Here is a 57,671-nt window from a genome sequence, read left to right as displayed (position 1 = left end):
AAAGCGATAGTTTCGCCATTCGGGCTAATTTCAGTTTGTAATATGAGTGGCTGGGCGTTGACAGCAATGCAAATGAGCAACTGCGAGACAATGAGTACAGCGGAGCTTAGAATCCGTTTCATTTAGAAAACCTTTTTTATTATAATTAACTTGGGTCCGTTGACGAGAGAAGAACAGTACACCCACATGACATGCACCACTGCGTTGCCTGTACCGAGCAGAACTCTCGTTATGAGTTTACAATGCGTTTGGATTGCATGTAAAGGGACTGGATATTTGTTGCCTTGTTGTTGTCATTCATTGATTACACCAACAGTGCGTGTACGACTAAAACGGCTTGAATTTTGCGTCAACCAAACGCTGATGAATCGCCTTGATATGCTCCGGTCCTATTTCACAACAACCACCAATTATTGTGGCCCCACGTTCCACCCAAGATAAAGCATAGTCCGCGTAGTGTTTGGGACTTAAATCTTGTCGTGATTGTAACTCTTCTACTGTGTCGCCGGGGTACAGAGAGGTCACGGAGACGAAACCGTTGGCATAGGCACCAATTTTCTTTGTCGATTTGCTCAATAATGGCCAGCAGGCATCGATCGCTTCTGGTTGACTGCAGTTAAGTACGATCGCTTCTATTGGCATGGCCTCAAAAATAGTGAGTGCGTCTTTTAGGCTCTCTCCACTTCTTAATAGTTGGGGTTGATCGTCTTGTACCGTCAATCCAAGCCAAACAGGTTTTTCACTCTCAAGTCCTGCAACACAAGCGGCCTTTGCTTCGTCAATCGATGACATTGTTTCACAAATGAAAAGGTCACTCGCAGGGCTCTGTAGCTTCACCAAGGTTCGGTAGCTATCGAGAGATGCCTGATAAGGCAATGCAAATTCGGGTCGATAGCTGGCGACTAGAGGTGGCAAGCATCCCGCTATTTTGACCTCGGTTCTACCTGAGAGTTGCCTTGCTTCGGTTGCAGCGGACATCGCCATGATATGCAAATCTTGCAGCTTCGGCAGCGCATTCTGACGAGCCAGCCTTGTGGGTGTTGCAGTATATGTGTTTAAGGTAATAAGGTCTGCACCGCTGCGAATGAAATCCAAATGTAAATCGCGCACTAAGGAAGGTTCATGAAGCATAACATCTGCTGACCACATAGGTGTTGCTGGACGCTGACTTCTGCTAAGCAGCTCTTGCCCCATGCCACCATCTAGTAATACTACCTTGCTCATTTACCTTCCTATATTTTTCTGGGCGAAGCCCATTAGACCTTAATCTTCTTTGACTAAAATAACTTTGCGATGCGGGAATGGGATCTCAATATTCGCCGCATCTAGGGCTTTCTTAATTTGCTCTGGTACAGAGAACTTCACTTTGAAATAGTCATCACCTTTACAGAACGGTCTCACGATAAAATCGACTGAGCTGTTATTTAACTCGCTAACTTCTACAAAAGGAGCGGGTTCTTTTAATACCAGAGGATGTGCAGCAAGCACTTCATCAATGACCTTGCGAGCGTCATCAATATTCTCGTTATAGGCAACACCAAAAGTCATGTCGACACCACGTACTTCATGAAATGAATGATTGGTAATTTGTTGGCCCCATATTTCACTGTTAGGGATAATGATTTTTTGGTTATCAAATGTTTGCATGATAGTGGTGAATAAATCGATTTCAGTTACTTTACCGAACTGTCCTGCTGCTTCTATGAACTCATCCACTTTGTATGGACGGAATATTAGTAACATAACGCCGGCGGCTAAGTTTGACATGGCACCTTGCAAGGCTAAACCTACAGCTAAACCTGCTGCACCAATGAGTGCAACGATAGAAGTGGTTTGTACACCAAATCGATTCAGGACAGATATAAATACAAAGGTTAAAATGACATAGCGGGCTATGCTTCCAAAAAATCGGAATAAGGTGTCGTCAAGACGCTCGTAGCGTTTTCCAAACGAATATACCGCTTTGTATGCACGGCCGCTGATCCAAATGCCAAGCAATAGAATCAGAATAGCCATTAAAATATTAGTCGCCCAGGCTATCGCGGCTGGCAAATATTGATTGATATCGAAGTTTTGAATGTACTCATTCATGGCGAAGTAGTTCCCTTAGTTACAATGACTATGATAGTTTTTTTGTTTCACTTACAGACAATCAAACTGACTCATCCATGAAGATACCGCGAGAGAGTTCGTGCACTAGTTCTAAATCTTACCGCTTAAACTCTCTCATGACTATCTAAACTCTAACAAATAGCGGGCTTTACGACTGGTTGAATTCCTTTTATATCTCATTAATGCATTCATTATCAATATGCGTTTAATATGAAATCATAATTATATTTATGTTAAAAGTATCATTATAGTACTCCCCAATATCCAAGGTTGAGGAGCCAATAATGTATTTAATCACACTGATCGCTATCGTTTACTTTCTGTTTATCGTGCGCCTGTTTAAGGAGCTCGTATGAATTTTTCTCAGTTTTTCATTCGCCGCCCAATTTTTGCTGGCGTTTTGTCATTATTAATTTTCATTGCCGGTGCGCTTGCTGTATGGCAATTGCCAATAACTGAATACCCTGAAGTTGTACCGCCGACTATCGTGGTGACGGCTAACTATCCTGGTGCCAATCCAAAAGTCATTGCAGAAACAGTGGCGAGTCCGTTGGAGCAAGAGCTTCAGGGAACAGAGAATATGTTGTATATGTCTTCTCAAGCGACGGCTGATGGACGAATGACTTTAACCATCACATTCGCCATTGGAACTGATGTCGACCTGGCACAAACCCACGTTCAAGGGCGAGTAGATAGAGCACTGCCTCGTTTACCTCAAGAAGTGCAGCGAATGGGTGTGGTTACACAGAAGTCGTCCCCTGACTTGACGATGGTCGTGCACATCACTTCACCCAACGATAAATACGATATGTTGTACTTGTCTAACTACGCTCACTTGAATATTAAAGATGAGCTTGCTGGTGTCACTGGAGTCGGTGATGTTCGTTTGTTCGGAGCGGGTGAATACAGCATGCGAATTTGGTTAGATCCAAATAAAGTCGCGGCACTTGAACTCACTCCAATGGATATTGCTGCTGCAATTACTGAACAGAACCAACAAGCGGCAGCGGGTAGTTTGGGGGCTCAACCTTCGGGCTCGAACGACTTTCAATTGCTCATTAACGTCCAAGGGCGGCTTCAGAATGAAGATGAGTTTGGCAACATCATTATTAAAGTAGGGGAGCAAGGTGAGATATCGCGTTTACGCGATGTGGCTCGAATAGAGCTTGGTGCCGACTTTTATGCTTTGCGTTCACTATTAGATAATAAGCCAGCTGTTGCACTACCTATCTTCCAAGCTGCGGGTTCAAATGCGATACAAATTTCTGAAGATGTACGCGCCAAGATGGCTGAGTTAAAACAGACTTTCCCGGAAGGCCTCGATTACAGCATTGTGTATGATCCGACCGTATTTGTGCGTGGGTCAATAGAAGCAGTAGTAAAGACTTTATTTGAGGCTGTGCTCCTTGTTGTGGTGGTTGTGGTGTTATTCCTACAAACTTGGCGTGCATCAATTATTCCTTTGGTAGCAGTGCCAGTTTCACTAGTGGGAACGTTTGCAGTGATGCATTTGCTTGGGTTTTCCCTCAATGCTTTATCCTTGTTCGGTTTAGTGCTTGCGATAGGTATTGTCGTTGATGATGCTATCGTCGTGGTAGAAAACGTTGAGCGGAATATTCACGACGGTTTAAAACCATTGGAAGCTAGCCAAAAAGCCATGCGGGAAGTAACTGGGCCGATTGTTGCCACTACGCTCGTGCTTGCAGCCGTGTTTGTACCTACCGCATTCATGTCTGGACTGACGGGACAATTCTATATGCAGTTTGCACTTACTATCACTATATCAACTTTTATATCTGCATTTAACTCCCTAACCTTAAGTCCGGCCTTGGCCGCAGTATTGCTAAAAGATAAAGATGCACCGAAGGATGCGCTAACACGAGGTATGGACAAAGTTCTAGGCCGATTTATCTTTACTCCATTTAACAAGCTATTTGCCAAGGGTGAAAAATCGTATGCCTTCGCGGTACAAAAAATATTGCGTTCAGGTGCCATTGTCGGGGTAATCTATATCGGCTTACTTGGGCTAACTGGCTACCAATTTCACACAACACCAACCGCTTATGTACCAGGTCAAGACAAACAGTATTTAGTCTCTTTTGCTCAATTGCCTGATGCGGCATCGTTAGATCGCACAGAAGAAGTGATTCAGGAAATGTCTCGTATTGCCTTGGCTCATCCCGGAGTAGAATCTGCAGTCGCATTTCCCGGTCTGAGTATTAATGGCTTCACTAATAGCTCAAACAGTGGCGTTGTGTTCGTGACCCTTAAATCTTTTGATGAGCGCAATACTGATGATTTGTCAGCTGATGCAATTGCAGGTGACTTGGGCGCCCAATTCTTTGGTATTCAAGATGCCTTTATTGCCATTTTTCCACCTCCTCCGGTTCAAGGGCTTGGCACGATTGGTGGCTTTAAACTGCAACTGCTAGATAAAGCAAACATGGGTTACAACGAGTTGTATCAGGTAACGCAGTCGGTATTACAAAAAGCGTGGGCAACGCCTGAGTTGGCGGGTGTATTTTCTTCTTACCAAGTAAATGTGCCGCAACTGGACGTTCAAATTGACCGCGATAAAGCAAAAATGCAAGGCGTTGCGATCAACGATATTTTTAGAACGATGCAAATTTATTTGGGGTCGTTATATGTGAATGATTTCAATCAATTCGGTCGCACGTACCAAGTCAATTTACAAGCTGAAGAAAGCTTTCGTCAAGAACCCGAGCAAATTGAGCAGTTGCAGATCCGCAATCGTCAAGGCGATATGATCCCCTTAGGTTCTTTTGTCAGCGTGAGCTATGTAGCGGGTCCTGATCGCGTAATGCATTACAATGGGTTTACCACGGCTGAGATTAACGGCGCACCTGCACCTGGCTTTAGTTCCGGTGAAGCGCAAGCTGCTATAGAAGCGATTCTGGCGGAGACTCTACCAAACGGTGTTACTTACGAGTGGACTGATCTTACGTATCAACAAGTACTAGCGGGCAACACCTCACTACTTGTTTTCCCTTTGATTGTGTTGTTGGTATTTATGGTGCTTGCTGCTCAATATGAAAGTATGACTTTGCCGCTCGCTATTATATTGATTATCCCGATGACGCTTTTATCGGCGATGACCGGCGTGATTATTTCAGGTGGAGACAATAATATATTCACTCAAATTGGCTTGATAGTATTGGTTGGCTTAGCCACAAAGAATGCCATTCTGATTGTTGAGTTTGCCAAAGAAAAACAGGAGCAAGGCCTCAGTACGATGGATGCACTAATGGAAGCAACGCGTTTACGCTTGCGCCCTATCTTGATGACATCAATCGCATTTATCATGGGTGTATTGCCGATGGTTCTCTCAACGGGTGCGGGAGCGGAAATGCGACAAGCGATGGGCGTCGCAGTTTTTGCCGGCATGATTGGCGTGACAATTTTCGGACTACTACTGACACCTCTATTCTATAGGGTGTTCGTCCGCACGAAGTCTACACGCTAACAGCTCAAGGCTGTTGAGAACTCAATATTCGTCTACCTATTTGGCTCCTTACCTTGGTAGATGATGTTGAGTTCTCACTTTAACAGATGTTCAAGGCAACCAGAGCACAAGTGATTTTTCACGCTAATGGTTTCAATTTCGGCTTTTTCTACCAGTATATTTTTCACTTTCTCACGCAGCCAAACCAGGCCTGGATCCTTATCTTGTCGCTTATGCCAAAACAAATTCGCTGTCGTTTTTGGCATTTCAAATGGAGGCAAAGTGGCCGCTAAGGTGCCATTTACAATTTGTTTATGCACTGCGCCTGCAGGCACGACACAAATGAGCTTACTGTTAACCAATAAATCAGGCACCACACTGAATTGATTAACGGTGCAAGACACTCTTCGAGTTAAGCCTTTTTGGGCAAGGACTTCATCAGTAAAGCCGGAAGAGTCACCAGAAAGTGAAACCAATAAGTGCTCAGCATTGGCAAACTCTTCAAAGGTAATTTGCCCTTTGGCTAATGGATGGTCGGGGCGCATCACGCAGACATAAAACGGATCGAAAAGATATTCTGCCCGGATCACGGGAGACAAAGTCAGCGCCGCACCTAAGACCAAATCAACGTTGGCATCATCAAGCACCTGTTGGGCATTAGTGATGGTATAAGGGACTGAATGAATATTGACATTCGGCGCTTCCTCTTCAATGATCTTTCGTAGCGGAACCAACAGCATTTGGGCAACGATATCTGCCAATGAAATCCTGAACGTTCTTTTTACGGTTTTTGGGTCAAATTCATTTGGCCTAATTACAGCGCTCAACTCTGAAACAGGATCCTTGATTTGTTCCCATAAGTTTTGCGCTTTTAAGGTCGGTTGAATGTTACGACCACTTTTAACGAACAAGTCATCTTTCCAAGCCACTCGCATTCTGCTCACTGCATTTGAGACAGCAGGTTGAGTCATGTTCAGGCGGTTAGCTGCCCGTGTAATCGAGCGCTCGGTCATGATCGCATCAAATACAACGAGTAGATTGAGTTCGTGTGGTCTCATAAGGAATCATCATTTATTCTAATTAATGTAACAATAACTGATAGATATTATTATGCAAACTCATTCGAGCATAAGTAGTCGGCGTACTGTATTTTTCATCTCTTTCAGTGCTCACTAATTAGGCTTTGGATAATGAATAGTGATATATTGCGCGCAGATTTGGAGCGCACAAAAACTCGTGGCTCGTATGCCAATCACAATGCAAGGGAAGTAGCAGAGAAACATGGCGTCAGAAAAAATGAATATCGAACCATCTAGGTCAGCTTTTAGTGCCTTTTTTATAAGTGCTCGTTCATCGGGTGTGTTTTCTATTGTTAACTTCACAAGCTTTATCTACATTATCGTGCTCGGGCTGACCTTTAAAGATTTGTATTCCTTCATGCCAGATTGGGTTGTAATGACACAAGCCATAGGTGTGTTGGTTATTGTGTTGAACGTTTTCGCTTTGAAGAAAACGAGCAATGTTCCCTTGGCAGCAGCAATTATGTTGTTTTGCATGTTCGCGATCCACATGGCAAATGTTACCTTTGCCGGTGGTATTGATACTGTTCACTATGCTTGGATTTTCATTTTTCCTATTCTAGCTGGTGGAACAATGGGCTGGCGCGGGCAAATATTCTTCTGGTTTATTAGTGTGCTTGGCACTATCTACTATTATGTGTGGCCGGAACAAATGGAAGTGCTTCCCTACGAGGGAGACATGGCCTACACCTTAGTCACTCGTTTAATGTGCTTGACGATTTTCAGTCTTATCATGCTGACCTACCACTTCACGTTGAACGAAAAGATGCTCTCTTTGCGCAAAGCACTGAAACTCGCGTCTTTTGAGAGCGATTTATTTTCTGGGGTTTTTAATTCAAAAGCGCAAAGTGTTTTATTAATTGATGAGAAAGGCATTATTCAGCGCGCGAATCAAACGGCACATATTACTTTTGGCTTCAAAACAGGCGCGCTGATCAAGCAACATATTGGCGCACTTTGTTTGAATGGAGAACACTTCTTTGCGCCGAGTAATGTGGACAAGCCTTCTCGCGAAATACAAGTGCAAACACAGGATCACCGAATTGTTTGGATTGAATATTCTGCTCTGAGTGTTTTAGATGAAAATGAGCAGCGCCATAGCTTATTCACAATAGAAGATATCAGTGAGCGCAAACAATATGAATCCGAGCTATCACACCTCGCGCATTATGACCATCTTACGAAAATGCCGAATCGCTTGATGATTCAAGAGCACTTAACTGCTTTGCTTAAGCATCATGTTGACGCTTCATTTGCTGTGATTTTTATCGACCTCGATAAGTTTAAAGATGTAAACGACATGTATGGTCATGAAGCCGGTGACGCAGTGCTAGTAGAAGTCGGACAACGACTTGAAAAGAGTGTCAGAGAAGGCGACTTTATCGGTCGTTTTGGTGGTGACGAGTTTATCTTGCTGACGGAAATTGATACTTCTAAAGATGAAATTGTAAGCTTAGTAGAGCGAGTGCAAAACGTAATATTGCAGCCCATTTATCATCAAAACAAGCAACATAACATTGGTTCTAGTGTCGGTATTGCTCAGTACCCAATTGACAGTAAAGATGCAAACGACTTATTACGCAAAGCCGATGCGGCGATGTATCGCACTAAAACGAATCAGAAAGGTGCATTTGCATTTTATAACTTAGACTATGACATCGACTTACAACGTAAGCTCCGTCTGAATACGGAATTAAATTTTGCGAATGATCGTCATGAACTGTCTTTAGTATTCCAACCTATCTTCGATCGGAATAGGAAGCTTACTGGCGCTGAGGCTTTATTGCGTTGGAATCATGGCGAATTGGGTTTTATTTCTCCTGAAGAGTTTATTCCTATTGCGGAAGATAGCGGACACATATTGCAAATTGGCGATTGGGTCATTGATTCTGCCTGTCAGACATTACGTGATTGGCAAGACATGGGACATACAGAACTTAGTATGTCGGTGAATATTTCGTACCGTCAACTCGCAGAACATGCTTTGGTTGACGTGACTCGTCTTTGCTTAGACAAATATGGCCTGACGGGTGACAAGCTGATACTTGAATTAACTGAACGCGTTTTCGCTGACGATTTAACCTTAGTTCGAGAAAACATGCGCATGCTATCTGAAATGGGTGTGAGAACCGCCATTGACGACTTTGGCATTGCATATTCAAGCTTGAGTTACTTGCGCAGCGTTAACTTCGACATTTTGAAAATTGATCGCAGTTTCGTCAAAGATATTGTTCAAGACCAAGAGGCGAAAAATCTCTGTTTAGCCATACATTCGATGGCCAAAAGTTTAAGCTTACAAGTGACTGCGGAAGGCATTGAAACCGAGGCCCACTTAAACACCTTGATTGATATGAATGTCGATAAATTCCAAGGTTATTATTTGTCAAAACCACTGACTAAAGCTGATTTTCATGAGCTACTTGTCTCGCCACAGGCTTGATAACATGCATCTCCGCGAACGGTGACTAAATTACCAATATCAATAGAGCCAGTATTAGGAATATGTGCAATTCATGGTTTTCTTTGTCTATTACTGAGAAAAGGAGTGTTGGTATCTCATAATCGTTTTAGCCTTCACTGACTTTTGTGAGGCAGTTTCTTGCCCGTCACCACCGCGCAGGCGGTGGTCTGCTGAGAGGCAAAAGGAGATCGTTGGTAATTAAGAGTTTCTCCGGCAGCCTAGTACGTAGAGCGGATGAAATAAAATCAAGCCCCGCTCTGGAGGCTATGAGGTAGTTCACATAATTATGGTAGAATTGCTCTAGAAGTTGCTTAGTTGCCGTGGCGTAGCAATAAGTATTAGATACAGCACAAAGAAAACACATATTTTCTAGTTGTTTTGCTCTTTAGGACAAAATATTTCTTCAATGCTTTTTCCAAAAGTCTCTGCAAGAGCAAAAGCAAGAGTTAAAGAAGGATCATGTTTTCCTGTTTCTATGGCATTCACGGCTTGACGTGACACTCCTAACTTTTCAGCAAGTTCTGCTTGAGACCATCTATTTTCTGCACGAAGTACCCGCAACCTATTCTTCATGGGTATCGCTCGCTAGTTTAATGGACTGCGCTACACCAAAGATAACTGCGATTGCTGGCAACATAAATGCTAGACTAATAGACGGCACCTCAACCATTTCTGAGAGCAAGCCATAAGCCATTGCTGCACAACCAACAACCCCTACAGCCCAAAGCAAACTTTCACCCATTACCCTCTGGATGTATTCATCCAATGACCGATAATGTTTTACTACAAGCTGTAATAAAAATATCACCGGAATCACAGGTGTCATTGCAAGGAATCCCGTGCTGTATATAGACAAATCATTGGTCTCATTCAATAACACTGATAACGCTAAAACCGCTAAAAACATTGCAATATGCAACATAAATTTGACCAAAAACTTCTTTTCCTTTTTACCTAATTCATTACTCATATTTAGCTCTCCTGAAGTTACCTTATTCTCTCAATATATTGTAATTTTGTCATAATATATTGACATTGTGTAAGGCTAGCATTACATATTACGCACCAAATAGTCAAGCAAACCTGACAATAAGATGGGTGTGCATTACATATTGTGAAATATTAAAAGATATTTTTAAGAGAACTTAACGACTATAATTCAGCGTCAGCAGGACGATGAACGCACTATATGAGCAATTATCAAACTTTATTATCGTCTGACATTTTTCTCGCCACAGGCTTGATAGCAACTTGGTTTCCTAGGGCATTCAGCACCGCGTGGACAAATCATTCTTGCTTCAGTTTCAATGCCTCTTTCAACCCAGTTGATATTGAGTATTCGTGCCACACTGGATAGTTGGGTTTTGATCGATTTTGGTATCGCAGCAGACCCTCCTCCTTTTACACAGACGTCTTTTAAATCGTGAGCAATTGATCTTGCGTCTTCACCTTGTGCATCGATAGCTGGGTTCAAATCTATACCGGTACACAGCACATGACTGTTGTCTGCCATGTCTTTCACGTTGGTAGATTCACACACATAAATGCGTGGCTCATCACCCACATTCAATATCGAAATTTGTGCGCTAGTCCCTTGCAATGGTGCGTTAATCATTCTAAAAACCGCCCAGTGCTGGCAGGGATCTTCAACTTCCCGCATATTGCCCCAAGGTAAGGGGATACCATTTCCACGATACACCGCTTTTAACTTACCTGGCGCGTAAGCATCAAAATAGTGCCAATGCCGGTAAGAAGACACCGCGGTCATGCGTCGCATAGCAACAGAGGCAGATACACCTAATAATTCATGGGTTTTTATCTCGTAACCTTGGCGGTCAAGTAATTGACGATAAGGCACTTTAGGACAAAGCAAAGCGCCGGCGAAAAAGCTAGACTCAAAGTCGCGCCAAGCATGCAATATATCTTGTGCATTTAGATTTGATGATTGACTGGATTGAGTACCATCAGCGCTTAAGGTGTTATTGTGATTGAGGCCGGTTAACAGAACGCTTTTTAAACCGTCGCGATTGTGTAAAACAGCATGTCCAATATGTACGGCGAGGTCATACTTCAAGCGCATAGGAAACTTCTTGAGTAATTGATTAATATAAATCGTGCCGGGCGAATCAAAAAACGATGTCACAATATTGTTAGTCGGAGCGCGATAGGCGTTGCCGCCAAGTTCTTTGGCAAGCGAAGCCGGGACCTTATTGAACCACGCTATCTTTAAACCTTGCTGTTGGGCTATTTCAATCAGCTCATCGACGGAAAGTGGCATCCGTTTCAAGCCAACATCTTCAGCTGCTCGCTCTAAGTCGGGAAAGTGATTCTGATGATGCTCTTGATGCGCTCGGATCAGTAAATGAGCAAACTGACGACCGCTAGTACCGGTTTGTGACAACATCTCAGGAATGGCAATTTGCAGAATCTCATTTGAAAACAGGAAGCTAGGCTCTAGCGCAATACCGCTAATGCCGCCTCGGTTTCCTTTTTCAGGTGTAATGGATTTTTCTTCCGGCACGTCATCTAAAAACCAATCCACATCTTTTTGAAAAACTGAGGCAATAACGCTGAGCATGTCTTCACTGGGGACACGCTTACCACGTTCGATCATAGACAAGTAAGATACCGATGGCGCGGTTTCCGCGTTCACTCGAATACAGCGCGCGGAAAGATCTTCCATTGTTAGATTGTTGCGTTTTCGTAAGTTTCGAATTTTTGTTCCCATAAGATGGGACTTACGCATCAGGCTTTTCGTATTTTTCATAATTGTCTTCACTTTTACACAAGATGTTTTTGTAAAATTTACACTGTGAAATTTCTTTTGTGAAATTCTAGTGCTTTTTACTTTATGCTTTATCTCAAGCGAAGTAAATAAACCAAAACATTTTACTCGTTAAGCAAATGCACTACTTGTCAAAATAAGAGGAAAAGAAGATGAATATGCCAGCTTTGAAATACAGTCAAATCCATCAGGGCTTTTACACCTTCATCAATGAAGATGTATTGCCAACGTGCGGCATCGAGGTTAATGTCTTTTGGCAAGCGCTAGAGAACCTGATTACTGATTACGTACAAGAGCCAAGTCATTTTATTGATACTAGCCAAGGTAATATGGACGCTGCCAATACCATGAGTGCATCAATTACTGATCGTCAGCAACTTATTCAAGCTGCCAATAGTCGTTGGACGAGTTTACATACAACGGCGTCTCAGGAGGAGACAAAAGCGTATCTTGATCAACATTTTGCTCTAGAAACTGGTTCGCACGCCGACGTGAAAAACTATGTTGTTTATTACCATCACCTATTAGCCTTCTTCGAAGATGGAAGCCAATCTGGTTTAGTTAATCCGAGTCAGTTTGTTGCCCTATGTGGCCATAAGTGTGCACCAGATTCGATAGTGTTGAAGCGCAGCGATATGTCTTCACATGTAGAGATTGCTATTAATCGGAAAGGAAACAGAGGGGCGAAAGATTGTGCTGGTATTCAAGACATCTTAGTTGAAACAAATGAGACAATCATTGTTGATTTTGATGCAGTGCATATCGATGGCGATAGTAAAATTCAAGCTTTCCGCAACCTGCAGGAATTTTTGGAAGGAAGTTTAACGACTTATATTGCTAAAGAAGGTAGCCAAGCGATTCTAAGAATGAATACTGAGGTGACTTTCACAGATCTTGATGGTGAGGACTATGTTATTGCGAACAGGTCGCCTATTCAAATCCGTTGCACTAAACCAAGTTTAAAAACGGAATTGATGAGAGAAGCGAATGGTAATCTCGCACCTCAAGTTATTATAGACGCAATTGTTTGTGGCATCATTTTGCGATTGAAGCAAAACAAAGCGCAAACACAAATGCAGCAGTCTCTCGTTTTACAAGATGGAAAATTTACTACGAATATGCAAAAGCGCATTGAAGATATCTTTAGTTTATAAATGCTCGCATTTTAGCTAGTGCTGAATGCCCTATACACGCTGTGTATAGGGCATTTCATCTTTTTAATCAGTTTGATGCAAGCTTGTCAGTTTTCTGCTCAAGTAGTTTTGCAATACGGTTGCTATACCGAGTCAGTGCTGCTTGGCTTTCTGCATTGGCCATATCTACGTGGGTTGGATCAACAGGTGCGCCTGGTCTAACTCGCTGCAAACCTGAAATAACGATCTCTTCATTGCCAAGCAATCCACTTTCAATGACACGTAAACCTGCTAACTTACTACCCAATGTTACCGCGCGATACTGCACATTATTGTTTTCATCCAAAACGAGCACGTACTTATTATTTAAGTCAGTGGCAATCGCCTTATCATCAATTAATACACCAACATGTGCTTCGTCACTGATCACTTGTAAGCGAGTAAACAAACCAGGAATAAGTTCACCGCTTGTATTCTCAAAGCTTGCTCTCGCTCTTATCGTACCGGTTTTTGGGTTTACTTGGTTATCGATAAAGTCTATTTGACCATTAAAGGGCAAGTCTTCTTGGTTCGCTAAACCCATTAAAATAGGATTCTTTCTTCCTGTGTTTTGTGCCTTAGCATAGTTTAAATACGTAACTTCATCAGCGTCGAAGTATGCATGTATTTTTTCTGTGGACACAATACGCGTTAGTGAGCTTTGGCCTGCATGCACATAGTTACCTTGTGTAATGGTCGCATTTGATATTTTGCCGGCTATTGGCGCTTTAATCTGTGTATAGCTGAGATCGAGTTCTGCAAGTTTTAGCGCAGCTTTAACGGCTTGCACCCTAGCTTGTGCTTGCTGCTGCGTTGACAAGCGTTGGTCTAATACTTCCGCGGAGATAGCTGCGCTAGCCCCCAATTTTTTAGCACGCTTATATTCAGCTTCAGCCAAAGATAATTGATCTTGCGCCATGTTTAATTCTGCATTTAAGCGGCTAAGTTCAGCTGCAAAAGGCGCAGCATCAATTGTGAAAAGTACGTCACCCTGCTCAACCTTGCTTCCTTCAACAAAGTCGACTGACGCGATGTAGCCAGAAACGCGAGGACGTAAATCGACGGTTTCAGGGGCATATGTACGACCCGTGAATTCATGTGACGAGACAATCTCCGCAGTGATAACTTTTGCAACTTGGACGGCACTCGCTGGCGGTGCAAACGGGGCTTCCTGTTGCTCAGAACAAGCGGCAACGAAAAGTACACACAGTGCGGCGATAGCGCTGGTTTTTAGGTACCGAGCGAATAGAGATTGATGATTTTGCATGATTGGCTCCTAAACCAATTTGAATATGGAGCGTATTTTAGGAGCTATTTTTAAATAAATATAATTATGCTTTAATATGAAATGTATTTATTAATGTGATGTGTTTGTGAGCGAGTGAATTAGATTTCAGTGCCACCATACTGACTGGCCAGGTCATCTAGCTCCGAACACGTATAGTCAAAGCTGCCTGCTTCGTACTCATATGATACTTGCACAGAGTGTGAGGATTTGAATAGCTTCACTTTTACGTCCGCTTTTGACCAATGCTTTAATTCATTTAAGAATCGGTTGGCGAGAGGCGCAGTTTCAAATTGATAGCGGATTTCATTGATCATACAAGTCGCATTATTGTTGGTAGCAATTAGGGCTGCATATCTTGGCGAATTCTGCGTCAGTGTCAAGCGAGATAAATCATCTTTCAAAAACAAAACGGCCAACAAAGTTGTTGGCCGTTTACACTTAATTGAATATGCAATGACTATAACACCATTACTTTGCTTCAGTACTTTTTATTCGTAACTGTAGCTCATGGTTACGCCACTATAGCGAGAGTAGCCTCGAATACCTACGTGCCATGTGCCACCACTGGTGTTGGTAAAGGTACATGTTTCATTATTGCCACTTTTATAAGGGCGACAATCGTAGCTGTTCGTTTCTGGTTGTGAACCCAGTTTCATGTATAAGTCTGCATCACCGCTGCCACCAGAAATAGTTACAGTGACTCTACTTACTCCGTTTGGCACATTCCAAGTGTAGCGTTTCCAAGCGTTTCTGTTTCCAGACAAGTTGGTTAGTTGACCCGAGAATGGATCAACACCGCCACCGCCACCGCCACCACCGCCAGTGCCACCGCCATTTCCATCACAACCATTTGCGTTAAGATAGTCATAGGCATCACGTGCCTTGACTATACCGAAGCCATAAAAGTTATCACGACCTGCACTACCCTTGTCCTTTGCAGTGACATTTAGGGCAGTACGAATTTGTTCGTTTGAACAACTCGGAAAGAAACTCCAAACTAATGCTGCTGCGCCGGCCACGTGTGGTGTAGCCATCGATGTGCCGCTGATAGTGTTGTAGGTATTCACTGGCCATGTTGATTGAACTGCTGAACCTGGACCAGCAATTTCTACTTGGCTATTGTACTGTGAATATGACGCACGGCTTTCGTTAGAGCCAACAGCGGCTACCGAAATAACCGCATCATAAGACGCTGGATACGATAATGAACTATTACCGCTATTACCCGCTGCTGCTACTAGCATGATGCCATCATCGACAAAGCCTTGCATTGCGTTGCGTTCAGCAGTTGAGGAGCCGCCCCCACCTAAACTCATATTCACGACATTGGCACCCGCATTGGCGCACTGTTGAATACCATCAATAATGTCAGAAGAGAAAGTCCACTGACCTTGGTCGTTAAAGATTTTTACGATGTGCAAATCTACACCTGGATATACGCCTACAACACCTTCGTTGTTTGATAATGCTGAGATTGTGCCAGCGACGTGCGTACCGTGTCCGTTGCCATCGTTAAACCAATTTCCTACTTGGTTGTTATTTGCGTTACCTGTCACACCGTTATTCTGGTCGCCCAAATCAGGGTGGCCTAAATTAAAACCAGTATCGATAACACAAACTTTTCTTGCTGATTGGTTGTTCTGCGATAACAGGTTGCCTTGCACCATTGGAATTCCGTATGGTGTCGTTTCGGCCATTAAGCTACGGCGGTGATCAACTGAAATATCAGCAACGTTAGGATCATTTCTTAGCTTATTTAATGTTGCCTTGGACATCTTAGCTGCAACCATGCCTTTATCTTTAATCGCTTTAATTGGCTTGGCACCGGCATTTTTTAACATGCCGTAAGCGTTCCCTTGATTGAGCTTGCCATTCTGCATCATCGCCTTCGATTGATCAGGGCGAAGGGTTGAGCGTTTGCCTGATGAGAAACGATCATTATCTGCGGGCTTACCTTTTTGTTCTTTAAAGGTCACGATATAGCGCTCTTCTTTTGCATCGGCTTGGATAACTTGGCCAAAGTTTTCGAAGGCACTGCCACTAGATCGTTTTGAAGCGTATTTTGACTGTTGTGCTTTACTTGGAGTTTGCTTCACTTCGATCATCTGAGACTGTGTTGCGGCGGAAACGCTAAGCGCAATGACAGATAGTGCCATTGAGCCCAATCCCACCGTAAGGTTTTTGCGTAGTTTAGACATATTTATGTTCCTACTCTTTTTTACTTGTTATTAAGGTTTTTTCTTATTATTTTAACTCTCGGTCTTTTCGCCGAGATTCAATACCCTATGCCTAAATTATTGAAAACTCAAAGAGATACATCGGCTTCAACTGGTTGTCCAGAGCCCGCTTATTGTTACTTTATTGCAACATATTCATGCGATTTATATTAAATGATAAGTAAAACATACACTTATGAAAAAATATAAGTGTAACAATTTATTTACATTTAATTTTTAAAAGAATTAAAACAAATGAACTAAATTATTGCTTTTTCAGTTCATATTGTTATGCCTTAAAACTTTAGTCTAATTTTTGTTTAATTTGTAAAAAAATCATGTTAAACAGGCATTTGTAAATAGTGTGCTTGACGTGCATATCTTTGCTAGCTCTATTGAATAAGCCTTGATTGCTCCGCTATAGCTGACAATAGCTTAAAAAATGAACTAATTGAAAGGTGGGAAGTCTGAGTAATGTTGTTGATAGCGTATTGTAGATTATACTCGCTGTCTCACGGTGGTATTCAAGGTTTTTAAGAATACCTTAGAAATAGTGATGAGGTAATAGTTATGCATATTCAAAATCAGGAAAGGTCACAGCACCAAGCCATATCTGTAGGCTGTCAGGCTTTCATGCTAGTCGGCTTTATCATTTTCATTACCGGTGTTTTTAGCTTTGGCTATGCGTTGCTGGCTAGTTATCTTCTACCGTTTAAACCTGACTTTCTAATCATTGCATTAGTTGGCTTGTTTGCCGCATTTTTAGGTCGAATAATATTGCGTAGAGGTCGGCGCTTAGCAGAGGTTTCAGTTATTTGAGAGTTATAGCCCTGATGAGCGACGAATTTTCAACTCTTTAATATCAAAAAAACCACCTCATCTAGGAGGTGGTTTTTCATTTAGTGCTGCTTTTTTTAATCAGCTAAGCATCTATTCACTTGCTGGCTCAATGACTTCTAGCAACTCGACGTCAAAAATGAGCGTAGCGTTCGGAGTGATTTTACCGGTTGATCTCTCACCATAAGCAAGCTCCGAAGGAATATGGAAGCGATATTTAGCGCCTTCTTTCATCAACTGCAAGCCTTCAGTCCAACCTGCAATAACACGATTCAAAGGGAATGTTGCTGGCTGACCGCGACTGTATGAAGAATCAAATTCAGTGCCGTCTAATAAAGTGCCACGATAATGCACTTTAACTGTTGATGTCGGGCCAGCGGGGCTTACGCCTTCACCTTCAGTTAACACTTCATACTGTAAGCCAGACTCAGTGGTCACAACACCTTCTTTCTTTGCATTAGCTGCCAAGTATTCAGCTCCTTCCGCTATATTGCTTGCGGCAGACGCATTCGCTTTTTCCGTCTGTTTAGCTTGAAGGATCATATCAGCCGCACGAGTAAAGCCTTGCAGTTCTGGCAGAGTAAAAGCAGTGTTGTCGTCTAGGCCATTTTTGAAGCCTTCTAATAAAGCAGCTTCATCGTATTCAATCTCTAAGTCTTTTTGTTGGTCCAAACGATTCTTTGCAAACAGACCCATGCTCGCACCTAGTGCATATGAATGTTTCTGGCTTTCAGTTGTGTACTTATTATCTTCGCCAGTTGCTGGCGCTTCTGCTGCAACTGTTTTGCTTGCTTCACTTTTCACTTCTTCTGCTGGACTTGTTTGTTCTTCTTGTTTTTGACATGCAGTGAGCGCAAGTGCTGATAATACTGCAATGGCTAAGGTAGCCTTTCTCATTCGGTTTCTCCGTTTTTTACAAAGTCTATTGTTGGCTAGTTATTTCGCGGTTTTACCTTATGCGTTAATAAAGTGCCGTAAATAGTGTTGTTAAGTAACAATCATTATATACTTGGCTAATAGTAAACGTGTGACAGTAAAAGCGAAACCCCCATTTATATGAATAAAGCTAGCTTTTGGACTTTTTGTTGTGTTTTTGTCTTATTCAGCACGGGCTGTTCTATTCCCGAGACAACACCAACAAGTAAATTGCCGATATCTGAGGTTGGTGTGTACGACGCCGATATAAGTAACTCGGGTCAGTTCGCGGTTATTTCAAGGGTAAACGCTGATATTGTTGTGTGGTCTCTTAGCGAAAATAAAGCTTTATTCAGTTGGCGACATCAAGAAGAAGGTCGCAACATCGTCGATAATATTCATATATCAGCTGACAGTGATTTTGTGGTCAGCGCAGACAGCGAAAACTTTGCGCTTTGGAATGTAAATTCCGGAGACCCCTTGGGCTTCTGGCGCATAGATGAATCAACAATTCGAGATATTGCCGTCAGTAATTCCGGGCAGGGCATTCTGATCGGTAAAGCCAACGGAAAAGTGTTGTATTTTGAACCGAGTACAGGGCGCAGTATTGAGTTTTTGGGGCATGAAGAGAAGGTGAATACAGTTGATATTTCACCTAACGGAAAGTATGCATTATCGGGAAGTAACGATTATAAGGCTTACCTTTGGAGCACCGAATCAGGACAAATCATTCATGTCTTTAATCATGCCAATCGGGTAACGAAAGTCGCGATTGATGACCAAGCTCGTTTTTTATTTACTTCCGATAGCCAAGATGACAGCCAAATTTGGGATGCACAAACCGGTGAAGCAATTAGTCAGTTGCACTTTATTGAGCGCCAGTGGGTATTTACCAGTGCAAAATTTTCTGAAGATGGTCGTTATTTGCTCACCGGCTCACCAGCAAAACGCCTAGCGCTATGGGATGTGCAAAGTGGTGATACCGTTAAAGAGTGGCGAGTTGCAGCGACATCAGGGCCAGCTCCTCAATCCGCAGTAGTTTATGGTATCGGTTTTCTGCCGACCGAAAATAGCGTTGTATCAATATCAAGTAGTGGAAATTTGGAGTCGTGGAATGTCGAAAAATAATAATGAGTTAATTATTGCCGAAATGCAGGCAGCTATTGAGCAACTTGAGTTCAAACTTGCATTTCAAGAAGACAGTATTGAGCAATTAAATAAAATTGTCATAAACCAGCAATATACTGTTGATAAACAAGCTCAATTAATTACTGGCTTAGTCGATAAATTTAAAAGTATCCAAGCAGGTAATACCGAACCAAATCAGGATAATGAGTTGCCTCCACACTATTAACTCTTATCTTTTAAGTGACGTTTTTATGATTGGTTACTTTCATTAATTAATGGATACAAGGACGTTCAACTCAATAACTAAAGAGCCTTACCAATGTCAAAACAACGAACCTCATCATCACGCGCGAGCCAGCGCGGCTCGTTAACATTTACCACTTTGAAAACCAAAATCTTAGCTTTACTGACCGCTGCTCTGCTACTGGTTGGCTTAATTGCTCTGGTTTCCAATATTTTACTGTCTAATAAAATCGATAACTTTAAGCATTTAATTGAAGTTGATAATGTCGCTGGCTTAGAGATTGGCAACTTGAATCTACAATTTAAAACTCAGGTTCAAGAGTGGAAAAATGTCTTACTGAGAGGTCACAATACTGAGGATAGAGAAAAGTATTGGGGTAAGTTTGTTGAGCAACATGAGAAAGTACAAAAGCAAGCGGAAGCTATTCTCGCTCTATCCATTTCCGATGAGCTGATTTCGCAAGTTAAAGAGTTTCGACAAATTCACGCGGCTCTCTTATCTCAATATAAGAAAGGTTTGGAAGCTTTTCAGGTGAATAATTTCGACCATAAATTAGGCGACGCAACTGTTAGGGGAATTGATCGTGCGCCTGGTAAGGCATTGGAGGAATTAGTTGCGCAAGTACAGTTGCAAATTTCTGAAAAGAACCAAACGCTCCAAGCGCAATCTGCAAACCTACAGTGGTTAACGATCTTAGCTATCGTTTTGGCCTTAGTTATGAGTATTGTGGTATCAAATCTCTATATGAATAAAGGTATCATTAAACCGATCGTGAAGTTAATCGAGCAGTTAAGAGGCTTAAGTAATGGCGGTTTTTCTACCAGTTATAATGTTCATCGCTCTGATGAAATTGGTGAAATGTCCCACGCGATTCAACTCTTAAGCAACAAACTAAAAAACGTCTGCGAGCACCTTGTTCAAACTCAAGGCAAACTTGTGACTTTGAGCGCCGGCTTGACTCACGGGGCTGAAAAGCTGGTAGAAAGTAGTCAGCAACAAAACGAAAAGACTATGGATGTGTCTGCTGCCACGGCACAAATGATGCAGCTATCGTCACAAGTTGCGGGCGATATCATTAAGGCCACCGAGCTAGCTGAAAACGCGAAGCATTCAGCAAAGTCTAGCCAAGACGTGATGTTAGAAACGATTGAGACTATTCGTTCTTCTTCCCAGCAAATTCAAAACACCGCTACGGTAATCGAACGCTTAGATGATGATGCTAAAAATGTTGGAAGCGTCGTGGATGTAATCAATAGCATAGCCGAACAAACCAACTTATTGGCCTTAAATGCAGCAATTGAAGCAGCAAGAGCGGGTGAGCAGGGCCGAGGCTTCGCAGTTGTTGCTGATGAAGTAAGAACCTTAGCCTCTCGCACTCAAAAATCAACAGAAGAGATTCAGGTGATCATAGCGAACCTGCAAAAAGGTGCACTAGATGCTGTTGACGCTATTAAACTTGGAAGCAGTAATGCACAAGTTAGTGAAGAAAAGGTGCTTAAAGCTGACACAATTCTTCGGGCAGTGGACGAATCTGTATTAAGTATTACCGAATTAAATCACAAAGTTTCTCTAGCAATGACCACACAAGAGCAAGCGAGTACAAATATCAATAAAGTCATTGAGGACCTTAGAGCGATTTCTGAAACGAACCACGCGGAAGCAGTAGAGCTTCGTAATGAAAATACTATTTTGTCTGAAATTAAAGAAGAGTTGGCTGAAGAAGTCAGGTCACTGAGTAGTTAAGCATTTATTGGTATTGCTGCTGGTTCAGTAATCTGTCGTTTCGCACAGGCGTTCCAAAGGGCTTCATTTGAGCTTGAAACCTCACCTAGGTCGACATTTCCTATGTATTTGGCTTCAATTTTTGCCTGCGCCTTATCTTTAAAAAGCTGTGCCATCGCAATTTTTAATCGAGACACTATTTTTTTAGGGACCGCTTTATTAAGTGCCAAATAATTTCCGTTCAGCAGGCGACTATCAATTTCTAAAACTGGCGTCACCTCAGCTAAAGATAAGCCGGCAATGTTAAGTTGTCGGGAAATACTAAACGAAGACATTACTACCAAATCGACTCTCCCTGCAGCAAACGGCTTTAACGTGCCATACTTACCATTAAATAGGAGTAGGTTTTTTCCTTCCTCAAAACCCAACACTTCTCGTATTTCTTTATATGCATTGTCGGTTGAGCCGCCAAGAATGTATTGTTGAGCTGAAGCGATATCATTTACCACAATATCTTTTCTTGAACTCAATTTGAATAAGCAGTTAGTACTTGATGAAAATGGACCAACCCATTCAAACATCGTCTCTCTTTCACTTGTTTTGGCGGTTGAAACAATGCCTGACCAGGGGTTTTCCTGCACCAGTTTCATCGACCTATTCCAGGGATACAGTTCAAATTGGCAATCGATTTTGGCAAGTTCGCAGGCTGCTTTTGTGAGCTCTAGATTGATACCGACAAGTCTGTCGTTGACTTCGAAGTTGTAGGGTGGAAATTGTTCAGTATAGATTGTTAAAGTATCAGTATTCTTTGTCACTGCAAGCGCAGTAACACTGTGCATGAGAGATACAAACAGAACTTTTGAAAGAAGTGAAATCATAGTGCAGTGTGCTCGCGGTCGTTAGTAAATAAAAACGCGTCCACTGCTCTTTTACAATAAATTACCAAACTCCCACACATGAAGCAATAAAATGCTTACTTTGACTAACATTAAAGCTAAAACTAGGGTTTGAAAACGCCAATAACATTTTCAGAAGGGCGGGTGGCTGAACTCACTTTTTCCTGTGTTTGAGTTTCGGCATAGTCACATTTTACACAAGCTAGTTTTTCTACATTATTTTCAAAGAACAGCATTAAACTATCTAAGCTTTTACACTGCGGACATGTCGCTCCAGCGATAAAGCGTTTTTTGGTTTTATTTGTCATCTATTACTACCTTATTTTTTAGCTTGTTCCATTATACTCTGTTTACTGCTTATCAGTGCAAAAGCAATGATAAAAAAATAAAGTCTTTAGGGTCTACAGTCTAATTTTGCTATCCTATCGGCACAAAATAATGAAAATTGAAATTACAGAAATCAACACGTCCTTAATCTATGATCCAATTACAAAATCTATCGCTTCAACGCGGTGTAAAAGAGCTAATAAAACAAGCCAATATTGAAATATACCCGGGCCATAAAGTAGGTGTGATAGGTAAAAACGGTTGTGGTAAATCCACTTTGTTTGGCTTGCTGCGCAATGAGATCCAAGCTGACTCGGGTGACTGCATGGTGCCAAAGGCTTGGAAGATTGTTTCTGTTGCTCAAGAAACGCCAGGCACAGATCGCAAAGCAATTGACTATGTGATTGATGGCGATATTCATCTACGAGAATTGCAAAAGGCGCTTGAGAAAGCTGAAGAACAGCATGACGGCAGCCGTATTGGGCATCTTCATGACGAGCTTGCCCAGTTGGGTGCTTATGATGTTGAAGCCCGCGCCGCAACGATTTTAGCTGGTTTAGGTTTTGAAAATGCACAGCTAAGTTTGCCGGTGAGTAGCTTTTCTGGGGGGTGGCGCATGCGTCTTAATTTAGCTCAGGCTTTATTATGTGATTCCGACTTACTTTTGCTTGATGAGCCAACAAACCATTTAGATCTTGATGCAGTTATTTGGTTAGAAACATGGATTCAACGGTACAAAGGTACTTTGCTGCTGATTTCACATGATAAATCGTTTATTGATGCATGCGTCGACAATATTGTTAGTTTTGAAAGCCAAGCACTTGTGTATTACAGCGGTAATTATTCTAGTTATGAGAAACAGCGCATAGAGCGACTTAGGTTGCAGGCAAGCGAGTTTGAAAAGCAAGAAAAAAAGAAGGCTCACTTAAATTCTTTCATTACTCGCTTTAAAGCAAAGGCCAGTAAGGCTAAGCAGGCGCAAAGTCGTATTAAGCAGTTAGAAAAAATGCAGGAAGTGTTACCTGTGCATCAGTCATCGGCGTTTCAGTTTTCCTTTAAACCACCCGAAAAGTTACCCAACCCATTGGTTCGTATGGAAGAAGTGAAAGTGGGTTATGGTGAAAAGGTAATATTGGAACAGGTTAAGATGAACTTGGTTCCCGGCAGTAGAATTGGCTTATTGGGTAAAAATGGCGCAGGTAAATCTACCTTCATAAAATTATTAGCGGAAGAAATGCGGCCCTTGCAGGGCGACTATGAGACATCTGCAGGGCTAACCATTGGGTATTTCGCACAGCACCAAGTAGAGCTACTACACCTGCAAAGCTCGGCGTATGACCATGTTTTTCGCTTAGACAAAACCCAAACAGAACAACAAATTCGGGATTATCTAGGCGGTTTTGGCTTTCATGGTGATGAGGCTCTGAAAGCGGTTGCTCCAATGTCTGGTGGTGAGAAAGCCCGTTTGGTCTTAGCTTTAGTTGTTTTTCAAAAACCTAACCTATTACTACTTGATGAACCCACGAATCACTTAGATATGGAAATGCGACAAGCCCTAAGCTTTGCCTTGCAGGGTTTTGATGGCGCTATGGTCTTGGTATCCCATGACCGTTATTTGTTGTCATCAGTGTGTGACGATTTTTATCTAGTCGATGCTGGCGCAGTTAGTGCGTTTGATGGTGATCTTGATGATTATCGAAAGTGGCTATTCAGCTCACCAACGATGTCTAGTGTAGAAACTGCAGAAGGCAAAGACACTGTATCTAAAGCGTCAAATAGAGCTCCTGAATTAGACAAAAAAGCGCGAAAACGTTTGGAAGCTGAATTCAGGCAAAGCACCAAGCCCTTTCGCGACGAGATAGCAAAACAAGAACGTGTTATGGAAAATGCAAACAAAGCATTAGCGGAAATTGAAGAAAAAATGTTGGATACTAGTTTGTATGATGCAGAGAACAAAGCAGCTTTGGCGACCATATTGAACCAGCAGGCTAGCTTGAAAGGTCAAGTTGAGGATGCCGAAATGCTGTGGTTAGAAGCTCAAGAGGCTTTAGAAGAAGCTAGTACGCAATTTGAGCAAAATACCCAAGATAGCACCGAGGCTTAGGAAGTGGCTCACGTGTTAGTTACAGAGAAGTTTTTTTGGGAATACTCACTGAGCTTCTACAAAGTAAAAGACGTACAAGAATTGCTCTTAGGCTTGCAGGACGGATTCGGCCTAAATGTTAATGTACTACTGTTCTGTTTATACTGCGACAAGCTTACTGTCGACGTTAATGAGTTGGTGCTTACTAGTATTTTAAGCTCAATAAAAATAATGGATGGTGAGCTCATCCTACATAGAGTCAAGCGTCGACAAGCAAAAAATGCCCTTGAAAGTGAAAACCGGCTCGACAAAACACGATATCAGGATTATTTGGCACAAGAATTAGAAATGGAAAAAGCACAGCAAGCGCAAATCGTTGCGACGTATTTGAAAGAAGCGACAGAGCATCCTATCAATAAGGACACTAAGCAAAGACAAGTGATTAAGAGTAAGGGCAATATGCAGACGTATGTTGCCCTGCATGCTGAACGGCAGCATATTGAGAAGCTCCCAAACACCACTTTGTCAACAGCTGAAGTGCAAGTAATGATACAAACATTGCAAGATTTAAGAGAAAAGCATCACCATGTTTAAAAGCCAATTCGGGCACGTTGTAAAATCCGCATTTAAAGCTCCTCAATGGGCTAGTAATCCGCACGTACAAACAATTTGGCCCCGCTACCTTATTCCAAAGCCTAGCATTACTACGAGTAATGAGCGCATCGCTACCCCAGATGGTGACTTTTTAGATATTGCGTGGTCAATACCAGAGCAACATGATGCCGCATCAAACAGCACGGCGTTGGGTGTTGTGCTCCTCTTCCATGGTCTCGAAGGCTCAGTGAATTCGCATTACGCAAGGCACTTAATAAAGCGTTTAACACACGATGGCTTCATTGTGGCCTTGATGCACTTTAGAGGTTGTAGCCACGAACTCAATTTAACACCGAAAGCCTATCACTCCGGTGAGACGACAGATCCTTTGCAAACAATGGAGCATGTTCGCGCACGTTATCCTGACTTACCTATGTTTGCTGTAGGCTACTCGTTGGGGGGCAATATGTTGTTAAAACTACTGTGTGAATCAAAGGAAGCCAGTTACATCAAAGCCTCTGTCGCAGTATCTGCGCCGCTATTATTAGCTGAGTGTGCCTTGCGAATGCAACGTGGTTTTTCAAGACTGTATCAACACTATTTGTTGGATAGCATGAAGTCGAATCTGTTAGCAAAAATGCGTCGTTTTGATATGAGTGGTCTAATTACCTTGAATATTGAAACTGCCAATCGCATTGCGACCTTTAGAGAGTTTGATCATGAGGTAACTGCGCCTATTCATGGCTTCGATTCTGCTGATGACTACTATGGACGTTGCAGTGCCTTGCCAATGCTTCAGCATATCAAGACCAAGACCCTAGTGCTGCACGCCAAAGATGATCCCTTCATGACGGAAGCTGTGATCCCTAGCGACAATCAATTATCATCCGACGTGGCATATGAGCTGAGTGAAACAGGTGGGCATGTTGGATTTCTGCATGGTACACCGTGGGCGCCAAAACTATGGCTTCAAGACCGTATTTCGGCATTTATATTGGAGCAGCTAGGTCAATGCTAATTCCTTACGATTCGATAGACACAGATACTTTATATCGCCTCATCGAAAGCTTTGTGCTTCGAGAGGGAACTGATTACGGTGAAGAAGAAGTACCATTAGAAGAGAAAGTGAATCAGGTGCTCGAACAGTTACAAGAGGGCCTAGTGGTAATTGAATACTCAGAAGAACATGAAAGTGTGAATATTATTCCTCGTACAGATTCGTTTTGATTACCAGTTAAATTCAGTCTCGCCAATCTTTTGTATATTCAAGATTATTCTTCGCAAAAATAACCATATCTAGCCAAAACATGCCACTGATCATTTTCATGAATTTGATGTGATTAAAGGCGTGTTTAATTTCCTCTATTTTTTGGCAAGTAAAATCTTTTCTGGCGAGTGATTCTAAACAATCTTGATAGAAACTATTTGCGTCTGGATCACTCATATCTTGGCAGCTCAATACAAGATGGTCTTTCGACTCTTTTCCGGCAAATGGAATGACGATAGCCCCCTCTTTTTCAAAGGCGTCGACTTTTTGTGCAGGGTAGTTGTAATGCAAAAGCAATTTAGTGTTGAAGATATACTGATGGCAGTTGGGCTTATGACCCAAGTAAATTCGCGCAGACGCAAACAACCCTCTGAACATCCTGTGCATGAGTTTGGGGTTATTCATTATTTCGATATAAATGTTTGCCACAGCGGCGTCTTCGGTCATCTTTACTTAACATGGTTTTATCACGTTGACAGCTTACGATGACCGACACTAAAAAGCGTGAGCTCGGTTAATACAAAAGGATTATTTGGTATAATAACCGAGCCTAAAGTGATTGTTTTAACTGGTAATTATTGGCCTGTAAACACGACACTAAAACTTAAAGGTACTGCAGATGAGATACTTTGTAAGCCAGCAATTTCCTTCAGGGCTGCGATGCCCTCGTCTAGCTTAAAAGTGGAGGCTGATAATACGGTAGGCTGACGAGTTGATACGGCAATACCACCGTTGCTCAAGCCAGTCACTGCTACTTTGAAAGAAACTGGTGCACTGTTGCCCGCAATAGTCATTGTGCCATCAATGCTTGCCATTTTATGTTCACCACTAGATAGCTTGGTAAGCGCCTTTGGTATTGATGCGGTAAACGTTGCTTCACTATAATCAGAAACACTAAATAAAATCGATTGCATACGTTCATTTCGAATAGGAATCATTGTATTAACTGAAGTCATGTCGATAGTGATTAATAACTTACCTTGAGTATCAATTTTGCCTGAAAAACGATCAAAGGTATGTTGCTCACTAAGATTGGTATTTTTAGTCGACATAAAACTCAATGAGGATTGTTCTTCATCAAGCGTCATTTGGGCAACACTGACATGACTGAGCAATAAGAGCATGAGCCCAGTTAAAATAGAAGAAAGACGAATTGTAGAAGATGATTTTGCAAGAGCAAGCATGTAATTAGCCTCGACAGTTGATGTGTTCAATAATTTATTTGTATTGAATTATACTTTCCCAATTGACTCGTTGATCACCTAAGACCACAAAATCTGGATTTTCTACACTTTCTCGTTGGTTATAACTGAGTTCGTCAAAGGTGGCCGCGACAATTTTACCGCCAGCCTCATTGATGATGCATTGAGATGCTCCAGTATCCCACTCGCCGGTAACCCCTAAACGCATAAATACGTCTGCTTTTCCTTCTGCGATAAAACAAGCTTTAAGCGAACAGCTACCTGCAGGTAAGGTTTGATAAGTGCGTTTGTCAGTCATGCGTTCGAACACACGCTCGCGGGACTGCCTCCGACTGATTGCAATCATAATGACATCCTCACTCGGCACCGCGAAATCTCTTACATTGATTTGTTTGGTTTCAATATTACAACGCTTGTAAGCCCCCTGGTCTTTGCTCGCGAAGTATAGGGTTTCTCCGGGCGGCCAGTAAATGACACCGATGACTGGTTTATTGTTTTCAATAAGTGCAATGTTGACCGCGAAGTCACCAGAACGAGCAATAAACTCTTGCGTGCCATCAATTGGATCGATTAACCAATAACGTGTCCATTGGCTACGCTCTTCCAGCGAAAGTTGTGGCGTTTCTTCAGACATTATTGGAATATCTGGCGTTTGTGTTTGTAAGGCATTCATGATGATATCGTTAGCTCGGTAGTCAGCACTCGTTACTGGTGACTCATCATCCTTTTCGTAGGCTTCAAAAGTGCCCTTGTCGTATATTTCTAATACCTCTTTGCCTGCAACGCAGGCTGCTTCTTTGGCAATTTCTAACAACTGAGCGATGGAATGTTGCATCTATTGAGTTTCCTTTATCCACTTTTGCAGTAATAAGAGAGCGGCAATACACCGTGCTTCAACAAAATCTTCGCGTGCGAGTAAGCCGTCAACATCGGCTATCGGCCATTCAATGACTTCAAGTGGTTCAGGTTCGTCACCCTCTAAGGTTTTAGGTGAAAGGCCCTGCGCAATGAGTATATGCATTTTTGCGTTGAAGAAAGTCGGCGCCATATGCACTTCATGCAAGCGATGTAAGGTATCGGCTTGGTAGCCGGCTTCTTCTTGTAATTCTCTATTGGCAGCCTGCTCAGGGCTTTCACCTGGATCAATAAGGCCTTTCGGGAAACCAAGTTGATATGAATGAGTGCCACAAGCATATTCACGAATCAATAACATGGTATCGGCATCTTTAAGAGCAACTATCATGACCGCTCCGCGACCGCCGCCAGCCATTCTTTCAAATTCTCGGGTAGCACCATTGCTGAACTCGAGGTCCAATTTTTCAACACGAAAAAACTTAGATTTTGCGACCACTTCAGTGTGGTGAATTGTTGGCAGTACTTTGTCTGTATCTATTTTACTCATGCTTGATTCACGATAGACTTAAAAACAGTTAATTAGGTCTAACATTATCACAAGGAAAATCGCTTGGCACTCTTACCATGGCATAACATAGATATTGTTTTACTCGATATGGATGGTACTTTGCTTGACTTGCATTTTGATACGCATTTCTGGCTTGAGCATCTTCCCAAAAAGCTATCAGAAAAACACGGTAAACCCATCGAGCAAACACGTTTAGACATGCGTGAAAATTATCAACAAGTCCAAGGTCAAATTCAATGGTATTGCCTTGACTATTGGGCTGAAAAGCTCGACATGGATATCATGGAAGCAAAGCGAGAGGTTGAACATTTAATTAGTATAAGAAGCGACACTATTCCATTCTTAGATGCCTTGAAAGCGGCAAACAAAGAAGTTGTTTTGGTAACGAATGCGCACCCCGGTAGTTTGTCTTTGAAAGTGGAGAAAACCCAGCTTGATAGTCATATCGATAATCTTATTTCGACCCATCAATTCGGGGTAACAAAAGAGTCGCAATTGCTGTGGAAAAGGTTACAAGCACATCTAGGTTTTGACCCAGCACGTTGCCTATTTGTCGATGACAGTCAGGTGATTTTGGATGCGGCAAAGGAGTTTGGCATTGCTTATACCTTAGGAGTGACTAATCCAGACAGCAAAGAAGCCGAAAACAAGCTGTATGGGCACGTCACGACAAACAATTACTTTGATTTGTTAAACGATATCAACTGATATAAAACATGCAAGGATAAACACCCATTGAGTAATGAATCTGCACTAGAGCAAGCATCTGACATTTCAACTTCTCGGAAGGTTATTAGGGTAGCTGTTGCGTCAAAAAATCCTGTCAAAATTGATGCTGCAACAGAAAGTTTCACCAAGGCCTTTCCCGAGTTTAAGCCTGAGGTTTTGTCGGTCGATGCACCTTCAAACGTTAACGACCAGCCAATGAGTGCCTTAGAGACCAAGCAAGGTGCAATAAATCGAGTGAAGTACTGCCAACAACATCACCAGGCAGACTACTACATAGCATACGAAGGGGGTGTTGACGTTTTAGACGGAAACCCGAGCACTTACGCTGTGGTATGCATTGCAGACGCTGAGAAACTGCAAACTGGGCGTACAGCCAGTTTACCACTCCCAACGTCTATTTATGAGCAGTTAACACTCGGTAAAGAGTTGGGGCCAGCAATGGACCGCTTGTTCAATACCGTTAATATCAAGCAAAAGGGCGGTGCCATAGGGCAATTATCAAAAGGGCTCGAGACCAGAAAAAGCATATATGTGAGTGCTACTTTATTAACACTCAGCGTATTCTTTTATCCGCAATTATATTAGTACTGAGCACCGATCAGCTATATAAGATGTTATGTAACTAAGTAAGGAGAGATCTTTGAACAAGGAAATTATAGGGAAATACGTCACAGTCTTAGGACTATTGCTTTTTTGGGCACCACTTTGGGGAATTGTTGACACATATTTAATTATGTCCTCTTCATTCCAAGAGATAACGTTGTTTGGCACAAATGAACCTAAAATATCACAAGAAGAAATGTCATCAGCAGCTTTGTCTACGTTAATGGGGCTCTTCTTATTTTTGGTTGCGCTTTGTCTTTTAACATTTACCGTTGTGGGCTTAAATTATCGAACTAAGTGGTTATTTTGGATATTAATAGCATATTCAATATTGTTACTATTCGTGTTCCCGATTGGCACATCACTTGGAATAATTCTGCTAATAGCGCTGGTTTTGAGTAGGAAAAAATTTGGGCTTGTCGGTGACGTTATATAACAAAACAATTAAGACAGGTTTAGCGCAAGAACCGCGCAAAACCACTTATCGAAAGGGTTAGCTACCTAAGGACATGGGATGTTTTTAAATTTCATGAAAAGATTTTCTTCCGTTCTCTACGTCCAAATCTGGGAAGAGCGATTAAAAGTTACTGATGTGGCTAATGATGAGTCATTTGACGATTTGCCAATTGTTGTTATTCAGACTCAAGAAAAGGGAAAAAAGGTTATTTCTGGAATAGGCAAGAGAGCTGCAAACTCAGTCAAGCAAAATGAAATTGCAGTTAATCCTTTTTCACATCCTAGAGCGCTTCTTTCTAATTTCTATGTTGGTGAAAAGTTACTCCAACATGCTTTTAAAAGTCTAGGTAGTATCAAGTCTTTTCGTCCTCGCCCCAAGGTTGTTATGCATCCTATGGAAAAAACAGAGGGTGGATTAACAGCAATTGAAGAACGGGCATTCAGAGAGCTAGCGCTTGGGGCAGGAGCAATTGATATCAAAATTCACGTTGGGAAGCCTCTCAATACAAACGGGTTTCAATTCGACGAATTTCAAGAGGAAAATAAGGAAGGTATTTATAATGAGGATACAAAGCAATCCTTCAGCTATATAGCCACATTTCTGATTTATTTTTTTATAGTTATTTTTGCGGTTTGGTATTTTGGTGGCTAACAAACCACTCAAGATTCTCGCTGGAACGCTAACACATATACGTTGTTATTCTAGCGCTACCCATTAAGCTAACTCACCAGTAATTAGCGTGTTTCGTCACCATTAACATCCTTCTAAAAACCTTTATTTCATAAAATACAGTAACTTAAAGATCTGGCCCCAATCTTGAATGAAGCGCAATAGTTATTACAAGAAACAAAATCTTAATTTAAGAATATAGGGATAGACTATGCAAGTTATTAAAAAGTCAGCACGCACCGTGGTCGGCGCCGGACTAGTCGCTCTCGGGCTAATTTTTGTCATTATTCCTGGCCCGTCTTTATTGTTAATCATACCCGGCCTATACTTGCTCAGCTATGATTATGCATGGGCGAAAGTTTGGCTCAGAAAATGCCAATCATTAATGAAGAAGGCAGCAACAAAGCTTGATGCCTTCATAGCAAAACGTAAAGTACGAGGCTAGCGCTTAGTGTGCCATCTTGCACTTATATCGATACGACTAATAGTCAATTAACACTAAGTGTAACTCGTATCTCTACCAAAGCTGTACTACCTTTAGTTAACTTATATTGGCTCAACTCTGAGCGACAATAGCCCGTAAACAGTAAAACTAAAGGACCTAATTATGGAAAAAACGAAGCAGTTATTCACTCATATTTCTTCTCAAGGTGAGCTTACCGTAGCCTTAAAAGAACGCGATGTTGCGCCATTAAAACCCCACGAAGTTCTAGTGAAAATTGAAGCGGCTCCGATTAATCCTTCTGATATGTGGCCAATGTTTGGACCTGCTGATTTACGAGAGGGGGTATTTCATGAAGCAGAAAACAAGCTAACTGCCCCCGTCGCTTCTAGCATGTTAAAGCGCATTGGTTCTCGCATAGACCAAGAATTGCCTATCGGAAATGAAGGTGCTGGAACTGTTGTTGCAGCTGGTGATAGCCCGCAAGCACAAGCCTTGATGGGTAAAACAGTCGGCGTATTGTCAGGAGCCACTTACTCTGAGTTTTGTACTGTCCCCGTGCAAGCATGCATTCTGCACAATGAAGGCACTACAGCTAAACAAGCAGCGTCCTCCTTTGTTAACCCATTGACAGCATTAAGTATGGTCGAAACGATGCGCCGTGAAGGTCATAGTGCTCTAGTCCATACAGCAGCAGCCTCTAGTCTTGGTATTATGCTAAATAAAATTTGCTTACAAGAGGGTATAGACTTGGTCAATATCGTACGTAAGCCAGAACAAGTCACAATATTAAAAAAATTAGGTGCGAAGCATGTTTTGAATTCGACCGCTGATAGTTTCAAACAAGATTTGTATAAAGCGATAGAAGAAACTGGTGCAACACTGGCATTTGATGCAATTGGCGGCGGTAACCTAGTGAGCGATATTTTAACTGCGATGGAGGCCGTGGGAAGTAAAGATGCTGTTGGTTTTAATACCTACGGTTCTGCAGAGAACAAACAAGTGTATATTTATGGCGGTTTGGACTTCGCACCAACAGTTCTGAATCGTGCTTATGGTATGACTTGGAACATTGGCGGCTGGTTATTGATGCGATTCTTATCGAAGCTAGAAATCAAAGAAGTGTTGGCTTTGCATAAACGTGTCGCCGATGAAATCAATACGACTTTTAAGTTGGACTTTAGCAATGAAATTTCATTAAAAGACGCTTTGAAGCTGAATAATGTAGCGGGATACTATGCGAAGAAAACAGGTGAGAAGTACCTCATAAATCCTACGCTGTAGGCTAGTTTTTTACGCACAATTGTCATCCGTGAACTGCCGTCATCCCCAAACTGCCGTCATCCCCAAACTGCCGTCATCCCCAAACTGCCGTCATCCCCAAACTGCCGTCATCCCCGCGAAGGCGGGGATCTGATTCCTGCCTTCGCAGGAATGACGGAGGTTTGCAGGAATGACGGAGGTTTGCAGGAATCCGGTCCCCGCCTTCGCGGGGATGACGACAGCACGGGGATGACGACAGTGCAGGAATGACGCCCCCGCCTTCGCGGGGGTGACGGCAGTTTGGGGGTGACGGCAGTTTGGGGGTGACGACAGTGCAGGAATGACGCCCCGCTATAAAGGCGTCATCACGTTGATGAGTTAGCTAAGCTATCTGATGTTTGGGTGCCGTCCATCAGTTTGGATACTGAGAACTTATTCCTGCCGCTGTGCTTTGCTTCATACAAGGCCTCGTCGGCGGCTTGGAAGAGGGTTAAGGGTTCTTCTTGGTGTTTAGGAGTGGTAACAGCAACACCGATACTTAAGGTCACGCGATCGAGCTTTGGGGCGCCTTGATTGGCAATATTCAACATCGATACGGTTCTTAAAACTTCGTCAGCTTTTCTCAATGCGCCTTCAATACCGCAATCTGTTAGCAGTATCACAAATTCTTCTCCGCCAATGCGAGCGAATAAGTCTCCTGGTCTATTCACTAAGTCTCTTAAATGTGAACAGATCTTAATTAAACAATCATCACCTACACCATGACCATAAAAATCATTGAATTGCTTAAAGTAGTCGATATCCATGAGTAACATAGCAATAGGCTGGCCATAGCGAATACTCCGTGCCCATTCTCGTTGCAATGTTTCATTGTATTTTCTGCGGTTACCTACTTGAGTCAAGGGGTCAGTGTAAGCTAAAGATTCCAGCATTATAGTTTGCTGTTTCAGTTTAATGTGAGTGGATATACGTGCTTGCATCTCAGGTAGCAACACAGGTTTAGAAATATAATCTACACAACCATGTTCAAAGCCTTTGAGTTTGCTTTCAACGTCATCCTGTCCACTCACAAAAATGACCGGAATATGCGACGTCAATTGGTCTTCTTTTAGAATTTGACAGATTTCAAACCCGTTAACATCGGGAAGTACTACATCGAGTATAATGAGGTCGGGTTGTGGGAACTGACGAGCAAAAGTGACCGCTTCACTTGCCGAAGAAGCAAATTGGCAATGATATACATCGTTTAAGCCTTGAAGGTAAAAACGTAACTGTGTTGGATCGTCGTCTACAATCAACAAACGAGAGCGCTTCACTGCGGACTTGACAGGTTTGATGGTCGGTACAACTTGTTGTAAAGGCATAAATTTAGCACCTAAAGTCGTCACGGGAGTCTATAACAATAGCTTAAAAATTAGACACTTCAAACCTAATGTTGAAAAAGTAGACTAATGTTTAGCAATTTTTTGGCTTTAGTCTAGCGTAGCTGCCTGAAACCTTGGGCATCTGCACGACCGAAAGACTGAGCCGCCATATGCACTTCTCTAGGCATACTTTCGTCAGGTTTGAATTTACCCGATAGGTCGTATTTACCGTCCATTCCTACAACAACCATGGCATCTAAGTTGAGCTTATTGTCCGGTAGGACCTGCACTACAAACTTATCATTATCACAACTCAGATTGGCTTCATAATTACCAAAATCAATGACCCCTGTCGGGCCACTAACGGTGCCTTTCAACCAACGTCCGGTGCCACTGAGTAGTTTACAACTCTTGTTGAAATCGAAGCTTTGAACATCAATACGGAATCGACCGTCAGCAGTGACTGGCACAGGAAGCGGAACTTGCGCAATGACCGCTTTTGCTGGAAGTAATACTTTTAAATCTTTAGCACTGAGTTTTTGTGAATTGAATAACGAAGCGCTTACTTGTCCATCAATATAGGCTTGATCGCTTTGGCGAATCTTCCCACCGTTGACCTCCACTTTGGCTTGACCAATCAACAAAGCCCAAGCTGAAAGCTCCCAACGGAAGTTATTGAGTAACACGCCATTGGTCATGATTCTATCAACCCTTCCGGACCACAAAGTGCCTTCAACAGTGCCGATTGAGACGGGTAGCTTAGGGTTTTGCTTTTGCACATAGGACACTACATGTGCCGCAGGCAAATATGCCACAAGTAAGATTAAATATGTCACGAAAGCCAATACTACCCACTTCCAAGGCTTCATCACTAGCATTTAGTTTTTCCCTAATTGTAATCTACGCACCTGGACATAACCTTCTTCGTTTGTCTCGGTGATATCAGTTTGTAACACGACTACACCGCGGCGCTCTATTGAATCGAGCCATTGGACGAGTGTATTAAATTGGATTTCATCAATGGTAATTTGCAGATTATCGCCAACTGGCTGCATACGCGCGACTTGTATTTTGCTTGCGCGCGTCGTTTGGTTAACTAACTGTGTTAGCGAGCCATTAAAGCTAGGACCTGTTGAAGACTGTCTTAGCTTTGCTGCACGCAAGGCTTGCTCTTCAACCCAAATTTGCAATGTCTTCTGATTATCCAGAAGACTTTGTTGGGTAGTTAAGGCATTGTTAAGTGGTGACCACAGACCAAAATAGAAAATGGCGATCACCGACACAATACCAGCAAGCGAGACTAGCTTTTGCTCCCGCTCATTCATTGCATAAAACCACGAAAAATACTTTTTCATACTTACCTTAATTCTTCTAAACAGTGACTAGCCTTTAATCACTATGGTACCGACGACCTGATCGCCTTGGTTAGTAATTGCACCTTGATCAACCTCGAAACCCAAGGCTTGTACTTCACGTCTAAAGCGCTCAAGTGAATCAAAATTGTTGGCCACCGATTGCATACGTAATTCAGTGCGTTTCGCGTCAAAACGAATCGACTGAGGTTTTACACCAGTACTTGCAAATGATTGGCTCATTTGTGACAACATGACCAACATTGAAATGCCACCACCGCCATTCTCTAAACGCGCCATTTCTTTTTCAATCGCGACTCGTTTATTTCTGGCATTCAGCCCCGGAAAGCCCTTATCGATGCTTGCTTGAAGGTCACGCTCAACAATCTGACGCTGTTGTTTAATACTATTGAGTTCAACCGTTTTTGAAACTAAATTGACACACAATGCAACCGCCGCTAGTACCGCTGCAATTTTCCATTTCTGCCAGTGTTCATTACTCTTACGCTTTACCGCATACTCACCTTGTAACAAATTGAACGCAGCGCTTTCGGCGCCTTGTAATAAGAGCAGCATGGGGAGTTTGTCGTAATTTGTTTCGAAGGCAAGTGTGGCTTCGTCGTCTTGTTCTTCATGCTCTGTGGCGTGTTTTTCAAACAGTGCCGACAAGTCATTAGCATGAGTTAATTCTGAATAAGCACACACTGATTGTGGTTTAGAATTGAGGTGCTTTTCTAATACTGTAAAGGTCCAGTTTTCTTCACCTTGCAGACCACGCCATTCACCGTCGCGGATCAGTAGGGTGTTATGATCGTCTTGGCGTAAACTCAACAGACTAATCTTGTCTTCTTGGAAAGGTAAGGCGAGGATATCGGGCACCAAAAGTTCACAAAATAAGCCCGCTTGTTCGATCGTTTCTTGCCAAAAGGCCATTTTTTCGTGCGTGGCAATAGCAACCTGTTGTTGATCGTCTATTTTTTTACCAAAAGCGAAGAACGATTTTGAGATATCGCTAGCGATATCATCTTCAATCATAAAGGGAATAGCACCGAGTACTTTTCGGTTCGCTTTTGCAGGCAGTTTGACGGTTTTTAATAGCACGTCACAACTGGGTACCAAGGCAATGACCTCGGCATTGGGAGCGCGCTCTCTTAGCTGGCTCAATGCGGCAGCATTAGGCAGTTCACCAGAGGCGAGGATCTCATTTTCCGTGTCGGACCACACAAGCCAATGAATCGGATCGTCGGCTTGTGAGCCCAATCGGATTGCTAGCTTTTCCATTAGTTTACGCCTCCAAATTCTCGACTAATAACACTCACACCGCTGTCACCGTCGTCGAGCTTAAAAATACTGGTCATTTTAAAACTTGCCTCATTGTAGCGGGTTTTGATGCGAAGCATGAAATAATTTGTTTTTATTGTGAACCACTCTTTCTGCTGCGGAGTGAGATTGAGCGCCACAATTTCGGGTTCGGTAAAGAAGTCATTTGTGTTCTCGAAGCCCTCTTCTGGCCGAGAGGCAATAATACGAGACGCATCTTCAACATCCAGGTTGAGCATGGCCGCTAATATCGCGGCATTTTCTTCGGTAATTGTGTTGATATTTAATTGCAAAGAATTGAATTCTTGATCAGGTATCACGCACACGAAGGGTAGAATATTGCGCAATATGCTTGGCTCAATCCCTTTAATTAAACGAAGTTCCGACTTGTTCGTCATCAGAGCGTTAGCTGCCACATAAGGGATTGTCAATGACTCGTAATCAGCATCTTCTGCACCCAATCCAGTAATGTTGCCATCAGCGTCTAACCAATCAGTGAGCGAGTCACGCAGCGTTTCGGCCGTGTAAGAGTCAATATTGTCGTTCGACTTTGTCAACAGGTTATAGAATGCCTCTGCCGGATTTTTTGGTGCGGCGTTTGGGCTATCGACCTCTGGTGGCGGTGGAGGAGGCGGAGGTGGATCCTCTTCTAATTTAATAGGCCCCAAGGTATTTAAATTAAAACAGGCCTGCAAATCGATGAGTTCAGCTTGAATACCACCCCCATCAATGGGGTATTCGAATACTTGTGCCCACGGCTGACTTAAATTCATATTATCTGGAGACAAGGTTTTCAGTTCGCCCAAGGATTTTTGTGCAAATTGCTCTGCGCCAATGGCATACCAGTAAGCCTGATTGTTGTCTTTGATGTTGACTGTTCTAGCAATGTTGAGTTGAAGCCTGCCAACCATTTCGGTAGCCAGTACACTGATAATTGCCACAACCAACAAAATAACCACAAGCGCGACACCTCGCTCACGTGATACTTTGCTGTTGGGTTTCAGGAATGGTTTAGTCGGCAAACTGTTCATCGACGCACCTTAAACTCACGTCGAATTTCGCCATACAGTTTGCTGGTAATAATTACAGCTACCGCAATCGGTAACTCTTGAACCGATTCCGCTTCTTCCCATGTAAACTCTTTCGTATCAAACTTTTCTAAAAACTCGAACTCTATTTTTTCAACACCTTCGAGTAATACCCTCACTTTCGGCTCAAAGCCAATTGAGTTGTCAACATAAGTTGAATATAGGCGTTCCAAACGTTCTTCGCTTACCCGATAGGCCACGGATTGCATGGTACTTCTTGGAAGCACCAATTGCGGATTGTGCCAACCAGCACGAACAAAACCGATAGCACCGCTGTCACTATCAAATAGGAACTCTTCGGCAAAAATAAGCGTATCGGTAACTTCGCCTTCTACTCGCGTTTTACGCGGCACCATTTGCAAGAAATCTCTTTCAATCACTAGCATCGCGCGTTGCAAGTCCTGTAAGGATTGGAAACGTTCTTCCGAGGCTTCATCAGCATCAGTCACATTAGTTAAAATTTGCGTTGCACCAAATGCGATTAGGGCAAAAATTGCCATCGCGATAAGCACTTCGAGCAAGGTAAAACCCGATTGCGTAGATCGCAACGAGTGCATAAATTTGATTGAGTGCTGCCGGTGCGAATTCACTATGCTAGCCTTTTGACTTAGCGACGTAAGTGGTTACAGAGGTTACCGAACCTTTATATTCCTCATCGAGGCCGACCGTGATAATCAGCGCTTTCAGGTCTTCATCGTTAGTATTTTCGACGTCCTGTTGCCAATACCAAGTGCGATCCATCATTTCCACGCTGCCACGCTGATTTTTCTTCGGTGGCCAGGTTTTCTCTGCACTCAGGCTTGCTCGCATTAGTTGGTTATTCGCAACCCACGTAGCAAAAGTAATTTCTTCTAGCTTACTAAGTGAATTGATATGTTCAGCTGTTGTTTTGATGATAGCGGCGCCGGCGACAGCGAAGATGAACATCGCGACCATGACCTCAAGCAGCGTGAAGCCATTTTGATTTGGGTTTGCCTTAGCTACCTTGCTCACAGGGTTTGGTCCTCAGGCGCAATGCGCTCTATTGGGGTCGTATCTTTTCCCTGAATAAGAAAGGTAATGGGTAGTTCGTCGCTGAAATCGTCTTCGTAAATAAAACGCAATTCAAACGGTGTGATTTCGCCACTCGATAACAAGAATATCTGCGGAGGCGGCGGTGGCTCTTCTTCTTCATTACCGATGTTTACGCCGTCTTCGCTTACACTTAAACCCTCATCGAAAATACCTCTATCAAAGAGTTGATCTTCTTGTTCCCAAGGTAAGTTCTCTAACTCCAATTCAAAGCGCAGATATTCGGGGAGTTGGTAACTTGCGAATAGATTTTGATTGGGTATTTCTACCCATTGGTCTTCCTCATCTAAGGCGACATAGGTATAGGTACTTTCTTCTTCGTCAATACGAATACCTAATTGTACTTGATTAAGAAGGGCAAAATCGCTGGCCATATCGAATACCACTTGAAAGCGTTTGGCCTGCTCTTCGACTTTGTCATAATTATTCGTACCCAAGGCAGTGAAAGTAATGACGCTAACGGTAATACCGATTAGCGCCATCACTAAGAGAATTTCAATAAGGGTAAATCCAGTCTGCTTGCGCACGCAATAATGCCTTTTACTTGGTAAGAAAAATGACCTTACTGTAGGTATTCGTTGATATTCCACGTGCCAATATCATCGTCTGTGCCGTCGGTTTCATCGGGGCCGGTTGAATATATATCAATCGTGTCTATTTCACCTGGGCTTAACAACTTATAAGGTTGACCCCATGGATCTAATGGCAAGTTATCAATAAAGCCTTCGTTCGGGTAGTTGCGCGGAATGGGGTCAATTGTAGGAATTGATACCAATGCTTCGAGGCCTTGCTCCGTCGTTGGAAAACGATTTGTACGCAACTTATACATCTGCATCGAGCCTTTCAAAGTCTGAATATCGATAGCGGCTTTCTTCAATTGTGCAACACCTTGGTTTTCGAGTACTGCTGGTGCAACAACGGCAGCCATGATACCAATAATGAAGAGTACAACCATCACTTCAATTAAGCTGAAGCCTTTTTGGAATTTGCCCCAAGCTTTTCGTGTACGTGTTTGCATATATGTATTTCTCATGTGATTAACCTACTAAATTATTGAGTGCTAATATTGGTAGCAAAATTGCCATAACGATAAGTAGCACCAGAACGGCCATGAAGACGATCAACAGTGGCTCAAAGATCTTGAGGGAAATGCTAATTGTCGCTTCAAATTCTCTATCTTGGTTGTCAGCGGCACGCGCTAACATGCTTTGTAGTTCGCCTGAGCGCTCACCCGATGCAATCATATGCATCATCATTGGTGGGAATATTTTCGTTTTCTCAAGTGAGTTACGTAAGCTTGCGCCTTCTTTTACTTTAGAAGCTGCTTCTTTGACCGCGTCTTTGATGAAAAGGTTCTCTAAAACATTACCTGCAATGCGCATTGCTTCTAGTAAAGGGACTGAGCTTGCGGTCAAAATGCTCAAGGTCCTTGCAAAGCGAGCGGTATTAGTACTCTTCGCTAAGCGCCCAATAAAAGGCATTTTTAAAACAGCGCCATGATAAGTGGTTTTCATTTTTGGACTGTTTAAAAATTTCTTCAAGCCAATAATGCCCACTACCAAGAGAATCCCGGCATACAAGCCATAAGCTTGCAGCCATTCGCTTATACTGATCATAGCCTGTGTTAAAAAGGGAAGCTCTTGTCCCATTTGATCAAATTGTCCAACAATCTTCGGAACGACAATGACCAGCAATAGAACCACAATACTGATCGCAACAATCAACATAATGGTTGGATAGACCAGAGCTTGCACAATTTGGCTCTGGGTTTGTTGACTTTTTTCAGTGTAATCTGCCAAGCGACTCAGAACAGTATCAAGGTGACCGGACTTTTCTCCCGCTGCCACCATAGCGCGGTACAAAGTACTAAATACATAGGGAAATTCAGCGAGTGCTTCTGCGAAGCCATGGCCTTCAACTACCTTGCTGCGTACCGCCATCATCATATTTTTATGACGGGGCTTTTCGCATTGTTCGGCAACGGCGAGTAAGGCTTCTTCTATCGGCAGCGCAGACTCAATCAGCGTAGCCAACTGACGCGTAAGCAGGGCGAGCTCACCCGATGACATCTTACGTTTGAACAGTGTGAATTTGGCAGCTTGCGTTTTCTTTTCTTGCTCAGCAACTTGCTCTACTTCCAAAGGAATGAGAGATAAGTCACGAATCTGTTGGCGAATTTGCCTAGCATTATCGCCTTCTAAAACACCACTTTTGGACTTTCCATTGGCGTCCATTGCCTTGTATGCAAAAGCCGCCATATTATTCTTCTCTGGTTACTCGTAATACTTCTTCGAGCGAAGTGACGCCTTGAACCACCTTATCGCAGCCGTCTTGACGGATGGAAGGCGTATTGGTGCGTACGTATTTTTCGATAGCCTGTTCGCCGCGACCATCGTGCATCATCTCACGAATACGCTCGTCAACAATGAGTTGCTCGTGAATACCAGTTCGGCCTCGGTAGCCAGTATGATTGCAAGACGTGCAGCCAACTGGGCTGTAAATCACGACTTTTTCGTCACCGTTAATGCCTAGCGTTTCTCTTTCAACTGCTGTGGGTTCATGCGGCTTTTTACAATCAGGGCATAAGGTTCTGACCAAGCGCTGAGACAATACCGATAGCAAACTACTTGAGAGAAGGAAGGGTTCGATGCCCATGTCTTCTAAACGTGTGATCGCGCCAGCCGCTGTATTGGTGTGCAGTGTAGAAAGTACTAAGTGACCGGTTAAACTGGCCTGTACTGCGATTTGTGCGGTTTCTAAGTCACGTATCTCACCGACCATCACGACATCAGGATCCTGGCGAAGTATTGCACGCAAACCTCTCGCAAAGGTCATATCGACTCGCGGATTGACTTGCGTTTGGCCTATCCCTTCTAAATCGAACTCGATGGGATCTTCTACGGTCAAAATATTGCGGTCTTTTGAGTTAATTTCGCTTAAGCCAGCGTACAAGGTAGTACTTTTACCGGAACCTGTAGGACCCGTAACAAGCATGATGCCATGGGGTTTGCGAATAAGACTCGAAAAGTGTTCGCGATTCGGCAGGGTCATGCCCAAGTCTTTTAAATCAAGGCGCGCATTGTTTTTATCGAGTAGACGCAACACCACGCGTTCGCCATGACTAGATGGCATCGTCGATACCCGCACATCAACGGCACGACCAGCAATGCGTAAACTAATACGACCGTCTTGTGGAACACGCTTTTCAGCGATATCCATTTTTGACATCACTTTAATGCGCGATACCAACATCGAAGACATTTTCCGGTTCGGTCGAAGAATTTCACGCAATACGCCATCGACTCTAAATCGCACAATTAATTGATTTTCAAAGGTCTCAATATGAATATCTGAGGCACCTTCTTTAATCGCTTCGCCTAGCATCGCATTGATGAGTCGAATAATAGGCGCGTCGTCTTCGCTTTCTAATAAATCTTCGGTATCTGGTAGGTCTTCGGCGAGTGAAAGTAAGTCGCTTTCATTACCTAAATCTTCCATCAACTGTTTTGCAGCACTGGAGTCGCGTTGAAAACTGTTGGTAAGAATTTCTTCAAATTTATCTTCAGTAATTTCCTCAAGCACAAAGTTTTGGTTTAGAAAACGACGTACTTCAGCATATACATGCAATTCCGTTTTGTTGGTGTGATACACCTTTACGGGCTCATTTGCTGGTTCAACTAGCACCCTGAAGCGTTTTGCAAAGCTGAAAGGAAGCTGCAAAGCGGCAAGCGGCGCAATTTCTTCCGATGCCTGCTCTTCTAGTTCTTCGCCAATTTCCGCACTCACCTGTTCGGCTTCGTCTAAGGAGAGCTCGGCATCATCGTGAAGAAGATCCTGGGTCGACTCTGCCATTAGTTACTCTCTTTCGCTTTCTTTTCTTTCTCTAGTAAGAATTCATCAAATGACGGTGGTAGTGTCATTGCGTCATCCCACGCAGGTAGCTCAGGACTTGTGGTGAATGGCATTAACGGCACACCCTCAGACTGACGCTTCAACTGTTGCGCTCGAATATAATTATACTTTCGCAAACTGATTTTGTTTGAAGTGATGCCATCACGAATTATCGTAGGACGGATAAAGACCATCAAATTACGCTTACGTTTGGTGGTAGACGTAGATTTGAATAGATTACCAATAAACGGAATGTCACCCAGCAAAGGTACCTTTGACACACTTTCTTGAATTTCTTCATCAATCAAACCACCTAATACGATTGTTCCACCGTCATTCACGATTACCGTCGTTTTGATTTCCCGTTTGTTGATTGATATATCGACTGATGTTGCGCCCGATACGCTAGACACTTCCTGCTCAATTTGAAGTTGAACCGCATCGCCTTCGTTAATTTGTGGTGTGACTTTGAGTTTAATACCCACATCTTGCCTATTCACCTGCTGGAATGGGTTGGCATTGTTTGCGCCCGTCGTTGAACCAGTAATAATCGGCACTTCCTGACCGACAATAAAGAAGGCTTCTTCGTTATCCATCGTCGTAAGATGTGGCGTTGCTAGCACATTCGTATTGGTATCTGTACTGACCGCTTGAACAACCGCACCCCAACCATTTTTAATCACACCCGCAATTAAACCGTTAGCGCCACCTAACAGTGTGGCCAAAGGCGTTAAGTTACCTTCACTGGTAGTCACAGTATCAACCACTTCACCATTGGCGGTCGTTGTTGAACCAAGTAAGTCAGTATCTTCAGCTTCGCGCAAGGCAACACCTAAAGAACCAACTCCAATAACGCCATTGGTGAATTGTGTACCGCCACCTTCTTCCGAAACCCATTGTACGCCCAAGGTAGTGCCATCACCCTCAAAGACTTCAACAATAATGGCTTCGACTTGCACTTGCGCACGTCTAACATCAAGTTGACGAATGACATCTTCAAGTGAACGCATCATGTCTGGTTCAGCTGTTATCACTAAAGAATTTGAATCTTCGTGGGAATCGATGCTCACATCACGGTTACTGCTAGCACTTCTTCGTTGACCTTGAGCTGCGCCTTGGCCATCTGCTTGAATACTGGCACTGACGCCTTGTAGTACTTTGACAAGATCTTCTGCTTTCGCATAGTTAAGATTTATCACGCGGGTGTTACCGCTTGATTCTAACTCTTGGTCCATACGATTAATAAGATTGATGAGACGCTGACGCGCTTTAACGTCACCACTCACAATCACACTATTAGTTCTGTCATCGGCTACGGCGCGTGGTTCTGATTTGCCCACACCAGCAGCACCTTTACCCTGACCCTTATTGATACTTTCAATGATACGCACCATTTCAGTAGCCGATGCATATTTTAGCTTAATGACTTCAACTTCTTCATCACCCGCTCGGTCGACACTTTCAATAATTTTAACTAATCGGTTTACTACTGCCGCTCTACCTGTGAGCATCATTACGTTCGATGGGTCATGGCTTACCACGTTACCGCCGCCTGCTTGGTCATTTAACTGACGTAATATAGGTGCTAGCTCACGTACAGGTACGTTATATACTGGCAACACGCGCGTGATCATTTCGTCACCGTCGAGCAGGTCGTCGTCCACTACAGGAATATTTGAGGTTTTTGCGTCTTTAGAGCGCACAACCTTAATGATGCCACTCGGCATTTCTACAACCGCAAAATCATAAACTTGCAATACGTTTAGAAAGAACTGGTAGTACTGTTCTTCCGTTAACAAGTCATAACTTCTCACCGTAATTTTTCCCCTAACGTTAGGGTCGACGATGATGGTCTTTTTCAGGTTCTTACCGACGATATTAATGAACTCAGTGATTTCGGTATTTCTAAAATTTGGACTGTATTCAGTTGCGTACACTGCTGGCGCAACAAAAGATGTTGTTAACAGCAAAGTACTGGCTATTCCAGCTGCGATAAATGTTTGCTTGCAACGTTGACGAATACTTGTGATACCTTGGCTAGACAGCCTCATAATACTACCCTTTTGTTTATTCTTCAGACGACGGTATGTCGATATCAAGTGACAAAGCCTCATCGCCTCTAAGCACTTCCAATTGTAACGATTGTGCTTCTCTGAGAATGGCTATTGCTTCAAATGCTTGTTGCGGATCAGTTAGGTCGATCCCATTGATTTGTGTAATAACATCGCCTGCTTTCAAGCCCACTTCGTTAAAGAACGCGGGTTCTTTTCCAGGAGACACTCGGTAACCAATGAGGTCGCCATCTGGTGCGTGTGGGTTTATGGCAATGAAATCAGTAAAACTGGAAGGTGATTCGCGTAACTTTTCACGCAATGCTCTGGCACTTTCACCTTGGCGCTCAGGCATTCTCAATTCAACGGGACCTTGTGGGGTTGCGACTACTTGGCCTTGGTTAGAGGACTGCTCTTGCATTGCCTGTTGTCTGCGTTGATTAGCTTCATCGAAGTCGACACCGTCGAGCATGAGAGTCTCACGATTTAGACGGTTTTTTATAATAACGCGGTCGACAAATATCTCATCTAAGGTTGCGTTAGTCCCATCTATTTTATCACCTATGCCATAGGTATTTTGCTTACCATTGTTTTCTACTATAGCCGCCCCCACTTTAGGGTTTGTGCTAGAAACAACGCCAGTCAATGTTAAGTTGAGGCTAGTTTCTGGTACATCTGTGACTTCGGTTTGTACCACCGCGACAGGTTTTGCTTCAGGGTTGCCAAATAAATTAATTTTGGTCAGTGGTGCAACATCAAATCGTGATGATAGTTGGCCAGAATTGCCTGTTGTTGTTTGAAACGAATTCTGAGATTTAACATCAGCTTGTGGAATCATTCGCCAAGTGAGTTCAGCTGCAAAAGCCAACAGATACAAAGCAAGCAACACGACCACAACAAAGATGATTTTGTTTTGGTGTTGACTGTAAAACTTCGTTGCAGGTTGCAATGATAAATTGGTTGCTGTCATGTTCTCTTTGCTGTGGTTAATTGGCTATTACGCTAATGCTAAATTTTAAGAGCAAGCTATGATTTTGTCAGTTAAATTACTAAGATAACACACTGAGTCGACCATCATAACTAGTCAGGCTACTGTGAACAACAGTAAAGAGCATATGTAATTAAAATTTTATAATTAAGAGACAATGAAAAAACAGAAAAGTGCATTGAAGCAAAAAAAAGAGCAAAAAAATACCGCCGCAGATAACAAAGACGATGTGCGCATCGATAAGTGGTTATGGGCAGCAAGGTTTTGTAAAACGCGATCAATCGCACGAGAATTGGTGCAATCAGGTAAGGTTCAGTATAATAAACAGCGTTCAAAACCAAGCAAGGTAGTGGAACTCGGCGCAACCATTGTGGTTCCTGCCGGCTTTGACCTAAAAACCGTGATTGTGAAAGAGGTAAATGGGCAACGACGTGGCGCGGCATTGGCTCAACTAATGTATGAAGAAACGCCTGAAAGTATTGCTTTAAGAGAAAAGAATGCGGCAGCCAGAAAGCTGAGTGTCTTTCATAGCCCAAGGCCAGACGCAAGGCCTGATAAAAAGCAGCGTCGCCAAATTATTAAGTTCAAGCACCAATAATACATCTTCCCTCCAGTGAAGATATCATCGATTTAAGAAGAGAATTATGACCGTTCAGCAAGACCAACTAGACCGTTTCCTATTTGAAGGACGAAATGTACGTGGCGAACTTGTGCGTTTACAAGAAAGCTATCAACATATTTTAGATTCGTACCATTACCCGCCAATCATTCAAGATCTCTTGGGCGAGTTAATGGCTGCCGCAAGTTTACTGACTGCTACCCTGAAATTTGAAGGCGAAGTTTCGATGCAGATTCAAAGTGAGGGCTCGGTAAAGTATGCAGTTATTAACGGTACGCATGACCAGAAACTGCGCGGAGTCGCTCGCTGGGATGAGAAAGTAAAATTACCCACTGAATTTGCGGCATTGTTTCGCAAAGGATATTTGGCAATTACCTTAGCCCCCGACGAAGGCGAACGTTACCAAGGTATCGTTGCTCTCGACAAACCGACCTTGGCCGAGTGTTTAGAAGATTATTTTTTACAATCAGAGCAATTGTTAACTAAAGTTTCCCTAAGAACCAGCAGGGAAAAAGAGACAGCCTTCGCTGGTGGCATGTTGCTACAAGTTATACCTGAATCCAGTGAAACAAGTCAGGCTCACGACAACCCAGACTTCGATCACTTGGGTCACTTAATGAGTACGTTGAAAAACGAAGAGCTTTTCCATTTATCGACTGAGCAAATACTGCATCGTTTATATCATGAAGAAAAGGTGCGCCTGTACGAGCCACAGCCAGTTGTTTTTAGTTGTGATTGTTCTAGACAGCGCAGTGCTGTTTCGTTGCAAAATGTTGCTAAAAGTGAGTTACTGAGCATCGTTGCAGAAGAAGGTGCCGTAGTCATGAACTGTCAGTTTTGCCATACCGAATATCGCTTTGATGCTATCGATATTGAAAATATTCATTCGCAAAATATGCCAGCTGACGATAGTAAGCACTAATAAACAATTGCTGTTTTAAAGGAGAAGGATTATTCCGGCCGCGAATTTACTCACATTGTTAGATGATATCGCCACCGTTTTGGATGACGTGGCAATTCTGTCCAAGGTTGCAGCTAAGAAAACTGCTGGCGTACTTGGTGATGACTTAGCGCTCAATGCCGAACAAGTGTCAGGCGTAAAAGCCGAACGAGAGCTTCCCGTTGTTTGGGCGGTAGCAAAAGGTTCCTTTTTGAATAAGCTGATTTTGGTGCCAAGTGCGCTTTTGATCAGCTATTTTGTGCCTTGGTTAGTCACTTATCTATTAATTGCTGGTGGCCTTTACTTGTGCTTTGAGGGTATTGAAAAACTTTTACATAAATTTACCGCAGACAAACATGCCGAAGAACAAGCCCATTTAGAAAAACTGAATGCGCTAGCTGATCCGAGCGTTAATTTAGCTGAGCTTGAGAAAGACAAAATTAAAGGGGCCATCCTGACCGATTTTGTGCTCAGTGCCGAAATTATTGTGATTATATTAGGAACGGTTCAGGCAGAGCCATTCAGCACTCAAATTGCTGTGCTGTCTTTGATGAGTATTGTTTTCACTGTTGGTGTTTATGGCTTTGTCGCTTTGATTGTGAAAATCGATGATTTTGGTTTATACCTCTTACGTAAATCGCTTAGCGGAAACTTCGACAAGCTTCAACGTGCCTGTGGCCGAGCGCTTCTGCGTTTCGCACCAATTCTAATGAAGACCCTAGCGATAGTCGGTACTGCAGCCATGTTTTTGGTTGGTGGAGGCATAATCGCACACGGTATTCCTGCGCTACATCACATTGTAGAGCATTCCATTGAAGTCGTTTCTGTGTATCCAAGTATTGGAAATTTGGTTGGTTCTGTTACCGGTATCGCGCTGAATGGTTTGGTAGGTATTTTGGCAGGCTTGTTAGCCTTTGTCGTTTTCGTACTGGGTAAAAAGGTATTACCGATCAAAGGAGCCTAACTAGAGCTCCCTTGCGCAGCAGTTCCTTTGTGTAGCGACGTTAATTGTTATAGAGCCAACAAGGCCTCTAGCTCCGCTAAGGTGCGCACTTGGTGAGTTGGTTTTATTCCTTCAGGCAGTTCCTCTCCTGGGTGCTGCAACCAACAAGTATCAATACCTGCATTCATACCACCTAAAATATCACTCGAAGCGGTATCACCGACCATTAGAATATCCTCTTTAGGGGGGTGGCCCATTAGCTCAAAGGTATGTTCGAAAATGGCAATGTCGGGCTTCGGTGTGCCAACAATTTCAGATATGACTAGCCATTCAAAAAAATCTTGAAAACCGGTATGCGCAAGGCGTTTTCGCTGCATACGAGCAAAGCCGTTGGTAATAATGCCTAAACGAGCGACTTTATGGAGCTTGTTTAACAATGAACTGGCACCGGGCAAGGGAACGCAAATTTCAGCCATCGCATCCAGAAATTTATCATTCAGCTCTTTGGCGGGTACATTTAACTTTTTTGACCATTCTGTGAAGCGAGTAATTTGTAGATGTTCAGCCGTGATTTTGCCGTCCTGATAATCTAGCCAGAGACTTTTGTTCGTCTTTTGATAATGATGATAATCAGCTTCAGTAAAAATAATATCGTAAGAGGCAAAAAGAGCGGTCAATCCAGCCATGATGTCGAAACGAAATAAGGTTTCGTCGGCATCAAAAAGTACATAAGAATATTTCATAGCGTTCCTAGTTGAAGTGAATAGGGAGTATACAGGTATGGATTGGTGAAAGGTCATATTTTCATGTGAAAAATGTACATAAGAGACTGCGTAAAAATTACAAGGACGCTAAGTGCTAAAAGACAATTATCATAGGAATCAGTAGCTTCACTCTGGCATAGTTCTTTCATCTCTTGATTGTTATTTACAAAAAGGAGAGACAAATATGAGCAATCTTCAAATGCCCTCCATGGGCCTCGGTACATTTCGTCTTAGTGGTTCACAGCTCACTCAGGCTATTCATCATGCCCTTGATTTAGGCTTCAGACACATCGACACGGCTCAAATCTATGATAATGAAGCAGAAGTGGGTCAAGCGATTGCTGACTCATCAATTAAACGTGAAGATATTTTTATCACCACCAAAGTGTGGATAGATAATCTTCATCCGGACAAGTTCATGGCAAGCGTTGAAAAGAGTCTTGAGAAATTGCAAACTGACTACGTCGACTTGTTACTGATTCACTGGCCATCACCCAAAGACAAAGTGGCGATGAAAGATTACATGACCGAGCTAAACAATTGTAAGTTTAAAGGAATGACTCGGGCTATCGGTGTATCAAACTTCACGCCGCAATTGTTAGAGCAAGCTTTTGCTTGTATTGGTAAAGAATCAATAGAGATCAATCAAGTCGAAGTACATCCGTATTTTCAAAATCAGCACCTAGTTAACTATTGCCAAACCAATGGTGTAGATGTTGTAGGTTACATGCCATTAGGTAACAAACAGATTTTAGATGATGATGTACTAAAAGCGCTAGCAACAAAGTACGATAAATCAGTCGCGCAGATTGCCTTAGCTTGGCAGATGCAACAAAACATCGCCACGATCCCTGCCTCGACAAGCAAGGAGCATTTACAAGAAAATTTAGAGGCGAGCGAGCTGCGCTTAACGCCAGAAGATATGGCTGCTATCGCTAAACTAGATACAGGCCAAAGGCTAATTGATCCTGAATTTGCCCCCAATTGGTAGGCAATTGTCCGTTAGTAATAAAGCCTGATAATTTAGCAGGTATGTATCTATCCAAATCTAGGTAATGTTCGCTTACAAGTTTGATCTTCACTTTATTAAATAGGTCATATAGTCTCTGCGGCAATCTTTAATTCGCAAAAAGGCCCCACAATGAAATTTTTTTTTACTTTAGTGTTATCTATACTCAGTCTAAATGTGGTGGCCGATTTAGACCTAGAGGATAAAATGAGACAAGCTGACCATGACCTATTTGATTCCTTTAATAAATGCGCAGATAAGAATGAACTGGAGAAGCATAGGTCCTTCTTTGCACAAGACATTGAGTTCTATCATGACAATGGAGGAGTGACATGGGACAGGGCATCGATGATTGTCAACACAAAAAATAATGTATGTGGTAACTTTTATCGAAAATTGCTACCTGAATCATTTCAGGTGTTTCCCATAAAATCGTTTGGCGCCATCACACAAGGGACACACATATTTTGTTCCTTTGATACTGACGTTTGCGAGGGCAAGGCAGATTTCACCATGATTTGGCAGTCATTAGATGACAAGTATGTTGTAACTAGGGCCTTAAGTTATGGTCACCGTATTAATCCGTGATAATTGCAATGGTCTAATTTGCTTAAATACTTCGAGATAGTCACCATTGCCATTTCTTGAGAGTGTAAACAAACGAGTCTAAATAGCGCTTTTTTTTGCTTGGAAATTGACGATATAACGCACCGAGCGAAATTAACAGCTCTGAAAAAATCATTAGTTAGGGTATTTTCAGAGCCTCTTTAAGTAAAATGTTTTTGCGCTGTTTTAGGTAACTTTCGAGAGAGAAACCCCTAGACCTCCTCTTTGGTCTGAATTCTAATCACAACACGCCGATTTTTGTATCGTATCTTTTGGATATCGTTATCAACAATTGGCAGAGATTCTCCTAAGCCTATCGCATTAAAGCTTTCATCATCTAGTCCCGTTAATTCAGCCAGTTTATTTTTAACCGCAATCGCTCGACTTTCAGATAGAAATTGATTATTTTTTACACTTCCGACTGAATCAGTATGTCCTTCTACAGTAATAGTGATGCTTTCATACTGTTCGATTACTTCACTTACCTCTGATAGTTGTAACAAATACTCTTGCTTAATTTCAGTCGAACTAGTATCAAACTGAATGTTCAGTGTTATCTCCTCTAATATCTCGCAACCTAGACTATTTACATTTTTTCCTTTAAAAGTGTTTGGACATTGGTCAACTTCATTTAAGACGCCATCACTGTCGTTGTCGTGATTGATATAAGATACAAAGTCTTCTTCTTTTTCGATGAGTGCTTCAACTTCTCGGGGCATTTCTTCTGTTTGAACGGCCGTTGGTTTTTCAATTATCCCTTGAACAACCGATTCTGCAGCGGCTTTACTATGGTTTTTTTTGGTTGTTGAACCAAAAAATCGACCAATAGACAAGCCCACATAACGTGCGTCTTTTTCTAATCCATCAAACTCTGCACGTAAAATCCAATGCTCGTTAATACGCCATTGAGCACCTAGACCTACGATTAACTGCACTGAATTTTGTTTTTCATGAAATTGCTCATAGTTTGATTTAGTGCTAACGGCCCCTAACCCAGCTCTTATAAACAGGTTCCATTCGTCTTGCTTATCAAACAACCAATAACCAGCGCTAGCTGTAAGTGCTGAATAGTCAATTTCCATGTCCTGCGGTAATGTTGGATTAGCGTGTGCAAGTTGTGCTTGACCAAGATTCGCGTAGCTAATCTCACCGAACCAATGCTCACTAATGACATAGCCTGCAGTAAATTTAAATGCACTATCAATGTCATCAATCGTGTTAAACCCAGAACTGTTTTCGTCTGGAGCTAGTAACGAAACCCCAAGACCACCGCTCGCGAACCAACAACTATCGTTCATCTTAGTATCGTCAATGCAACTCTCTTCTGACTTAACGTTAAACCCCAACGTTAAAAGTACCGACAGTATTAACACCTTCATTTTGCTCTTACTATGCTGTTTTTCAAGTTTGATTTTGGCAGCTCCTACTTTTGAGTGTTTTGTTCTGCGAGCCAAAACAAATGCAGCTAATAAACCAAGTAAGCCGAGTCCAGTATTACCTGCACCACGAATGGCTGATTCGACTTGCTTGAAAGCTTGTATCCGATCATCTATTCCATCGTTATTAAAGTCCCCAGCCTCATCAGCATCCAAAATGCCATCATTGTCAGAGTCTGTGTCACGATTATCTGAGATACCATCGCCATCTGTATCGATAGCACCTTCTTCACTATCGTCCACACCATCATTATCAGAATCTATGTCGATATAGTCTGGTATGCCATCGCCATCTGTATCAACAACACCTTCAATGCTGTCGTCGATGCCATCGTTATCAGAGTCTGTATCCAGATAATCTGGAATACCATCGCCGTCAGAATCTATGTTTCCTTCAATGCTGTCGTCAATGCCATCGCCATCACTATCAACATCACGGTAGTTTAGCAGTCCATCATTATCTGTATCTAAATCGCTTACGTAAATGTCGTCGATACCGTCGTTATTCTCGTCCAGACCGAGAGTGATCAAAACGTCAACTGCGTCATCAATTCCGTTTTCATTGCTATCAATATTAGATAATACTGTTAACACCTGTTCAGTCGTGTCAGATAAACCATCATTATCGGCGTCTTGTTCAAGTCTATCGGCTACACCATCACTATCGGTATCAACCAATGAGAATATGTCATCTACCCCATCCTCATCAGCATCAATGCCACCTGTAGCATTCACGTCGTAAGCATTATCAATACCGTCATTATCATCGTCTAAACCTAACGGTGCGGGTCGAAGTGCTTCAAAAGAATCACTTAAGCCATCGTTATCACTGTCTTTGTCGTTAGCGTCAATTATGCCATCACCATCTGAATCGATAGTCCCTTCGGTAACATCTGCGATGCCATCGTTGTCATCATCTTCATCAGCATAAGCTGGAATGCCGTCACCATCGGTATCGTTGTCACCATCGTCGCCCCGCTCGACCGGATTTGTGTCGACACTATCATCAATGCCATCACCATCGTTGTCTTCCGTAATATCTATTTGTCCATCGCCATCTTCATCAAGTCCCGAACCAGGAGTACCTTCGATGTCATTAAGCCCATCATTGTCACTGTCGATATCGCGGAAATCACGAACTCCGTCGCCATCGGTATCAATTGGGTCATAAACTAACACCGCACCTTGATCAGCTATACCATCAGTATTTTCGTCTAAAACTTGAGCTTCAACGGTATCTAACAACGTGTCGTTATCGCTGTCTAAATCGAACATATCAACTACAGCATCTAAGTCTGTATTCACCAATTGTATTGAATCATCTACACCATCGTTGTTTACATCAACACCTCCGGTATAAACCACATCAAACGCGTCATCCAAGCCATTTCCAGAAGAGTCAAAACCAGTAGCACCGCCCTCTAATCCGTCTGGAATACCGTCGTTGTCGCTGTCTATATCTAAATAGTCAGCATTTCCATCACCATCATGGTCATTACTAAACTCAATAGCGTCATCAATACCATTACTATTGAAGTCGGAGCCTTGTGTGATATCTACATCAGCTGTATCAACGATTGAATCGTTATCAGAATCGACGCCACCCACTATGTCGACATCAAAGATATTAATAACCCCATCTTGGTCGGTATCTGCCATATTAATTTGTTTTTCAATGGTATCAGGCAGATTATCGTTGTCTGAATCAAGGTCTAGGTAATTTGCTAAGCCATCATCATCTGTATCGCGGGGCATGACATCGTCATCTACGTTGTCACCATTGCTATCATTACCGCCCGTTGCATCAACATCGAAGGTGTCATCAATCCCGTCATTATCTGAATCGAGGCCAGACACGATTATTTCGATTGAATCTAATATGCCATCATTATCACTATCTGAGTCTAGGTAATCAGGGATCCCGTCATTATCGCTATCCCCTGGACCTTCAATTGCATCAGGTATGCCGTCAAAATCTTCATCTGTACCAGAATCTATTCTATCAGGCGTGCCATCACCATCGGTATCTGCAGTGCCTTCATCAGCATCGGGAATGCCATCACCATCTGAATCTTGGTCAAGGTAATCAGGCACACCATCACCATCTGTGTCATCTGCACCTTCCTCTGCATCAGGGATGCCGTCCCCATCTGAGTCTGTATCCAGATAGTCTGGTGTTCCATCACCATCAGAGTCTCCTGTACCCTCAATCTCATCTGAAATACCATCACCGTCAGAATCCAGTATGATTGTTGCAACAAAATCTACAGTTGTGATGTTACCGGCTAAGTCAGTAATTTCGGCTGTTAGCGTTTGTGTTTCAGCACTCAATGGCACTTGACTCTCGCATGACCATTGTCCGTTTTGGACTGTAGCCATGCATAAGAATGTGCCATCCTGGTCTCGTATTGTCACTATGCTGCCATCTGGAGAATTACTCGTCCCTGTAAATTCAGGTGAATTATCTAAGCCAGAATTAACGTCCTGTGCGCTTAATTCATAAGCGATCGTATCTTTATTTGTTTGACTATTTGCAACACCGCTGTTGCCTGCGTCGTCTGTTTGTTGCACGCTAATTTGTATTACGTTTTCGCCATCAACGATAGCTGATACATTAAAAGTCGCAGACCAAACCCCACCAGTACAAGAAACTAATTGCGTTTCAGGAGTTGCACCAACAACAGTGACTGAGACATCACCATCACTAACACTACAGTTGCCTGCAATTGAATAGTTGCTTGCATTGAGACTATTAGCGATAGGAGGCATATCAACAGTAACGATAGGTAAAACATCATCAAAATTCACGGTCGCTTGCGCTGCCAATGTATTGTTGTTGCCGGTGGCATCTTGGGCAACAGAGGCAGCAACATCAATAGTGACTGCACCATCAGCGGTTGGCGTGATCAAGGCGGTATAGGTATTAGCATCCACTTGCACAAAGTTAGTTGCCGTGGCATTACCCAGAGCGATATCACTTAGAGTGAAGCCGGTGACATCTTCGCTAAACTGGAATGTTGTTGTAAACGCAGCATTTGTGCTTGTAGGCACGTTTTGAATAACAACACTTGGGTCGGTACCATCAAAATTCACGGTCGCTTGCGCTGCCAATGTATTATTGTTGCCTGTTGCATCTTGGGCAACAGAGGCGGCAACATCAATAGTGACTGCACCATCAGCGGTTGGCGTGATCAAGGCGGTATAGGTATTAGCATCCACTTGCACAAAGTTAGTTGCCGTGGCATTACCCAGTGCAATGTCACTTAAGGCGAAGCCGGTGACATCCTCGCTAAACTGGAATGTCGTTGTAAATGCAGCATTTGTGTTTGCAGGTGCGTTTTGAATGACGACACTGGGGTCGGTACCATCAAAGTTCACGGTCGCTTGCGCTGCAATTGTATTGTTGTTGCCGGTGGCATCTTGGGCAACAGAGGCGGCAACATCAATAGTGACTGCACCATCAGCGGTTGGCGTGATCAAGGCGGTATAGGTATTTGCATCCACTTGGACAAAGTTAGTTGCCGTGGCATTGCCAAGTGCAATGTCACTTAAGGCGAAACCAGTCACATCTTCGCTAAACTGGAATGTCGTTGTAAATGCAGCATTTGTGCTTGTAGGCACGTTTTGAATAACAACACTTGGGTCGGTACCATCAAAATTCACGGTCGCTTGGGCTGCCAATGTATTGTTGTTGCCTGTTGCATCTTGGGCAACAGAGGCAGCGACATCGATGGTGACTGCACCGTCTGTGGCTGGCGTGATCAAAGCGGTATAGGTATTTGCATCCACTTGCACAAAGTTAGTTGCCGTGGCATTGCCAAGTGCAATGTCACTTAAGGCGAAACCAGTCACATCTTCGCTAAACTGGAATGTTGTTGTAAACGCAGCATTTGTGCTTGTAGGCACGTTTTGAATAACAACACTTGGGTCGGTACCATCAAAATTCACGGTCGCTTGCGCTGCCAATGTATTATTGTTGCCTGTTGCATCTTGGGCAACAGAGGCGGCAACATCAATAGTGACTGCACCATCAGCGGTTGGCGTGATCAAGGCGGTATAGGTATTAGCATCCACTTGCACAAAGTTAGTTGCCGTGGCATTACCCAGTGCAATGTCACTTAAGGCGAAGCCGGTGACATCCTCGCTAAACTGGAATGTCGTTGTAAATGCAGCATTTGTGTTTGCAGGTGCGTTTTGAATGACGACACTGGGGTCGGTACCATCAAAGTTCACGGTCGCTTGCGCTGCAATTGTATTGTTGTTGCCGGTGGCATCTTGGGCAACAGAGGCGGCAACATCAATAGTGACTGCACCATCAGCGGTTGGCGTGATCAAGGCGGTATAGGTATTTGCATCCACTTGGACAAAGTTAGTTGCCGTGGCATTGCCAAGTGCAATGTCACTTAAGGCGAAACCAGTCACATCTTCGCTAAACTGGAATGTCGTTGTAAATGCAGCATTTGTGCTTGTAGGCACGTTTTGAATAACAACACTTGGGTCGGTACCATCAAAATTCACGGTCGCTTGGGCTGCCAATGTATTGTTGTTGCCTGTTGCATCTTGGGCAACAGAGGCAGCGACATCGATGGTGACTGCACCGTCTGTGGCTGGCGTGATCAAAGCGGTATAGGTATTTGCATCCACTTGCACAAAGTTAGTTGCCGTGGCATTGCCAAGTGCAATGTCACTTAAGGCGAAACCAGTCACATCTTCGCTAAATTGGAATGTTGTTGTAAACGCAGCATTTGTGTTTGTTGGCGCGTTTTGAATAACAACACTTGGGTCGGTACCATCAAAATTTACGGTCGCTTGCGCTGCAATTGTATTGTTGTTGCCGGTGGCATCTTGGGCA

The 57,671-nt window shown here is 42.9% G+C and carries 54 protein-coding genes (2 of these 54 cut by a window edge); 22 read left to right on the top strand and 32 right to left on the bottom strand.

The window, feature by feature from the left end:
* The 3 genes from RM544_RS14165 to RM544_RS14155 form a co-directional block, all read right to left on the bottom strand.
* Nucleotides 1–122: the 5' portion of a S41 family peptidase gene (locus tag RM544_RS14165; RefSeq protein ID WP_311362459.1), read on the bottom strand. Its footprint begins 3,160 nt before the window's first position; 122 of the gene's 3,282 nt are visible here — the first part of the coding sequence; its start codon is at nt 120–122; its stop codon lies beyond the left edge, outside the window.
* A gap of 205 nt (nt 123–327) precedes the next feature.
* Nucleotides 328–1,224 carry a homocysteine S-methyltransferase family protein gene (locus tag RM544_RS14160; protein ID WP_311362458.1) on the bottom strand — a complete coding sequence of 299 codons (897 nt, stop codon included), beginning with the start codon at nt 1,222–1,224 and terminating at the stop codon, nt 328–330.
* Between the two features lie 39 nt (nt 1,225–1,263).
* The gene (locus tag RM544_RS14155; protein ID WP_311362457.1) at nt 1,264–2,091 is read right to left on the bottom strand and encodes a mechanosensitive ion channel family protein; all 828 of its coding nucleotides are present in this window, start codon (nt 2,089–2,091) and stop codon (nt 1,264–1,266) included.
* A gap of 373 nt (nt 2,092–2,464) precedes the next feature.
* Here RM544_RS14155 and RM544_RS14150 point away from each other — a divergent pair, with 373 nt between their 5' ends.
* Nucleotides 2,465–5,596 carry an efflux RND transporter permease subunit gene (locus tag RM544_RS14150; protein ID WP_311362456.1) on the top strand — a complete coding sequence of 1,044 codons (3,132 nt, stop codon included), beginning with the start codon at nt 2,465–2,467 and terminating at the stop codon, nt 5,594–5,596.
* A gap of 74 nt (nt 5,597–5,670) precedes the next feature.
* On the opposite strand, the gene RM544_RS14145 is transcribed toward RM544_RS14150, so the two are convergent.
* A complete protein-coding gene (locus RM544_RS14145) occupies nt 5,671–6,633 on the bottom strand; it encodes a LysR family transcriptional regulator (protein WP_311362455.1) in 963 nt (320 codons plus the stop codon).
* 223 nt (nt 6,634–6,856) lie between these two features.
* Here RM544_RS14145 and RM544_RS14140 point away from each other — a divergent pair, with 223 nt between their 5' ends.
* A complete protein-coding gene (locus tag RM544_RS14140) occupies nt 6,857–9,094 on the top strand; it encodes a putative bifunctional diguanylate cyclase/phosphodiesterase (protein WP_311362454.1) in 2,238 nt (745 codons plus the stop codon).
* A gap of 390 nt (nt 9,095–9,484) precedes the next feature.
* On the opposite strand, the gene RM544_RS14135 is transcribed toward RM544_RS14140, so the two are convergent.
* From RM544_RS14135 to RM544_RS14125, 3 genes are all read right to left on the bottom strand, one after another.
* The gene (locus RM544_RS14135) at nt 9,485–9,688 is read right to left on the bottom strand and encodes a helix-turn-helix transcriptional regulator (RefSeq protein WP_311362453.1); all 204 of its coding nucleotides are present in this window, start codon (nt 9,686–9,688) and stop codon (nt 9,485–9,487) included.
* Nucleotides 9,678–10,085 (bottom strand): hypothetical protein, encoded by a 408-nt coding sequence (locus RM544_RS14130; RefSeq protein WP_311362452.1) that lies wholly within the window; start codon nt 10,083–10,085, stop codon nt 9,678–9,680. The genes RM544_RS14135 and RM544_RS14130 overlap by 11 nt, the downstream gene beginning before the upstream one ends.
* A gap of 240 nt (nt 10,086–10,325) precedes the next feature.
* A complete protein-coding gene (locus RM544_RS14125; protein WP_311362451.1) occupies nt 10,326–11,882 on the bottom strand; it encodes a DUF3612 domain-containing protein in 1,557 nt (518 codons plus the stop codon).
* Nucleotides 11,883–12,052: 170 nt separating this feature from the next.
* On the opposite strand from RM544_RS14125, the gene RM544_RS14120 reads away from it, so the two are divergent.
* Nucleotides 12,053–13,054: an aldolase/citrate lyase/malate synthase family protein gene (locus RM544_RS14120; RefSeq protein ID WP_311362450.1), complete on the top strand. Its 1,002-nt coding sequence runs from the start codon at nt 12,053–12,055 to the stop codon at nt 13,052–13,054.
* Between the two features lie 67 nt (nt 13,055–13,121).
* On the opposite strand, the gene RM544_RS14115 is transcribed toward RM544_RS14120, so the two are convergent.
* The 3 genes from RM544_RS14115 to RM544_RS14105 all read right to left on the bottom strand — a co-directional run bounded on the left by RM544_RS14115 (nt 13,122) and on the right by RM544_RS14105 (nt 16,558).
* Complete coding sequence (locus tag RM544_RS14115; protein WP_311362449.1) at nt 13,122–14,339, bottom strand: efflux RND transporter periplasmic adaptor subunit; 1,218 nt, start codon at nt 14,337–14,339, stop codon at nt 13,122–13,124.
* Nucleotides 14,340–14,458: 119 nt separating this feature from the next.
* Entirely contained in the window at nt 14,459–14,674 is a 216-nt protein-coding gene (locus tag RM544_RS14110) for a hypothetical protein (protein WP_311362448.1), read from the bottom strand.
* A 174-nt stretch (nt 14,675–14,848) separates the two neighbouring features.
* On the bottom strand, nt 14,849–16,558 hold the full coding sequence (locus RM544_RS14105) for a S8 family serine peptidase (protein WP_311362447.1): 1,710 nt from the start codon (nt 16,556–16,558) through the stop codon (nt 14,849–14,851).
* Nucleotides 16,559–17,146: 588 nt separating this feature from the next.
* Between RM544_RS14105 and RM544_RS14100 the strand changes: the two genes are divergently transcribed.
* On the top strand, nt 17,147–17,395 hold the full coding sequence (locus RM544_RS14100; RefSeq protein ID WP_311362446.1) for a hypothetical protein: 249 nt from the start codon (nt 17,147–17,149) through the stop codon (nt 17,393–17,395).
* 111 nt (nt 17,396–17,506) lie between these two features.
* Here the strand turns inward: RM544_RS14100 and bamJ are convergent, their stop codons facing one another.
* Nucleotides 17,507–18,310 carry a BamJ family beta-barrel-assembly machinery protein gene (gene bamJ / locus RM544_RS14095; RefSeq protein WP_311362445.1) on the bottom strand — a complete coding sequence of 268 codons (804 nt, stop codon included), beginning with the start codon at nt 18,308–18,310 and terminating at the stop codon, nt 17,507–17,509.
* A 159-nt stretch (nt 18,311–18,469) separates the two neighbouring features.
* Between bamJ and RM544_RS14090 the strand changes: the two genes are divergently transcribed.
* The 3 genes from RM544_RS14090 (at nt 18,470) to RM544_RS14080 (ending at nt 21,443) form a co-directional block, all read left to right on the top strand.
* On the top strand, nt 18,470–19,456 hold the full coding sequence (locus RM544_RS14090) for a WD40 repeat domain-containing protein (protein ID WP_311362444.1): 987 nt from the start codon (nt 18,470–18,472) through the stop codon (nt 19,454–19,456).
* Nucleotides 19,443–19,682, top strand: coding sequence for a SlyX family protein (locus tag RM544_RS14085; RefSeq protein ID WP_311362443.1), 240 nt, complete (start codon nt 19,443–19,445; stop codon nt 19,680–19,682). The genes RM544_RS14090 and RM544_RS14085 overlap by 14 nt, the downstream gene beginning before the upstream one ends.
* Nucleotides 19,683–19,775: 93 nt before the next feature.
* A complete protein-coding gene (locus RM544_RS14080; RefSeq protein WP_311362442.1) occupies nt 19,776–21,443 on the top strand; it encodes a methyl-accepting chemotaxis protein in 1,668 nt (555 codons plus the stop codon).
* Here RM544_RS14080 and RM544_RS14075 read toward each other — a convergent pair.
* A complete protein-coding gene (locus tag RM544_RS14075; protein ID WP_311362441.1) occupies nt 21,440–22,300 on the bottom strand; it encodes a substrate-binding periplasmic protein in 861 nt (286 codons plus the stop codon). The two genes, RM544_RS14080 and RM544_RS14075, sit on opposite strands and share 4 nt — an antisense overlap.
* A 122-nt stretch (nt 22,301–22,422) precedes the next feature.
* Nucleotides 22,423–22,626 (bottom strand): YheV family putative zinc ribbon protein, encoded by a 204-nt coding sequence (locus RM544_RS14070; protein WP_311362440.1) that lies wholly within the window; start codon nt 22,624–22,626, stop codon nt 22,423–22,425.
* 170 nt (nt 22,627–22,796) lie between these two features.
* Between RM544_RS14070 and abc-f the strand changes: the two genes are divergently transcribed.
* Genes abc-f through RM544_RS14050 form a run of 4 tightly spaced genes read left to right on the top strand, consistent with a single transcriptional unit; the run spans nt 22,797 to nt 26,549 of the window.
* Nucleotides 22,797–24,749, top strand: coding sequence for a ribosomal protection-like ABC-F family protein (gene abc-f / locus RM544_RS14065; RefSeq protein ID WP_311362439.1), 1,953 nt, complete (start codon nt 22,797–22,799; stop codon nt 24,747–24,749).
* A 3-nt stretch (nt 24,750–24,752) separates the two neighbouring features.
* On the top strand, nt 24,753–25,322 hold the full coding sequence (locus tag RM544_RS14060) for a TIGR02444 family protein (RefSeq protein WP_311362438.1): 570 nt from the start codon (nt 24,753–24,755) through the stop codon (nt 25,320–25,322).
* Nucleotides 25,315–26,340: a hydrolase gene (locus RM544_RS14055; RefSeq protein ID WP_311362437.1), complete on the top strand. Its 1,026-nt coding sequence runs from the start codon at nt 25,315–25,317 to the stop codon at nt 26,338–26,340. Before RM544_RS14060 ends, RM544_RS14055 begins: the two co-directional genes overlap by 8 nt.
* Nucleotides 26,334–26,549: a YheU family protein gene (locus RM544_RS14050; RefSeq protein WP_311362436.1), complete on the top strand. Its 216-nt coding sequence runs from the start codon at nt 26,334–26,336 to the stop codon at nt 26,547–26,549. The genes RM544_RS14055 and RM544_RS14050 overlap by 7 nt, the downstream gene beginning before the upstream one ends.
* Before the next feature lie 13 nt (nt 26,550–26,562).
* Here RM544_RS14050 and RM544_RS14045 read toward each other — a convergent pair whose 3' ends face one another.
* The 4 genes from RM544_RS14045 to nudE form a co-directional block, all read right to left on the bottom strand.
* A complete protein-coding gene (locus RM544_RS14045) occupies nt 26,563–27,018 on the bottom strand; it encodes a hypothetical protein (RefSeq protein ID WP_311362435.1) in 456 nt (151 codons plus the stop codon).
* A gap of 146 nt (nt 27,019–27,164) precedes the next feature.
* Nucleotides 27,165–27,773 (bottom strand): YceI family protein, encoded by a 609-nt coding sequence (locus tag RM544_RS14040; protein ID WP_311362434.1) that lies wholly within the window; start codon nt 27,771–27,773, stop codon nt 27,165–27,167.
* A gap of 34 nt (nt 27,774–27,807) precedes the next feature.
* Complete coding sequence (gene cysQ, locus RM544_RS14035; RefSeq protein ID WP_311362433.1) at nt 27,808–28,626, bottom strand: 3'(2'),5'-bisphosphate nucleotidase CysQ; 819 nt, start codon at nt 28,624–28,626, stop codon at nt 27,808–27,810.
* Nucleotides 28,627–29,193, bottom strand: a complete 567-nt coding sequence (nudE, locus tag RM544_RS14030) for an ADP compounds hydrolase NudE (RefSeq protein ID WP_311362432.1) — start codon at nt 29,191–29,193, stop codon at nt 28,627–28,629. It lies immediately after the preceding gene.
* Nucleotides 29,194–29,256: 63 nt separating this feature from the next.
* Here nudE and yrfG point away from each other — a divergent pair, with 63 nt between their 5' ends.
* The 6 genes from yrfG to RM544_RS14000 all read left to right on the top strand — a co-directional run bounded on the left by yrfG (nt 29,257) and on the right by RM544_RS14000 (nt 33,398).
* Nucleotides 29,257–29,922 carry a GMP/IMP nucleotidase gene (gene yrfG, locus RM544_RS14025; protein WP_311362431.1) on the top strand — a complete coding sequence of 222 codons (666 nt, stop codon included), beginning with the start codon at nt 29,257–29,259 and terminating at the stop codon, nt 29,920–29,922.
* Nucleotides 29,923–29,949: 27 nt separating this feature from the next.
* Complete coding sequence (gene yjjX / locus RM544_RS14020) at nt 29,950–30,528, top strand: inosine/xanthosine triphosphatase (RefSeq protein ID WP_311362430.1); 579 nt, start codon at nt 29,950–29,952, stop codon at nt 30,526–30,528.
* Between the two features lie 55 nt (nt 30,529–30,583).
* Nucleotides 30,584–30,982, top strand: coding sequence for a hypothetical protein (locus tag RM544_RS14015; protein WP_311362429.1), 399 nt, complete (start codon nt 30,584–30,586; stop codon nt 30,980–30,982).
* Nucleotides 30,983–31,060: 78 nt separating this feature from the next.
* A complete protein-coding gene (locus RM544_RS14010) occupies nt 31,061–31,654 on the top strand; it encodes a rod shape-determining protein MreB (RefSeq protein ID WP_311362428.1) in 594 nt (197 codons plus the stop codon).
* A gap of 229 nt (nt 31,655–31,883) precedes the next feature.
* Nucleotides 31,884–32,117 carry a PGPGW domain-containing protein gene (locus RM544_RS14005; RefSeq protein ID WP_311362427.1) on the top strand — a complete coding sequence of 78 codons (234 nt, stop codon included), beginning with the start codon at nt 31,884–31,886 and terminating at the stop codon, nt 32,115–32,117.
* A 162-nt stretch (nt 32,118–32,279) separates the two neighbouring features.
* Nucleotides 32,280–33,398, top strand: a complete 1,119-nt coding sequence (locus RM544_RS14000) for a zinc-binding dehydrogenase (protein ID WP_311362426.1) — start codon at nt 32,280–32,282, stop codon at nt 33,396–33,398.
* A 344-nt stretch (nt 33,399–33,742) separates the two neighbouring features.
* On the opposite strand, the gene RM544_RS13995 is transcribed toward RM544_RS14000, so the two are convergent.
* The 13 genes from RM544_RS13995 to gspC form a co-directional block, all read right to left on the bottom strand.
* On the bottom strand, nt 33,743–34,741 hold the full coding sequence (locus RM544_RS13995) for a diguanylate cyclase domain-containing protein (protein ID WP_311362425.1): 999 nt from the start codon (nt 34,739–34,741) through the stop codon (nt 33,743–33,745).
* A 113-nt stretch (nt 34,742–34,854) separates the two neighbouring features.
* Nucleotides 34,855–35,619 carry a type II secretion system protein N gene (locus RM544_RS13990; RefSeq protein ID WP_311362424.1) on the bottom strand — a complete coding sequence of 255 codons (765 nt, stop codon included), beginning with the start codon at nt 35,617–35,619 and terminating at the stop codon, nt 34,855–34,857.
* The gene (locus tag RM544_RS13985) at nt 35,620–36,096 is read right to left on the bottom strand and encodes a type II secretion system protein M (protein ID WP_311362423.1); all 477 of its coding nucleotides are present in this window, start codon (nt 36,094–36,096) and stop codon (nt 35,620–35,622) included.
* Nucleotides 36,097–36,123: 27 nt separating this feature from the next.
* On the bottom strand, nt 36,124–37,374 hold the full coding sequence (gspL, locus tag RM544_RS13980; protein ID WP_311362422.1) for a type II secretion system protein GspL: 1,251 nt from the start codon (nt 37,372–37,374) through the stop codon (nt 36,124–36,126).
* Nucleotides 37,374–38,444 (bottom strand): type II secretion system minor pseudopilin GspK, encoded by a 1,071-nt coding sequence (gene gspK, locus RM544_RS13975; protein WP_311362421.1) that lies wholly within the window; start codon nt 38,442–38,444, stop codon nt 37,374–37,376. Before gspK ends, gspL begins: the two co-directional genes overlap by 1 nt.
* Nucleotides 38,441–39,058, bottom strand: coding sequence for a type II secretion system minor pseudopilin GspJ (gspJ, locus tag RM544_RS13970; RefSeq protein ID WP_311362646.1), 618 nt, complete (start codon nt 39,056–39,058; stop codon nt 38,441–38,443). Before gspJ ends, gspK begins: the two co-directional genes overlap by 4 nt.
* A gap of 37 nt (nt 39,059–39,095) precedes the next feature.
* A complete protein-coding gene (gene gspI / locus RM544_RS13965) occupies nt 39,096–39,494 on the bottom strand; it encodes a type II secretion system minor pseudopilin GspI (protein WP_311362420.1) in 399 nt (132 codons plus the stop codon).
* Nucleotides 39,491–40,099: a type II secretion system minor pseudopilin GspH gene (gene gspH, locus RM544_RS13960; RefSeq protein WP_311362419.1), complete on the bottom strand. Its 609-nt coding sequence runs from the start codon at nt 40,097–40,099 to the stop codon at nt 39,491–39,493. Before gspH ends, gspI begins: the two co-directional genes overlap by 4 nt.
* A gap of 35 nt (nt 40,100–40,134) precedes the next feature.
* Entirely contained in the window at nt 40,135–40,590 is a 456-nt protein-coding gene (gene gspG / locus RM544_RS13955) for a type II secretion system major pseudopilin GspG (RefSeq protein ID WP_311362645.1), read from the bottom strand.
* A gap of 19 nt (nt 40,591–40,609) precedes the next feature.
* Nucleotides 40,610–41,830, bottom strand: coding sequence for a type II secretion system inner membrane protein GspF (gene gspF, locus RM544_RS13950; protein ID WP_311362418.1), 1,221 nt, complete (start codon nt 41,828–41,830; stop codon nt 40,610–40,612).
* Between the two features lies 1 nt (nt 41,831).
* Complete coding sequence (gene gspE, locus RM544_RS13945) at nt 41,832–43,424, bottom strand: type II secretion system ATPase GspE (RefSeq protein ID WP_311362417.1); 1,593 nt, start codon at nt 43,422–43,424, stop codon at nt 41,832–41,834.
* Nucleotides 43,424–45,514 (bottom strand): type II secretion system secretin GspD, encoded by a 2,091-nt coding sequence (gene gspD, locus RM544_RS13940; RefSeq protein ID WP_311362416.1) that lies wholly within the window; start codon nt 45,512–45,514, stop codon nt 43,424–43,426. Before gspD ends, gspE begins: the two co-directional genes overlap by 1 nt.
* 16 nt (nt 45,515–45,530) lie before the next feature.
* Entirely contained in the window at nt 45,531–46,484 is a 954-nt protein-coding gene (gene gspC / locus RM544_RS13935; RefSeq protein ID WP_311362415.1) for a type II secretion system protein GspC, read from the bottom strand.
* A gap of 175 nt (nt 46,485–46,659) precedes the next feature.
* Between gspC and hslR the strand changes: the two genes are divergently transcribed.
* The 3 genes from hslR to RM544_RS13920 are packed head-to-tail and all read left to right on the top strand — an operon-like array spanning nt 46,660 to nt 49,025.
* Nucleotides 46,660–47,100, top strand: a complete 441-nt coding sequence (gene hslR, locus RM544_RS13930; RefSeq protein ID WP_311362414.1) for a ribosome-associated heat shock protein Hsp15 — start codon at nt 46,660–46,662, stop codon at nt 47,098–47,100.
* 46 nt (nt 47,101–47,146) lie between these two features.
* Complete coding sequence (hslO, locus tag RM544_RS13925) at nt 47,147–48,043, top strand: Hsp33 family molecular chaperone HslO (protein WP_311362413.1); 897 nt, start codon at nt 47,147–47,149, stop codon at nt 48,041–48,043.
* 31 nt (nt 48,044–48,074) lie between these two features.
* Entirely contained in the window at nt 48,075–49,025 is a 951-nt protein-coding gene (locus tag RM544_RS13920; RefSeq protein ID WP_311362644.1) for a DUF808 domain-containing protein, read from the top strand.
* Between the two features lie 47 nt (nt 49,026–49,072).
* Here RM544_RS13920 and yjjG read toward each other — a convergent pair whose 3' ends face one another.
* On the bottom strand, nt 49,073–49,747 hold the full coding sequence (yjjG, locus tag RM544_RS13915; protein WP_311362412.1) for a pyrimidine 5'-nucleotidase: 675 nt from the start codon (nt 49,745–49,747) through the stop codon (nt 49,073–49,075).
* Between the two features lie 205 nt (nt 49,748–49,952).
* Between yjjG and dkgB the strand changes: the two genes are divergently transcribed.
* On the top strand, nt 49,953–50,759 hold the full coding sequence (gene dkgB / locus RM544_RS13910) for a 2,5-didehydrogluconate reductase DkgB (RefSeq protein WP_311362411.1): 807 nt from the start codon (nt 49,953–49,955) through the stop codon (nt 50,757–50,759).
* 150 nt (nt 50,760–50,909) lie between these two features.
* The gene (locus RM544_RS13905; protein WP_311362410.1) at nt 50,910–51,365 is read left to right on the top strand and encodes a DUF4440 domain-containing protein; all 456 of its coding nucleotides are present in this window, start codon (nt 50,910–50,912) and stop codon (nt 51,363–51,365) included.
* Nucleotides 51,366–51,595: 230 nt separating this feature from the next.
* On the opposite strand, the gene RM544_RS13900 is transcribed toward RM544_RS13905, so the two are convergent.
* Nucleotides 51,596–57,671: the 3' portion of an Ig-like domain-containing protein gene (locus RM544_RS13900; protein WP_311362409.1), read on the bottom strand. 2,054 nt of this gene lie beyond the right edge of the window; the window shows 6,076 of its 8,130 coding nt (coding positions 2,055–8,130); its start codon lies off the right edge, out of view; it ends in the stop codon at nt 51,596–51,598.

Origin of the sequence: Brumicola blandensis (assembly GCF_031846165.1) — a bacterium.
In the GTDB taxonomy this organism is placed as follows: domain Bacteria; phylum Pseudomonadota; class Gammaproteobacteria; order Enterobacterales; family Alteromonadaceae; genus Glaciecola; species Glaciecola blandensis.
Note: the sequence above shows the minus strand (reverse complement) of the source record. Positions and strands in the feature narration are given on the sequence as shown.

Excerpts from the sequence above, each read along its gene's own strand:
- RM544_RS14150 (WP_311362456.1), top strand. The coding sequence starts at position 2,465 with ATGAATTTTTCTCAGTTTTTCATTCGCCGCCCAATTTTTGCTGGCGTT.
- RM544_RS14160 (WP_311362458.1), bottom strand. The coding sequence starts at position 1,224 with ATGAGCAAGGTAGTATTACTAGATGGTGGCATGGGGCAAGAGCTGCTT.
- RM544_RS14135 (WP_311362453.1), bottom strand. The coding sequence starts at position 9,688 with ATGAAGAATAGGTTGCGGGTACTTCGTGCAGAAAATAGATGGTCTCAA.
- RM544_RS14105 (WP_311362447.1), bottom strand. The coding sequence starts at position 16,558 with ATGTCTAAACTACGCAAAAACCTTACGGTGGGATTGGGCTCAATGGCA.
- gspL (WP_311362422.1), bottom strand. The coding sequence starts at position 37,374 with ATGGAAAAGCTAGCAATCCGATTGGGCTCACAAGCCGACGATCCGATT.
- RM544_RS14125 (WP_311362451.1), bottom strand. The coding sequence starts at position 11,882 with ATGAAAAATACGAAAAGCCTGATGCGTAAGTCCCATCTTATGGGAACA.
- RM544_RS14055 (WP_311362437.1), top strand. The coding sequence starts at position 25,315 with ATGTTTAAAAGCCAATTCGGGCACGTTGTAAAATCCGCATTTAAAGCT.
- RM544_RS14000 (WP_311362426.1), top strand. The coding sequence starts at position 32,280 with ATGGAAAAAACGAAGCAGTTATTCACTCATATTTCTTCTCAAGGTGAG.
- RM544_RS14010 (WP_311362428.1), top strand. The coding sequence starts at position 31,061 with ATGTTTTTAAATTTCATGAAAAGATTTTCTTCCGTTCTCTACGTCCAA.
- hslR (WP_311362414.1), top strand. The coding sequence starts at position 46,660 with ATGAAAAAACAGAAAAGTGCATTGAAGCAAAAAAAAGAGCAAAAAAAT.
- RM544_RS14040 (WP_311362434.1), bottom strand. The coding sequence starts at position 27,773 with ATGCTTGCTCTTGCAAAATCATCTTCTACAATTCGTCTTTCTTCTATT.
- RM544_RS14050 (WP_311362436.1), top strand. The coding sequence starts at position 26,334 with ATGCTAATTCCTTACGATTCGATAGACACAGATACTTTATATCGCCTC.
- gspD (WP_311362416.1), bottom strand. The coding sequence starts at position 45,514 with ATGAGGCTGTCTAGCCAAGGTATCACAAGTATTCGTCAACGTTGCAAG.
- gspJ (WP_311362646.1), bottom strand. The coding sequence starts at position 39,058 with ATGCACTCGTTGCGATCTACGCAATCGGGTTTTACCTTGCTCGAAGTG.
- gspK (WP_311362421.1), bottom strand. The coding sequence starts at position 38,444 with ATGAACAGTTTGCCGACTAAACCATTCCTGAAACCCAACAGCAAAGTA.
- RM544_RS14080 (WP_311362442.1), top strand. The coding sequence starts at position 19,776 with ATGTCAAAACAACGAACCTCATCATCACGCGCGAGCCAGCGCGGCTCG.
- RM544_RS14075 (WP_311362441.1), bottom strand. The coding sequence starts at position 22,300 with ATGATTTCACTTCTTTCAAAAGTTCTGTTTGTATCTCTCATGCACAGT.
- RM544_RS14120 (WP_311362450.1), top strand. The coding sequence starts at position 12,053 with ATGAATATGCCAGCTTTGAAATACAGTCAAATCCATCAGGGCTTTTAC.
- RM544_RS13905 (WP_311362410.1), top strand. The coding sequence starts at position 50,910 with ATGAAATTTTTTTTTACTTTAGTGTTATCTATACTCAGTCTAAATGTG.
- RM544_RS14100 (WP_311362446.1), top strand. The coding sequence starts at position 17,147 with ATGCATATTCAAAATCAGGAAAGGTCACAGCACCAAGCCATATCTGTA.
- RM544_RS14085 (WP_311362443.1), top strand. The coding sequence starts at position 19,443 with ATGTCGAAAAATAATAATGAGTTAATTATTGCCGAAATGCAGGCAGCT.
- RM544_RS14090 (WP_311362444.1), top strand. The coding sequence starts at position 18,470 with ATGAATAAAGCTAGCTTTTGGACTTTTTGTTGTGTTTTTGTCTTATTC.
- RM544_RS14115 (WP_311362449.1), bottom strand. The coding sequence starts at position 14,339 with ATGCAAAATCATCAATCTCTATTCGCTCGGTACCTAAAAACCAGCGCT.
- RM544_RS13990 (WP_311362424.1), bottom strand. The coding sequence starts at position 35,619 with ATGCTAGTGATGAAGCCTTGGAAGTGGGTAGTATTGGCTTTCGTGACA.
- gspE (WP_311362417.1), bottom strand. The coding sequence starts at position 43,424 with ATGGCAGAGTCGACCCAGGATCTTCTTCACGATGATGCCGAGCTCTCC.
- abc-f (WP_311362439.1), top strand. The coding sequence starts at position 22,797 with ATGATCCAATTACAAAATCTATCGCTTCAACGCGGTGTAAAAGAGCTA.
- gspC (WP_311362415.1), bottom strand. The coding sequence starts at position 46,484 with ATGACAGCAACCAATTTATCATTGCAACCTGCAACGAAGTTTTACAGT.
- RM544_RS14070 (WP_311362440.1), bottom strand. The coding sequence starts at position 22,626 with ATGACAAATAAAACCAAAAAACGCTTTATCGCTGGAGCGACATGTCCG.
- RM544_RS14005 (WP_311362427.1), top strand. The coding sequence starts at position 31,884 with ATGCAAGTTATTAAAAAGTCAGCACGCACCGTGGTCGGCGCCGGACTA.
- RM544_RS14110 (WP_311362448.1), bottom strand. The coding sequence starts at position 14,674 with ATGATCAATGAAATCCGCTATCAATTTGAAACTGCGCCTCTCGCCAAC.
- nudE (WP_311362432.1), bottom strand. The coding sequence starts at position 29,193 with ATGAGTAAAATAGATACAGACAAAGTACTGCCAACAATTCACCACACT.
- yjjG (WP_311362412.1), bottom strand. The coding sequence starts at position 49,747 with ATGAAATATTCTTATGTACTTTTTGATGCCGACGAAACCTTATTTCGT.
- cysQ (WP_311362433.1), bottom strand. The coding sequence starts at position 28,626 with ATGCAACATTCCATCGCTCAGTTGTTAGAAATTGCCAAAGAAGCAGCC.
- RM544_RS13995 (WP_311362425.1), bottom strand. The coding sequence starts at position 34,741 with ATGCCTTTACAACAAGTTGTACCGACCATCAAACCTGTCAAGTCCGCA.
- gspG (WP_311362645.1), bottom strand. The coding sequence starts at position 40,590 with ATGCAAACACGTACACGAAAAGCTTGGGGCAAATTCCAAAAAGGCTTC.
- RM544_RS14140 (WP_311362454.1), top strand. The coding sequence starts at position 6,857 with ATGGCGTCAGAAAAAATGAATATCGAACCATCTAGGTCAGCTTTTAGT.
- hslO (WP_311362413.1), top strand. The coding sequence starts at position 47,147 with ATGACCGTTCAGCAAGACCAACTAGACCGTTTCCTATTTGAAGGACGA.
- bamJ (WP_311362445.1), bottom strand. The coding sequence starts at position 18,310 with ATGAGAAAGGCTACCTTAGCCATTGCAGTATTATCAGCACTTGCGCTC.
- dkgB (WP_311362411.1), top strand. The coding sequence starts at position 49,953 with ATGAGCAATCTTCAAATGCCCTCCATGGGCCTCGGTACATTTCGTCTT.
- RM544_RS14145 (WP_311362455.1), bottom strand. The coding sequence starts at position 6,633 with ATGAGACCACACGAACTCAATCTACTCGTTGTATTTGATGCGATCATG.
- RM544_RS13985 (WP_311362423.1), bottom strand. The coding sequence starts at position 36,096 with ATGAAAAAGTATTTTTCGTGGTTTTATGCAATGAATGAGCGGGAGCAA.
- RM544_RS14130 (WP_311362452.1), bottom strand. The coding sequence starts at position 10,085 with ATGAGTAATGAATTAGGTAAAAAGGAAAAGAAGTTTTTGGTCAAATTT.
- gspF (WP_311362418.1), bottom strand. The coding sequence starts at position 41,830 with ATGGCGGCTTTTGCATACAAGGCAATGGACGCCAATGGAAAGTCCAAA.
- RM544_RS14155 (WP_311362457.1), bottom strand. The coding sequence starts at position 2,091 with ATGAATGAGTACATTCAAAACTTCGATATCAATCAATATTTGCCAGCC.